Annotated in this window: 47 protein-coding genes, 3 tRNA genes, 1 other RNA gene and 1 pseudogene (2 of these 52 running past the window's edge); 30 read left to right on the top strand and 22 right to left on the bottom strand. The window is 46.9% G+C overall.

Annotated features, from left to right (window positions below; genetic code table 11):
- The 3 genes in view from K0H60_RS13500 to K0H60_RS13490 are tightly spaced (at most 35 nt apart) and all read right to left on the bottom strand, a layout consistent with a single transcriptional unit that may run on beyond the window.
- Nucleotides 1-1,558, bottom strand: partial view of an OmcA/MtrC family decaheme c-type cytochrome gene (locus K0H60_RS13500; protein ID WP_220056041.1) — the 5' portion only. 362 nt of this gene lie to the left of the window's left edge; only the first 1,558 of its 1,920 coding nucleotides appear in the window; it begins with the start codon at nucleotides 1,556-1,558; the stop codon falls past the left edge of the window.
- A gap of 35 nt (nucleotides 1,559-1,593) precedes the next feature.
- Complete coding sequence (locus tag K0H60_RS13495) at nucleotides 1,594-3,732, bottom strand: MtrB/PioB family decaheme-associated outer membrane protein (protein ID WP_220056040.1); 2,139 nt, start codon at nucleotides 3,730-3,732, stop codon at nucleotides 1,594-1,596.
- A 13-nt stretch (nucleotides 3,733-3,745) separates the two neighbouring features.
- Complete coding sequence (locus K0H60_RS13490; protein WP_011717557.1) at nucleotides 3,746-4,711, bottom strand: DmsE family decaheme c-type cytochrome; 966 nt, start codon at nucleotides 4,709-4,711, stop codon at nucleotides 3,746-3,748.
- A 426-nt stretch (nucleotides 4,712-5,137) separates the two neighbouring features.
- Between K0H60_RS13490 and K0H60_RS13485 the strand changes: the two genes are divergently transcribed.
- The 3 genes from K0H60_RS13485 (at nucleotide 5,138) to glnS (ending at nucleotide 9,518) form a co-directional block, all read left to right on the top strand.
- Entirely contained in the window at nucleotides 5,138-5,377 is a 240-nt protein-coding gene (locus tag K0H60_RS13485) for a FeoA family protein (protein WP_011623257.1), read from the top strand.
- Entirely contained in the window at nucleotides 5,370-7,664 is a 2,295-nt protein-coding gene (gene feoB / locus K0H60_RS13480; RefSeq protein WP_220056039.1) for a Fe(2+) transporter permease subunit FeoB, read from the top strand. The genes K0H60_RS13485 and feoB overlap by 8 nt, the downstream gene beginning before the upstream one ends.
- A 183-nt stretch (nucleotides 7,665-7,847) precedes the next feature.
- On the top strand, nucleotides 7,848-9,518 hold the full coding sequence (gene glnS / locus K0H60_RS13475; protein WP_220056038.1) for a glutamine--tRNA ligase: 1,671 nt from the start codon (nucleotides 7,848-7,850) through the stop codon (nucleotides 9,516-9,518).
- A 207-nt stretch (nucleotides 9,519-9,725) separates the two neighbouring features.
- On the opposite strand, the gene K0H60_RS13470 is transcribed toward glnS, so the two are convergent.
- Nucleotides 9,726-10,322, bottom strand: coding sequence for a Yip1 family protein (locus K0H60_RS13470; protein ID WP_220056037.1), 597 nt, complete (start codon nucleotides 10,320-10,322; stop codon nucleotides 9,726-9,728).
- 279 nt (nucleotides 10,323-10,601) lie between these two features.
- On the opposite strand from K0H60_RS13470, the gene miaE reads away from it, so the two are divergent.
- Nucleotides 10,602-11,411, top strand: coding sequence for a tRNA isopentenyl-2-thiomethyl-A-37 hydroxylase MiaE (gene miaE, locus K0H60_RS13465; RefSeq protein ID WP_220056036.1), 810 nt, complete (start codon nucleotides 10,602-10,604; stop codon nucleotides 11,409-11,411).
- 45 nt (nucleotides 11,412-11,456) lie between these two features.
- Here the strand turns inward: miaE and K0H60_RS13460 are convergent, their stop codons facing one another.
- Together K0H60_RS13460 and K0H60_RS13455 are read right to left on the bottom strand one after the other, a co-directional pair.
- Complete coding sequence (locus tag K0H60_RS13460; RefSeq protein ID WP_220056035.1) at nucleotides 11,457-12,176, bottom strand: UDP-2,3-diacylglucosamine diphosphatase; 720 nt, start codon at nucleotides 12,174-12,176, stop codon at nucleotides 11,457-11,459.
- Between the two features lie 9 nt (nucleotides 12,177-12,185).
- Nucleotides 12,186-12,677: a peptidylprolyl isomerase gene (locus K0H60_RS13455; protein ID WP_220056034.1), complete on the bottom strand. Its 492-nt coding sequence runs from the start codon at nucleotides 12,675-12,677 to the stop codon at nucleotides 12,186-12,188.
- Between the two features lie 140 nt (nucleotides 12,678-12,817).
- Between K0H60_RS13455 and cysS the strand changes: the two genes are divergently transcribed.
- Nucleotides 12,818-14,197: a cysteine--tRNA ligase gene (gene cysS / locus K0H60_RS13450; protein WP_041412675.1), complete on the top strand. Its 1,380-nt coding sequence runs from the start codon at nucleotides 12,818-12,820 to the stop codon at nucleotides 14,195-14,197.
- Between the two features lie 222 nt (nucleotides 14,198-14,419).
- On the opposite strand, the gene folD is transcribed toward cysS, so the two are convergent.
- Nucleotides 14,420-15,274, bottom strand: coding sequence for a bifunctional methylenetetrahydrofolate dehydrogenase/methenyltetrahydrofolate cyclohydrolase FolD (gene folD / locus K0H60_RS13445; protein ID WP_220056033.1), 855 nt, complete (start codon nucleotides 15,272-15,274; stop codon nucleotides 14,420-14,422).
- Nucleotides 15,275-15,627: 353 nt separating this feature from the next.
- Here folD and K0H60_RS13440 point away from each other — a divergent pair.
- The 9 genes from K0H60_RS13440 to ppiD all read left to right on the top strand — a co-directional run bounded on the left by K0H60_RS13440 (nucleotide 15,628) and on the right by ppiD (nucleotide 24,734).
- Nucleotides 15,628-15,704 (top strand) — tRNA-Pro (locus tag K0H60_RS13440).
- Between the two features lie 109 nt (nucleotides 15,705-15,813).
- Nucleotides 15,814-15,890, top strand: a tRNA-Arg gene (locus K0H60_RS13435).
- Nucleotides 15,891-15,899: 9 nt separating this feature from the next.
- Nucleotides 15,900-15,975, top strand: a tRNA-His gene (locus K0H60_RS13430).
- Nucleotides 15,976-16,237: 262 nt separating this feature from the next.
- Nucleotides 16,238-17,542, top strand: coding sequence for a trigger factor (gene tig, locus K0H60_RS13425; protein WP_086902561.1), 1,305 nt, complete (start codon nucleotides 16,238-16,240; stop codon nucleotides 17,540-17,542).
- A gap of 89 nt (nucleotides 17,543-17,631) precedes the next feature.
- Nucleotides 17,632-18,240, top strand: coding sequence for an ATP-dependent Clp endopeptidase proteolytic subunit ClpP (gene clpP / locus K0H60_RS13420; RefSeq protein WP_011717550.1), 609 nt, complete (start codon nucleotides 17,632-17,634; stop codon nucleotides 18,238-18,240).
- Between the two features lie 99 nt (nucleotides 18,241-18,339).
- Nucleotides 18,340-19,620: an ATP-dependent protease ATP-binding subunit ClpX gene (clpX, locus tag K0H60_RS13415; protein ID WP_220056032.1), complete on the top strand. Its 1,281-nt coding sequence runs from the start codon at nucleotides 18,340-18,342 to the stop codon at nucleotides 19,618-19,620.
- Nucleotides 19,621-19,752: 132 nt separating this feature from the next.
- Nucleotides 19,753-22,110: an endopeptidase La gene (gene lon / locus K0H60_RS13410; RefSeq protein ID WP_086902562.1), complete on the top strand. Its 2,358-nt coding sequence runs from the start codon at nucleotides 19,753-19,755 to the stop codon at nucleotides 22,108-22,110.
- Between the two features lie 244 nt (nucleotides 22,111-22,354).
- Complete coding sequence (gene hupB / locus K0H60_RS13405) at nucleotides 22,355-22,642, top strand: nucleoid-associated protein HU-beta (protein ID WP_254915710.1); 288 nt, start codon at nucleotides 22,355-22,357, stop codon at nucleotides 22,640-22,642.
- Between the two features lie 226 nt (nucleotides 22,643-22,868).
- Nucleotides 22,869-24,734 carry a peptidylprolyl isomerase gene (ppiD, locus tag K0H60_RS13400; RefSeq protein ID WP_220056031.1) on the top strand — a complete coding sequence of 622 codons (1,866 nt, stop codon included), beginning with the start codon at nucleotides 22,869-22,871 and terminating at the stop codon, nucleotides 24,732-24,734.
- A gap of 146 nt (nucleotides 24,735-24,880) precedes the next feature.
- On the opposite strand, the gene K0H60_RS13395 is transcribed toward ppiD, so the two are convergent.
- The 8 genes from K0H60_RS13395 to pspF all read right to left on the bottom strand — a co-directional run bounded on the left by K0H60_RS13395 (nucleotide 24,881) and on the right by pspF (nucleotide 32,988).
- On the bottom strand, nucleotides 24,881-25,093 hold the full coding sequence (locus K0H60_RS13395) for a TOBE domain-containing protein (RefSeq protein WP_011717545.1): 213 nt from the start codon (nucleotides 25,091-25,093) through the stop codon (nucleotides 24,881-24,883).
- Between the two features lie 118 nt (nucleotides 25,094-25,211).
- The gene (fabV, locus tag K0H60_RS13390) at nucleotides 25,212-26,414 is read right to left on the bottom strand and encodes an enoyl-ACP reductase FabV (RefSeq protein ID WP_220056030.1); all 1,203 of its coding nucleotides are present in this window, start codon (nucleotides 26,412-26,414) and stop codon (nucleotides 25,212-25,214) included.
- A 105-nt stretch (nucleotides 26,415-26,519) separates the two neighbouring features.
- Nucleotides 26,520-27,305, bottom strand: a complete 786-nt coding sequence (locus tag K0H60_RS13385; RefSeq protein WP_011717543.1) for a peptide ABC transporter ATP-binding protein — start codon at nucleotides 27,303-27,305, stop codon at nucleotides 26,520-26,522.
- Nucleotides 27,286-28,293: a peptide ABC transporter ATP-binding protein gene (locus tag K0H60_RS13380; protein WP_023267527.1), complete on the bottom strand. Its 1,008-nt coding sequence runs from the start codon at nucleotides 28,291-28,293 to the stop codon at nucleotides 27,286-27,288. The genes K0H60_RS13385 and K0H60_RS13380 overlap by 20 nt, the downstream gene beginning before the upstream one ends.
- 3 nt (nucleotides 28,294-28,296) lie before the next feature.
- Nucleotides 28,297-29,187, bottom strand: coding sequence for an ABC transporter permease subunit (locus K0H60_RS13375; protein ID WP_011623240.1), 891 nt, complete (start codon nucleotides 29,185-29,187; stop codon nucleotides 28,297-28,299).
- Nucleotides 29,174-30,205 (bottom strand): ABC transporter permease, encoded by a 1,032-nt coding sequence (locus K0H60_RS13370; RefSeq protein WP_011623239.1) that lies wholly within the window; start codon nucleotides 30,203-30,205, stop codon nucleotides 29,174-29,176. Before K0H60_RS13370 ends, K0H60_RS13375 begins: the two co-directional genes overlap by 14 nt.
- Complete coding sequence (sapA, locus tag K0H60_RS13365; protein ID WP_220056029.1) at nucleotides 30,205-31,830, bottom strand: ABC transporter substrate-binding protein SapA; 1,626 nt, start codon at nucleotides 31,828-31,830, stop codon at nucleotides 30,205-30,207. Before sapA ends, K0H60_RS13370 begins: the two co-directional genes overlap by 1 nt.
- Before the next feature lie 69 nt (nucleotides 31,831-31,899).
- Nucleotides 31,900-32,988, bottom strand: coding sequence for a phage shock protein operon transcriptional activator (gene pspF / locus K0H60_RS13360; protein ID WP_220056028.1), 1,089 nt, complete (start codon nucleotides 32,986-32,988; stop codon nucleotides 31,900-31,902).
- A gap of 177 nt (nucleotides 32,989-33,165) precedes the next feature.
- On the opposite strand from pspF, the gene pspA reads away from it, so the two are divergent.
- From pspA to ffs, 8 genes are all read left to right on the top strand, one after another.
- Nucleotides 33,166-33,849: a phage shock protein PspA gene (gene pspA, locus K0H60_RS13355; protein WP_011717539.1), complete on the top strand. Its 684-nt coding sequence runs from the start codon at nucleotides 33,166-33,168 to the stop codon at nucleotides 33,847-33,849.
- A 17-nt stretch (nucleotides 33,850-33,866) separates the two neighbouring features.
- On the top strand, nucleotides 33,867-34,106 hold the full coding sequence (gene pspB, locus K0H60_RS13350; RefSeq protein WP_011071929.1) for an envelope stress response membrane protein PspB: 240 nt from the start codon (nucleotides 33,867-33,869) through the stop codon (nucleotides 34,104-34,106).
- Entirely contained in the window at nucleotides 34,093-34,479 is a 387-nt protein-coding gene (gene pspC / locus K0H60_RS13345) for an envelope stress response membrane protein PspC (RefSeq protein ID WP_011717538.1), read from the top strand. The genes pspB and pspC overlap by 14 nt, the downstream gene beginning before the upstream one ends.
- A 94-nt stretch (nucleotides 34,480-34,573) precedes the next feature.
- Nucleotides 34,574-36,034: a YcjX family GTP-binding protein gene (locus K0H60_RS13340; RefSeq protein ID WP_220056027.1), complete on the top strand. Its 1,461-nt coding sequence runs from the start codon at nucleotides 34,574-34,576 to the stop codon at nucleotides 36,032-36,034.
- Complete coding sequence (locus K0H60_RS13335) at nucleotides 36,031-37,233, top strand: TIGR01620 family protein (RefSeq protein WP_220056026.1); 1,203 nt, start codon at nucleotides 36,031-36,033, stop codon at nucleotides 37,231-37,233. Before K0H60_RS13340 ends, K0H60_RS13335 begins: the two co-directional genes overlap by 4 nt.
- A 318-nt stretch (nucleotides 37,234-37,551) precedes the next feature.
- Nucleotides 37,552-38,745: a methionine gamma-lyase gene (gene megL, locus K0H60_RS13330; protein WP_220056025.1), complete on the top strand. Its 1,194-nt coding sequence runs from the start codon at nucleotides 37,552-37,554 to the stop codon at nucleotides 38,743-38,745.
- 205 nt (nucleotides 38,746-38,950) lie between these two features.
- Nucleotides 38,951-39,316 carry a ComEA family DNA-binding protein gene (locus K0H60_RS13325; protein ID WP_088210749.1) on the top strand — a complete coding sequence of 122 codons (366 nt, stop codon included), beginning with the start codon at nucleotides 38,951-38,953 and terminating at the stop codon, nucleotides 39,314-39,316.
- Between the two features lie 225 nt (nucleotides 39,317-39,541).
- Nucleotides 39,542-39,639: signal recognition particle sRNA small type (ffs, locus tag K0H60_RS13320), an RNA gene on the top strand.
- 149 nt (nucleotides 39,640-39,788) lie between these two features.
- Here ffs and K0H60_RS13315 read toward each other — a convergent pair.
- From K0H60_RS13315 to dinG, 6 genes are read right to left on the bottom strand one after another with little or no spacing between them, the layout of a single operon-like run.
- Entirely contained in the window at nucleotides 39,789-40,076 is a 288-nt protein-coding gene (locus K0H60_RS13315; protein ID WP_011717528.1) for a late competence development ComFB family protein, read from the bottom strand.
- Between the two features lie 33 nt (nucleotides 40,077-40,109).
- Nucleotides 40,110-41,012, bottom strand: coding sequence for a histone deacetylase family protein (locus K0H60_RS13310; RefSeq protein ID WP_220056024.1), 903 nt, complete (start codon nucleotides 41,010-41,012; stop codon nucleotides 40,110-40,112).
- Nucleotides 41,013-41,017: 5 nt separating this feature from the next.
- The gene (locus tag K0H60_RS13305; protein ID WP_220056023.1) at nucleotides 41,018-41,710 is read right to left on the bottom strand and encodes a DUF2057 domain-containing protein; all 693 of its coding nucleotides are present in this window, start codon (nucleotides 41,708-41,710) and stop codon (nucleotides 41,018-41,020) included.
- A gap of 9 nt (nucleotides 41,711-41,719) precedes the next feature.
- Complete coding sequence (locus K0H60_RS13300) at nucleotides 41,720-42,388, bottom strand: primosomal replication protein (protein ID WP_220056022.1); 669 nt, start codon at nucleotides 42,386-42,388, stop codon at nucleotides 41,720-41,722.
- On the bottom strand, nucleotides 42,379-43,152 hold the full coding sequence (locus tag K0H60_RS13295; protein WP_220056021.1) for a sulfite exporter TauE/SafE family protein: 774 nt from the start codon (nucleotides 43,150-43,152) through the stop codon (nucleotides 42,379-42,381). Before K0H60_RS13295 ends, K0H60_RS13300 begins: the two co-directional genes overlap by 10 nt.
- 9 nt (nucleotides 43,153-43,161) lie before the next feature.
- The gene (dinG, locus tag K0H60_RS13290) at nucleotides 43,162-45,234 is read right to left on the bottom strand and encodes an ATP-dependent DNA helicase DinG (RefSeq protein ID WP_220056020.1); all 2,073 of its coding nucleotides are present in this window, start codon (nucleotides 45,232-45,234) and stop codon (nucleotides 43,162-43,164) included.
- Between the two features lie 140 nt (nucleotides 45,235-45,374).
- Between dinG and K0H60_RS13285 the strand changes: the two genes are divergently transcribed.
- From K0H60_RS13285 to K0H60_RS13275, 3 genes are all read left to right on the top strand, one after another.
- Nucleotides 45,375-47,807: a DNA polymerase II gene (locus K0H60_RS13285; RefSeq protein WP_220058170.1), complete on the top strand. Its 2,433-nt coding sequence runs from the start codon at nucleotides 45,375-45,377 to the stop codon at nucleotides 47,805-47,807.
- Between the two features lie 220 nt (nucleotides 47,808-48,027).
- The gene (locus tag K0H60_RS13280) at nucleotides 48,028-49,236 is read left to right on the top strand and encodes a porin (RefSeq protein WP_220056019.1); all 1,209 of its coding nucleotides are present in this window, start codon (nucleotides 48,028-48,030) and stop codon (nucleotides 49,234-49,236) included.
- A gap of 279 nt (nucleotides 49,237-49,515) precedes the next feature.
- On the top strand, nucleotides 49,516-52,239 hold the full coding sequence (locus tag K0H60_RS13275) for a TonB-dependent receptor plug domain-containing protein (protein WP_220056018.1): 2,724 nt from the start codon (nucleotides 49,516-49,518) through the stop codon (nucleotides 52,237-52,239).
- Between the two features lie 194 nt (nucleotides 52,240-52,433).
- Here K0H60_RS13275 and K0H60_RS13270 read toward each other — a convergent pair.
- A pseudogene (locus K0H60_RS13270) lies at nucleotides 52,434-53,562 on the bottom strand (IS3 family transposase); the annotation flags it as partial.
- Between the two features lie 532 nt (nucleotides 53,563-54,094).
- Between K0H60_RS13270 and K0H60_RS13265 the strand changes: the two are divergent.
- The 5 genes in view from K0H60_RS13265 to K0H60_RS13245 are tightly spaced (at most 13 nt apart) and all read left to right on the top strand, a layout consistent with a single transcriptional unit that may run on beyond the window.
- A complete protein-coding gene (locus tag K0H60_RS13265) occupies nucleotides 54,095-54,877 on the top strand; it encodes a DUF3450 domain-containing protein (protein ID WP_011717519.1) in 783 nt (260 codons plus the stop codon).
- Nucleotides 54,877-56,232: a MotA/TolQ/ExbB proton channel family protein gene (locus K0H60_RS13260; protein WP_011717518.1), complete on the top strand. Its 1,356-nt coding sequence runs from the start codon at nucleotides 54,877-54,879 to the stop codon at nucleotides 56,230-56,232. Before K0H60_RS13265 ends, K0H60_RS13260 begins: the two co-directional genes overlap by 1 nt.
- A complete protein-coding gene (locus tag K0H60_RS13255) occupies nucleotides 56,232-56,759 on the top strand; it encodes a MotA/TolQ/ExbB proton channel family protein (protein ID WP_011626575.1) in 528 nt (175 codons plus the stop codon). Before K0H60_RS13260 ends, K0H60_RS13255 begins: the two co-directional genes overlap by 1 nt.
- A 13-nt stretch (nucleotides 56,760-56,772) precedes the next feature.
- On the top strand, nucleotides 56,773-57,177 hold the full coding sequence (locus K0H60_RS13250) for an ExbD/TolR family protein (protein WP_011623215.1): 405 nt from the start codon (nucleotides 56,773-56,775) through the stop codon (nucleotides 57,175-57,177).
- Between the two features lies 1 nt (nucleotide 57,178).
- Nucleotides 57,179-57,671, top strand: partial view of an energy transducer TonB gene (locus K0H60_RS13245; protein ID WP_011717517.1) — the 5' portion only. It continues 131 nt past the right edge of the window; only the first 493 of its 624 coding nucleotides appear in the window; it begins with the start codon at nucleotides 57,179-57,181; its stop codon lies off the right edge, out of view.

Below are 57,671 nucleotides of genomic sequence, written 5' to 3'. Positions count from 1 at the left end.
TAAAGTCAAAGGAGGTAATGGAGGGATTTGCCGCCGTGGCGTCGGCCTGCATATTCGGGTTGTGGCAAAGTTGGCATTGGCCCGCTAAATCGTTACGTGCGCCATGAATATTCAGTTGTTGATCGCCGTGGCAGCTAGCACAGTTGGCATTGCTAATGACCTCGCGTTCGCCAGTGGCACTTAAGGCTGACATATCAAAGTAACTGTGGCTTGCCTTGATAACCAGAACTTCGGCAAGTTCAGTGCTGCAATCCACTAATACTTTGTCTTTGGCGCAAACTCGACCTTGAATTGCTAAGCCGCCGTGGTCCGCCTCAGTTCCGGCCGGAACCGTGAGACCCGAAATGGTATAAGTGTAAGTGCCGTTGCTGCCAGAGACTGGCGTGGACTCAGGCAAACGAATTGAACGCGCAGAGCGGGTACTGTAATCGAAACTGGTTCCCCAGTTAGCATAGACCCTTAGGTCACTGATAAATTTGAGCTTATCTGCACTATCACTGTATACAGTGCCAGTGGATGGATTACTTAGCGTCACGGCAACGGTCACTGTGCCATTGGCATCCATGCTTGCGCTGCTGATGCTAGGACTAAACTGGGCTAACGCGGCTGTTTGATCTTCATTACCGTGTACGCTGGCGGTCCAATCGGCATTATGGCAGGCAACGCAATTACTATTATCTGCTTGCGCAGGATGGCCTTGGCCCGCAGGGAAGTTAATTTGGGTATGGCAGGCACCACAGGCTTCCATAGTGGGTACTCTATGCCAGTTTTGACGTTCGGCTAAATCAGGGTTATCTATGTGGCAAGTCTGGCAATTACTGATGGATTGAGGGAATCCCGTTAAATGTTTGCTGTGGATCATTTGCGGGAAAATATCCGCAGGATTGCTGACTTTTTTACTGTTATGGCAAGTTACGCAGGTTTCAACTTGATTGTAGCGTCCACCATGGAACGCCAAATTACTGTGGCAACTATTACAGGTTTCAATGGTGACTAAGTTACGGGTGTAAGCTAGGGTATTACCCGAGGTTTGCCAATCGTAGTGTTGATTGGTCATGGGGAGCGCCGTGCCATCGGCTAATGCATCGCCGCCAAGTTTGATGACGACTCGCTGGGTCGCATCGTTAAGGAATGTCACACCATTCATGCCGTTAAATGTGGCGCTAAAACGATAACTGTAATGGCCGTTTTTATGGTCGACAAATGTGCCAGGGCAAGAAGCGGCGCACGTTTCAGAGGTAAAATGTTGCCACTCACTGCTATTGCCTGCACCTGTCGCGCCCTGAGGCAGTAATTGCGCCGCAATAAAGGTGGCCGAGGGAATACCGACTACGGCTTCATCGTCTTGGTTGCTCACCTGATAATCGACTTGGGCGATGCCGTCGGTCACGGCGACTTTATCGACCATGATGTTCAGGCTAGTGATCGTCATCGCGGGTGGTTTACCTGGCTCACCGGGTGAGCCATCGTTACCGTCACTGCCACCACATGCGGTAAGCAGGGTGGTTAAGGCCAGTAACAGACTGAATTGTGTGCTAAATCTTGCAAACTTGTTCATATTTCTATCCTTGGAATACGCTGTCAGTGCCTAAGTTACATTTGGTAGCTTAAGGTCAAACCTAAGTAATGAGCATTGTAGTCGTGGCTGATGTCGCCAAAACTGAGCACATTGGGGACTGTGTCCCAAGTGGTGTTCTGGTTTTGCCAGTTTGCATCTTGATATTTCTCGAACAACCAATCGAAGCGTAACGACATACTGTCGGCCAGCTTATATTTGGCATAGGCATTAATATTGTGCTTGCGGCTGTAATAGTCACCGTAGGGACTGTTGATACCGTAGGTGACTTCGGTGTCGCTTTGGCCGTCGGAGTAGCTGTAGTCCAAGCCCAGATCTAAACGATTATCCAACAGGTTTTGATAGGCGATACCCGCTCCAATCAGGGTCGATTTCTCTTCAGATGTGCTGTACCAATCTGGGGTTGAGAAACGATTGCTTCCAGCCTGATCGGAATCGCGCCAGTCTTGGTTGAGATATGCGTTGACACTTAAATTATCGCTAATCAAATACTGTGCTGAAACGTCATAGCCAAGGTAAGAGACTTGGGTGAGTCCGACTAATGTGTGGTCATAGTCATCGTCGATGCTGTGTAAACTCGCTCCCACAGATAAGCCGATATCACTTTGATAATCTGTGTGTAGGGTGATTTTTTGACGTTTCCTGTCCGCGAGGTAGGATTTGCGCAACCAAGGGTTGCTCGGACTTTGGGTGCTGGTCACTGGATCGTATTCACTGCCATTGCGGTCTAATGCTTCTCCCTTTAACCAAGCAGACCAAGCAGGTGAATAACGGTAGCTAAGTTTGGCAAACAGCCCCGATTCGTCAACGGATTGCCTGTCTAGTTCAGAATAGATAACTTCATCACGGCTATATCCCGCTTCAGCATAGACTGACGGGGTTAAGCGGTATTTGCCTTTAAGGTCGAATTGTTTGCTGCGTTTATCGTAGAGGCGGTTTTGTTCTGCACCTTGATGAAAACTGTCGGTCGCGACCTGTGGGAAATCCAGTTGAGCCGTCTTGTTTTCCCTGTCTTGATAGTTATAACTGGCTTGAACACTCAAATCCTGTGTGATGCGGCCTGAATACTTAAGCACCATATCTAGGATGTCCACTTGGGCATCCAGATTATCGGTTGGCAGTACAGGGGAGGGGCCATTAATGGTAGCAGGAAGAAAAGCTTCATCCTGCGACATTTTGCTGATACCCGCGTGCATTAGGATGTTATGGCCATTTTGGCCACCACTGGCCTCGGCGGCGATCCGATAGGCCTTGTTATCTGGGTCAACAGCATTTTGCCCAAAGTAGGCTGCACCAAAGGTGGGCGTATAGGCCGATTGCCATAGCAGCGCCTGATGGTCATTCTTGTATTGGCTTATCTGGCTGTTTATGCCCGCTTGCCAGCCTGCGCCGCCAAAATAGACTCTGGCATCGATTTCATCTGTGCTGTCATCGATTGGCTGCGCCAACATCACACTGTTAGTGAGAATATTTGCGCTGGTCTTTTTCGCGCCGCTGCGGTTTTCATGCTGGTAGTTTACCGAGGCTTTGTAGCGACTGCTCGATGAGATATGGCCAGCATAATAACCGCCGAGGTTGAATCTATCCCGCGTAATGCTTAAGTCCTGCTCGATTAAACTCGATTGCAGTAACGGCATGGATTGGGTCGTTGCTCCCTCTACCCAATTTTCAGGCAAGAGCATTTTATCGTTATCGGTGAGATAAGGGCTTTTTAGCTGATTGTATTGGTAATTTGCGAGCCCTTTATAACCCAATTGGATTTGATAGTGCCCGGGTTGACCTGTGGTGAGCTGGGCAGAACCCGTGTCAAATCCCAGTTTATCGGCCTCAAGCCTAGTTTGGTAACCACTCTCAGCTTGGTATTGCATATCGGCGCCCACGGCACCGACCAAGCCATCCTTATCCGTGCCAGTTCGATTACCAAAACGGCTGTCTTCGCCGTCATTGTAGGCGAGCGTGGCGCTGACGTTGCCTTGGCGCCCCGTCTTGGTCTGGCATTGCTTACAGCTCCAAGCCTCACTTTTTATGCCACTACGATTCGCTTTTTGGATTTCATATCCTTCAGCATGGGCCGTGTTGAGGACGCCACTAATAGCCCAAGCCAGTAATGTGAGTGAGAAACAAGCTTTAGGAGTCGATATGTTCATTATTTGCATGATCATTCCCTTGTTATCTCTGGAGTAACTTGCCGGATGGATGGTTTGAACCATGCACTTGTCCATGGCAATTCATACAGGAATTACCCGAGGTGAAGGCGTTGGTTTGATTACCAAAGTAAGCATTACTGCTGTGGCCATCGGAGGCGTGGCACTGTTGGCATAACTGTGGCGGTTTGCTAATGAGCATGGATTCGTTGACGCTGCCGTGGGGGTTATGGCAGTTCGCGCAATTATCGGTGACTGGCGCATGTTCCCACAATTTAGGACCGCGTTTTTCTGCGTGGCAGCTGTAACAGTTTTCGTTGACGCTCATTTGTTTGAGACTGGCATCATTTAAACTGCCATGGGGATTGTGGCAATCGCTACAGACCATTTGTTGCCATTGCAGTGGATGGGATGAACGTTTGTGCATATCCGCTTTTTGCTGGGTATGGCATTGAGTACAAATCGCCACTTCGTTGGCTTTGTCGCTGATAGGGTCTTTTGCTACGTGTACTTGGTGGCAACTACTGCAGGGGATATCGGCATTATCATGGTGATTGCCTTTCCACGCGATGCGTTGATCGTCGTTATGGCAACTCATGCAGACACTGTTTTGTTTTTGCGCGGGAACGGGGGAATTCTGGCCGAAGGTGATCATCGGCTCTTTGCCGCCCTTATTATGATTACCGAGCGGGCCGTGGCAAGCCTCACACTGTAAGTCGGCCATGGGGGAATCTTTGATATTGGGATTACCATGTACGCCATCAAAAATAGCCATTACAGTGGCACTTTTCTTATGGCACATCAGGCAAGTGTCAGCCCCTTTAGCCGAGTACTTACCTTCGGCAAATTTTTTGTCCAAAGTCGCGACGACCTCCTCAGGGGGCTTGTCATCCCAAGGTGTCGCTAACGTTGAAAGGCTGAGTATCGATAACATCACAGCAAGCATAACCTGAGTTATGCTTTTGAACTTTAACCCAATATCCATGTTCATCTATTCCCGAGTGCGTTTTATTTGTTATTTTTCAAGCTTTCGACATCGCTAATTTAGCTGATTAATACTAGAACAAATTTGCGACAATCGCGTAACATTTTTGTGGGCATTGACAGTAAAGAAGGATGATTTTGCTCGTGATAAATAACGAAGTGTGATCTTGTTCTCACTTTGGTTTGTGGGGCACTCGTTTACAGCTCGTTGACTTTTACTCTAACTTGCACAGCGTGATGTACCTTTATGGGGATTTTTATTTTTGGTCAGGCGTTTATTCATTGAGATTTTTGTCACATAATACTCAACACAATTGAAAACTATTATCGTTACCAGTCATAAAGCTTGATCTAGGTAAAGTTATTAGAGCCATCGCTCAGATACAATGGGCGCAGTTTTTCAAGCTGAAGCTGTTACAAGGTGAAATAGGTAATGAAGTTAAGCGAACTCAGTCCCGGTGACCGTGGCATTATTTCTGAAATCGGGCGATTAGATCTGCCGCAGACAGTGAAGCGTAAATTATTATCCATGGGTATCACCCCAAATACACGATTTTCGTTGATCCGCAGAGCGCCAATGGGCTCTGGTTTAGAGTTGGATATTCGTGGCAGTAAGCTTTGTATGCGCAGAGATCTGGCAGACATCATAGAGGTGGAAAAGGCGAATGACTAAGCAGTTTCATTGCGTCACTGTTGGTAACCCAAACGCGGGAAAATCAACACTCTTTAACGCGCTAACGGGCGCGAATCAACAAGTAGGCAACTGGTCCGGTGTGACCGTCGAGAAAAAAACCGGTCATTTTACCCTTAATGGCGCCGATGTTTACTTAACCGACTTACCCGGCATTTACGATTTACTCCCTGCGGGTAACAGTTGTGATTGTTCCCTCGATGAGCAGATTGCTCAGCAGTACCTCGCCGAACAACGTGTCGATGGCATCATCAACTTAGTCGATGCGACCAATATCGAGCGTCACCTCTATTTGACGGCACAGCTTCGCGAGCTGTCTATTCCTATGGTGGTGGTATTGAATAAAATCGATGCTGCCATCAAGCGTGGGATCCGTGTTGATTTAAAGAAAATGAGCCAAGAGTTAGGTTGCCCTGTGATTGGCGTGTGTTCTCGCGACCCTGCCGATGTGGCCAAAGTGCAAGCGCAGGTATTGGACTTACTCCAAGGCCGCGTATCAGAAGCACCTTTAATACTCGATTACGACGAACAAATTGAAGCGGGCGTGCAACTCCTTTGCAGTAAAGATCCCAACTTAAGCCGTGGTCGCGCCTTGGCGATGTTAGGTAATGGTTCTGGTTGTGGCAGTTGTAAAAATGCTGAACTGCAGGATGAAGTGAATACTTGCACCCAGCAAATTGCGCAGCAAGGGCATGATATCGAAGTACTGGTCGCAACGACACGTTTTAACTTTGTCGAGCGTGTATTCCAAGGTTCAGTGAAAGCAGATGGCTTCCTAACACTGAGCGATAAACTTGATAAATTAGTCTTACATCCCGTACTTGGCATTCCGGTGTTCTTATTTGTCATGTATCTGATGTTTATGTTCAGCATCAACATTGGCAGTGCATTTATCGATTTCTTCGATGTGTTTGTCGGTGCTTTACTGGTCGATCATTTTGGCGCATTGCTTGGTAATATCGGCGCACCGGCATGGCTTGTGACGATTCTCGCGGGTGGTGTCGGTCAAGGTATTCAAACCGTATCAACCTTTATTCCGGTTATCGCAGCGCTATTCCTCGGTTTATCCATTCTTGAAAGCTCAGGCTATATGGCCCGCGCCGCCTTCGTGGTGGATGGCTTAATGCGCCGTATTGGCTTGCCGGGCAAAGCCTTCGTGCCCATGATTGTGGGCTTTGGGTGTTCGGTGCCAGCCATTATGGCGACTCGTACCTTAGGCAGTGAGCGTGAGCGTATCGTGACAGGTATGATGGCTCCCTTTATGTCCTGCGGTGCGCGTCTACCTGTGTATGCGCTATTTGCGGCGGCCTTCTTCCCTGATTCTGGTCAAAACCTAGTGTTTTTACTGTATGTGATTGGGATTTTTGCGGCGATTGGTACTGGATTATTACTGCGCAGCACCTTATTACCCGGTACCAGCAGTGCGGTGGTGATGGAGCTGCCAAGCTATGAACTGCCTAAATTTAAAGCCGTGATGGTGCGAACTGGTAAGCGGACTAAGAGCTTTATCTTAGGTGCGGGTAAAACTATCGTACTTGTAGTGACACTGCTGAACTTTATCAATGCGATTGGGGTTGATGGCACTTTTGGCCATGAAGATAGCCAAGCGTCACTCTTAAGTGTGGCGAGCCAAAAAGTCACCCCTATCTTTGCCCCTATGGGGATTGAGCAAGATAACTGGCCTGCGACTGTGGGTATTATCACGGGGATTTTCGCTAAAGAAGCGGTAGTCGGCACACTCAACAGCTTGTATACCAATGCAGCCCATGACGATGGCGAATTAACACCATTGGCTGATAGTTTCAGCGAAGCATTGGCGACGATTCCTGCTAACTTATTCGGTTTGGATTTAGAAGATCCGCTTAAGTTATCTGTGGGTGATGTCTCGAGTACCGATGTTGCCGCAGAGGCGCAAGGTGTCGCAACATCAACCTTTAGTGCCTTGCAGTCAGGCTTTACCACTAAGGTCGCGGCGTTTGCTTATCTGCTGTTTATCTTACTCTATACACCCTGTGTCGCCGCGATGGGCGCCTTAGTGAATGAGTTTGGTACTCGCTGGGCAACCTTTGCTGCCACTTGGACATTCTCACTGGCCTACGGCAGTGCAACCATTGCTTACCAAGCGGCGACCTTTAGTGTGCATCCACTGCAATCGAGTCTGTGGATTGGTTTCTTCCTCGTGGCGCTCGTGGTGTTCTACCTGTGGCTCAAACGTAAGGGCCGTAGAACCCAACAGATCATTCCAGGCGTTAGGATCATTACCGAGTAACCGCTGAGTAATAAATGTCAGCTTAGTAATGACAAAGATAAAAGCAGCTTTCATGGCTGCTTTTATTGTTTTACTATCCATGCCATAAACCATAGTTTTTTATACTGGGCATTGTAACTGGCCGAGATCTGTAGGATCATGCGGGTTTTGTTAAAATTGCCATTGTTCGCAAAGAGGAATTCCATGAGTCATGTGGACACTGAAGTACGTCCGAGTAACTTTATCCGTAATATCATTGATGAGGATCTGAAAAGCGGTAAGCACACCAGTGTGCAGACGCGTTTTCCTCCCGAGCCAAATGGTTATCTGCATATTGGTCATGCTAAGTCTATCTGTTTGAACTTCGGCATTGCGCGCGATTACCAGGGCCTTTGTAATTTACGTTTTGATGATACCAATCCTGAAAAAGAAGACATTGATTATGTTAATTCTATTCAGGCGGATGTGCGTTGGTTGGGATTCCAGTGGGATGGTGAAGTCCGTTATTCCTCTAACTATTTCGACCAATTACACCAATACGCGGTTGAGTTGATCAACAAGGGCTTAGCTTATGTGTGTTTCCTCAATGCCGATGAAACCCGCGAATACCGTGGTACCTTAAAAGAGCCGGGTAAAAACAGCCCGTACCGTGACACTTCCGTTGAAGAAAACCTGCAATTATTTGAAAAAATGCGTAAGGGTGAATTCAAAGAAGGTGAGTGTGCATTGCGTGCCAAAATCGACATGGCATCGCCTTTCATGTGTATGCGCGATCCGGTGATTTACCGTATTCGTTTTGCTCACCATCATCAAACAGGTGACAAGTGGTGCATTTATCCAATGTACGACTTCACTCACTGTATTTCCGATGCGCTGGAGCACATTACTCACTCGTTATGTACGCTTGAGTTCCAAGACAACCGTCGTCTTTACGATTGGGTTCTCGACAATTTAGATGATTTCCAAGCGCCCAACCGTACTCGTCAGTACGAGTTTTCTCGCTTAAATCTTGAATATACGCTGATGTCTAAGCGTAAATTAAATGACTTAGTGACGCGTAAGTTAGTCTCTGGATGGGATGACCCACGTATGCCAACAATTGCTGGCCTGCGTCGTCGTGGTTATACCCCAGCGTCTATCCGCGAGTTTTGCCAACGTATTGGTATCACTAAGCAAGAAAACATGATTGAAGCGGCAATGCTCGATGCCTGCATCCGTGAAGAGCTTAACGAGCATGCGCCACGTGCGATGGCCGTACTGCGTCCATTAAAAGTCGTGATTGAGAACTACCCAGAAGGTCAAATCGAGACGATTCAAGCTGCTTCTCACCCAAGCGATGAAAGCATGGGTACACGCGAACTTGCCTTTGGCCGCGAACTGTATATCGATGTGGCGGATTTCAGAGAAGAAGCCAATAAGCAGTACAAGCGTCTAGTGATGGGCAAAGAAGTGCGCCTACGTAATGCTTATGTGATTAAGGCTGAGCGTTGTGACAAAGACAGCGAAGGCAATATCACCACGGTTTACTGCAGCTACGATGCGGATACCTTGGGTAAAAACCCTGCCGATGGTCGCAAGATAAAAGGCGTAATCCATTGGGTTGAAGCCACTACGGCCAAACCAGCTGAATTCCGTTTATACCAACGCTTGTTCACGGATCCAAATCCTGCAGCAGCAGAGACAGTGGATGAAGTGCTTAACCCTAATTCACTTGAAGTGGTTAATGGTTTAGTTGAAGCAAGCCTTGCTAATGCGCCAGTGGAAAAAGCATACCAGTTTGAGCGTGAAGGTTATTTCTGTGCTGACAATAAAGACTCGTCAGCTGAGCATTTAGTCTTTAACCTAACAGTTGCACTGCGTGACTCGTTTGAATAGCAAGTTGTTGGCCGCGATAATCGCTGCCGCACTATGATGCATTGCTGTTGCTAGTTACAAACTGCATTAACAAATAAAACGGCCCTTAGTGATATAAAACCTAAGGGCCTTTGCTTTTTTACATCTTTTAGATTTAACAATTTTTATCAGCTGTTATCGCTACTTTTCAGCCACCTGTTGCTTGTTGATTAAACGTCTACTGATACCTTATTGGTACATAGGACCAAAGCCAATGCTCCAGAGGATAACGCTGGTGGCCATTAAACCGACCAAGAGCACTAAACCGGCGGTGACCATAGAGCTGGCGTAAATAAAGCCTTTCTCTTCAGGGATATTCATAATGATGGGCACACCTGCGTACAGCAGATAAACCGAGTAGGCTAAGCCAACCAACCCAACAATCATAATAAACCAGAGTACCGGGTAGAGGGCTGCCAGACCGACCATAAACAGCGGTGTTGCAGTGTAGGATGCAAGTTCTAATGCTTGGGTGAAAGTTGGCTGGGCATCGAAGGTTTTTGCCATCCAGTAGGCTAAATAGGCGAGGGCAAAGACGCCCACAATCAGACCAAAGTACATTCCCACAGACATAAACATGGCGCTTTGTGGTGTGAGATAAATCGGATCACCCGAACCCGGATTCCAACCAATATATGCGGTGGCGATAAAGCTACAGACAGCCGGAATGAGTGCGATGAGAATAACGTGACTTAAACTACTTTTGAGTGCCTCGTGATTCTTCTCAATCGCGTGCCACTCTTGTTTTGGATGAGTGTATAACCCCATTAAGTGATTCAGTATCATTATAATTATCCTTGTTCAGCATTGATGATGGCTCGCCAAACGTCAGACGAGCTGACAACAGCTCTACAATCAGGGTTAAACGCTCTCCTATCCCTCAACGCCCGACTGTGTACACTCCGAATTGAGACGCTATGTGATCAGGATCTCAGTTCTTAAGGTGTAGATTATTTATTGAACAAAAAGTTCATCTCGTCAAGTTTACTGCGGTGTAAAGCTATAGCTTGTCGATAATTACGCGTAAAATATGACGATATTTTTTTAATGATTTTGAGTGATCCCATGCAGCAATTACTGGCACCTGTTCATGCGTTTCTTCGTTGTGAAACGCCGCAAACTTGGATTGATATGGCAAGAGCCTCTCCCTCGTTAGATGAACTCTTAATCGACCATTGTAATTGTGAGCTAAAAGCGGCGCAGACTGCGATGTTCTTGTTGAGGCGATACGCCTTGGATAAAGACAGCGGGCAATCGCTATTGGCGTGGGCAAAACCCTATGAGGAATTTGTTTATCACAAGGATCGCGATATCGAGCAGTTTTTGGCTCGCGATGTCAAAAAGAACGAGCTGGTTGCCAATCTACAGCCGAATCAACATTTTGCCTTTGCTCAGGATCTTATCCCGCCACTGATCCGGTTGATAAAAGAAGAATTCCATCATTTTGAGCAAGTGCTGGAGCTGATGCACGCACGGCATATTCCGTATCGCAATATTCGTGCGGGACGTTACGCAAAGGGCATGATGAGCCATGTGACCACCCATGAGAAGGATATTCTGCGAGATAAGTTGATTGTGGGTGCGTATATTGAGGCGCGCTCTTGTGAGCGCTTTGCCAAATTAGCGCCTTACTTGGATGCGGAGTTAAGTAAGTTTTATGTGTCCTTACTGCGCTCTGAGGCGCGTCATTTTGAGGATTATCTTAAGCTGGCGCAGCTGGTTTCAACGGAAGATATTACCGAGCGGGTCGCTTATTTTGGCGAGAGGGAAGCCGAATTGATTATGGCGCCCGATGACGAGTTTCATTTCCACAGTGGTCAACCCTTAGTGCCTAGTGGAAATATAAATAGTGGCCTCAACCATATTCAGGTATGAGGCCTAAGCGCTTCGATGCGCTAATGGTGCAGACGCTAAAGTTTCTTAGCTGGCGTCGAAGGGCAGGCTTTTTAACTCCACGCCGTCGGCGCTGACCACCAACACACTGCCTTGCTCGTACCAATCACCGACCACAATACGTTTACAGCCATGAGTTAAGTTGTGGATGGCGGGTCTGTGGGTATGACCGTGGATCATCTGTTTGCAGTGGCTCTGGGCAAATAACGCATCCACCGCACTCGGTTCCACATCCATGATGACATAGCTTTTTTGTTGATTGCTGCTCTGACTATTGCTACGGATCTTATTGGCAATCGCTTGACGTTTTTTCTTCGGCAAACAGCTATAAAGCCAACGGGCGAAGGCAAAATTGCGTAATTTGCGAAAGCGTTGATAGGCTTTATCTAAGGTGCACAAGCTATCGCCATGTAAGATAACCGTATTCACACCATAGAGATCTAAACAAGTGACTTCGGGCAACATTTGCATGCCCGCAGCATCGGCAAATTGTTTGCCTAACATAAAGTCACGATTACCGTGAATAAAGTAGATGGGCAATCTTTGGGAAACTTGCTTGAGCTTGCGCGCTAATTCGAGAGCAAAAGGCGCGGCTAAATCGTCGCCGACCCATACCTCAAATAAATCCCCCAGAATATAGAGGGCATCGGCATCATCAAGTTCTGTATCGAGGAAACGATTAAAGGCTTGGGTGATATCGAGGCGATCGGCACTTAAGTGCAGATCGCCAATAAATAAGGTCCGCATCCTAGGGAATTAGGCCGCACTGACTTTTTCAATCACAACCGCTTCTAATGGCACATCTTGGTGCATGCCACGGTTACCAGTGCTGACAGCTTTGATTTTTTCAACGATGTCCATGCCTTCAACAACTTCACCAAATACGCAGTAACCCCAGCCTTGCATGCTTTCAGATTTGAAATCGAGGAAGGTGTTATCGTTGACGTTGATGAAGAATTGAGCCGTCGCTGAGTGTGGATCAGAAGTACGCGCCATCGCGATAGTACCAGTACGGTTTGATAAACCGTTGTTGGCTTCGTTTTTCACTGGCTCATGGCAACGTTTTTGGCTCATTTCAGCGCTAAAGCCACCACCTTGGATCATAAAGCCGTCAATTACACGGTGGAAAATGGTGCCGTCGAAGAAACCTTCGTCAACATATTTCATAAAGTTTGCCACGGTCAGCGGTGCTTTTTCGGCGTTCAGTTGCAGTTTAATGTCGCCAAAATTAGTGTGTAATGTGATCATGTTTTCATACTCTCAGTAAATAGTGGCGCGATTCTAACTTATCTCGGATTGCACGCAAAGTGCAGTATTCAAAACCCTCGCCAGCGTGGTAGACTGACCCCTTGATTTTATACTCGAATCTATCATTGAAGAGAATGCCGATGTTGAAGATTTACAACAGTATTACCCGCCAAAAACAGGAATTTAAGCCAATTACTCCCGGAAAAGTTGGGATGTATGTATGCGGAGTGACCGTATACGATCTGTGTCATATTGGCCATGGGCGTACTTTTGTTTCCTTCGATATGATCGTTCGCTACCTGCGTTACGCGGGTTATGAAGTGAATTTTCAACGTAACATTACCGATATTGATGACAAAATCATCAAACGCGCCAACGAAAATCAAGAAGATTGCAATACATTAACCGATCGCTTGATTGGTGAAATGCACAAGGATTTCGATGCGCTGAATATGATCCGTCCCGATTTCGAGCCACGTGCCACTCTGCACATTGCCGAAATCATCGATATGGTTGAGCGTTTACTGGCCCGTGGTCATGCCTATGTGGCTGCCGATGGCGATGTGCTGTTCAGTGTGGCCTCTTTCCCTGAGTACGGTCGTCTATCAGGTCAGAACCTGGAGCAATTACAGGCGGGTGCACGGGTTGAGGTTGACGATAACAAGCAAAATCCAATGGATTTCGTGCTGTGGAAAATGTCTAAACCGGGCGAGCCAACATGGGAATCGCCATGGGGACCGGGTCGTCCAGGCTGGCATATCGAATGTTCGGCGATGAATAGCAAGCATTTAGGTCTGCATTTCGATATTCACGGTGGCGGTTCAGATTTACAATTCCCGCACCATGAGAACGAAATTGCTCAGTCTTGCTGCGCCCATGATACGCCGTATGTGAATTACTGGATGCACACTGGCATGGTGATGGTTGACCGCGAGAAGATGTCAAAGTCTTTAGGTAATTTCTTCACCATTCGTGATGTATTAGGCCATTACGACGCTGAAACCGTGCGTTACTTCCTGCTATCGGGTCATTATCGTAGCCAAATCAACTACTCAGAAGAAAACCTCAAGCAGGCGCGTGCCGCCCTAGAGCGTTTATACACTGCGATTAAAGATGTTGACCTGACTGTTACAGCTGCACCTGCCGAAGAGTTTGTCGCTAAATTTAAAGCGGCCATGGACGATGACTTTAATACGCCAGAAGCCTACTCAGTGCTGTTTGATATGGTACGTGAGATCAACCGTTTGAAAACCACCGATATGGCGCAGGCGTCAGCTATGGCAGTTGCCATGAAGCAACTGGCCGATGTATTGGGCTTATTGCACCAAGCGCCCGATGCCTTCTTTAAAGGTGAAGGTAGTGACGATGAAGTGGCAGAGATTGAAGCGCTTATCGTTGAGCGTAATCGTGCCCGCGCCGAGAAAGATTGGCCAGCGGCTGATGTTGCGCGCAATCGGTTAAATGAGCTTGGTGTAGTCTTAGAAGATGGTCCAAGCGGTACCACTTGGCGTAAGAAATAGGTTGGCGTAAGAAATAACCTCATCGCCTAAGTGAGATTTGCATCGATAATAAAAAACCTGCCAATGGCAGGTTTTTTATTGGTTTCACGCGTTTGATTAAGTTTACGTTATTCGTTACAGGCTACTGGAGCTTAGATGGCTAAATAGCAGGTTTAAATGCTGCGATTTACGCCATAACTTACGCCATCATTTAAGCCATTATCTACGCGATGGCGAAGCTGATTAGTCGTGATATTGCTCTGCAGCATACAGGGTATTTTCAAGTAAGCTGGCAATCGTCATAGGACCGACACCACCGGGTACTGGGGTGATAAAGCTGGCGTTTTGGGCAGCAACATCGTATTGCACATCGCCCACTAAGGTGCCGTTTTCTAAGCGGTTAATACCCACATCGATAACAATCGCGCCAGGCTTAATCCATTCACCTGGGATAAAGCCCGGTTTACCCACGGCTACCACGACTAAATCTGCCTGACGGATTTTTTGTTCGAGATTTTTTGTAAAACGATGGCATGTGGTTGTGGTGCAGCCCGCAAGCAATAGCTCCAGTGTCATTGGTCGACCGACAATGTTTGATGCGCCTACTACAACGGCATCTAATCCGTAGGTATCGACACCCGTTGATTTGATTAAGGTCATGATCCCCATTGGGGTGCATGAACGTAATACGGGAATGCGCTGGGCTAAACGGCCAACGTTATAGGGGTGAAAACCGTCGACATCTTTATCGGGGCGAATGCGCTCGATCACTTTAGAGTCTTCAATATGCGCAGGCAGAGGAAGCTGTACTAAGATACCGTCGATCGTCGGATCATCATTGAGTTCGTCGATAAGGGCTAATAAGGCTTCTTCGGTATAACTGGTATCGAGATCGTAAGAGCGTGAAATAAATCCCACTTCTTCACAGGCTTTACGTTTACTACCAACATAAACCTGAGAAGCGGGGTCGGCTCCCACGAGAATGACGGCTAAACCTGGTACGCGTTGTCCTGCCTCTTTGCGGGCGGTTACTTTATCGCGAAGTTGTGTGCGGATGGATTGAGCAATCGCCTTGCCGTCGATTATTTGGGCTGTCATGGGTGTAGGATATCCTTTATATGGGCGATGGTGAAAACTGTCGTTAACACAGAGAGTGGCAATCGTGGCTATTTTAACAGGGCGTTGCGGGTGTGTCATGGTGAAAGCCGCGGCGAAATGGATAAAAACAGGCGTATTCGCCTGATAATTCAGCATCTAGTTTGAATGCTTAAAAAAATCGTTGACGGGTGCAGAGTGAGGGGCTAAGATGCGCTCCGTTCTCAAGCAGATGTGCTCATTTGCTATGAAAACAAAGATTATTGGTAATTAATGTAGTCCAATAGCGCATCCTGATTTGGATGGGAGTGGACCAGAGGGAACCTCTGAATGAATACCAGAATATGTAAGACCTTCGGTGATTAGCGCAGTCCGGTAGCGCATCTGGTTTGGGACCAGAGGGTCAGAGGTTCGAATCCTCTATCACCGACCACTTTAATATTATTGGCTCATGATTATTCAGTTAATTTGAGCGGGTAATAGCGGATAACCTAAATTATTTATCCCACGTAGGTTAGGATACAGCAGAGTCTGTAAACCATGCGCCCGTAGCTCAGTTGGATAGAGCATCCGCCTTCTAAGCGGATGGTCGCAGGTTCGAATCCTGCCGGGCGTGCCAGTTTCAGTGGTGATTGTAGCTCAGTTGGTAGAGTCCCGGATTGTGATTCCGGTTGTCGTGGGTTCGAGCCCCATCAGTCACCCCATTTTTAAGTACTTTGAGTACAAAATAAAAAAAGCGACCTCTGGTCGCTTTTTTTATACCCTAGATTCGGCCGTAGAGGCTCGACTCTGCACAAAACGGTGGCTATAATGTCGCGTCTTGATAGATATCAACTAACAGCGACCTGTGCCGAAAGCCAATAGTGGTGGGCATTGTAGTCAAATTTAATGATCAAGAAACGAATACCTGAATAGTTGATGACTCGACTATTACAAAGGACGTTAGACAAATTTCGAGGTAAAACAATGCAAGTTTCTGTTGAAGCAACCCAAGGCCTAGAGCGTCGCCTGACCATTTCTGTTCCTGCTGAACAAATTGAAAAACTGGTTAAAGACAGTTTACAACGTGAAGCTAAGCGTGCTCGTATCCCAGGTTTCCGTCCTGGCAAAGTGCCTGTTACTGTAATCAACAAACGTTATGGCGCCGCTATTCGTCAAGACATCACTGGTGAAGTGATGCAACGTAACTTTATCGAAGCGATCATCGCTGAGAAATTAAACCCAGCTGGCGCACCAACTTTCGTACCTGGTGCGACTGACGGTGAAAAATTCGAATTCGTCGCGACTTTCGAAATCTACCCAGAAGTCGAGCTGAAAGGTTTAGATGCAATCGAAGTAGAACAACCAAAAGCGTCTGTAACCGATGCTGACGTAGACAGCATGATCGAAACTTTACGTAAGCAACACGCGACTTTTGCCGCTGTTGAGCGTGAAGCGGCTGACGGCGACAAAGTGAAAATGAACTTTGTTGGTTCAGTTGACGGTGTTGAATTCGAAGGCGGTAAAGCTGATGATTTCGAACTGCAATTAGGCAGCGGCCGTATGATCCCTGGTTTCGAAGCGGGTATCTTAGGTCACAAAGCCGGTGAAGAATTCGTTATCGACGTGACTTTCCCAGAAGAATATCACGCTGAAAACTTAAAAGGTAAAGCGGCTAAGTTTGCTATTACTCTAACTGAAGTGTTAGCGGCTAACTTACCAGAAGTAAACGATGAGTTTGCTGCATTATTCGGTATCAGCGAAGGTGGCTTAGAAGCGCTGAAAACTGAAATCCGTAAGAACATGAACCGTGAACTTGAGCAAGCGTTAAAAGCAAACGTGAAAGAGCAAGTGATCACTGGTTTATTAGCTAACAACGACATCGAACTGCCAAAAGCACTGATCGATGGCGAAGTTAACGTACTGCGTCAACAAGCGATGCAACGTTTCGGCGGTCAAACGGCTAACATGCCAGAACTGCCAGCGGAATTATTCACTGAGCAAGCGGCTCGTCGCGTGAAAATCGGTCTGTTATTAGGCGAAGTTATCAAGACTAACGAGCTGAAAGCGGAAGATGAGCGTGTACAAGCGTTAATCGCTTCTATGGCTTCTGCATACGAAGATCCAAGTGAAGTTGTTGCGTATTACAACAGCAACAAAGAGCTGATGCAAAACATGCGCAACGTTGCGCTTGAAGAGCAAGCTGTTGAAGCACTGCTGAAATCTGCCAAAGTGACCGAAAAAGAAGTCGCTTTTGAAGAATTTATGAACAAGGCTACAGGTCGCGCATAACCTAAGCTTGACTTGATTGGCAGTTCGCCATTTATAATGGCTCGTATGAGGCTCCTCATGCGAGCCATTTTTATTTAGGGAAACGAATAATGCATAATGCGTCAGACATACAAAGTGCTTTAGTGCCTATGGTGATCGAACAGACGGCTAAGGGTGAACGCTCATTCGATATTTATTCTCGTCTGTTAAAAGAGCGGATTATCTTCTTAGTGGGTCAAGTTGAAGAGCATATGGCGAATCTGATTGTAGCGCAGTTGCTATTCCTCGAGTCAGAAAGCCCAGATAAAGATATCTTCCTATATATCAACTCACCCGGTGGCTCGGTCACTGCGGGCATGGCGATTTACGATACCATGCAATTTATTAAGCCGAATGTCAGCACTGTGTGTATCGGTCAAGCGGCCAGCATGGGCGCGTTTTTATTAGCGGGTGGCGAAAAGGGCAAGCGTTTCTGCTTACCTAACTCTCGCGTGATGATCCACCAACCACTGGGTGGATTCCAAGGTCAGGCTTCTGATATTGCGATTCATGCCCAAGAGATCTTAGGCATCAAGCATAAATTGAACCTGATGCTGTCAGAGCATACTGGCCAGCCACTCGAAGTGATTGAACGTGATACCGACCGCGACAACTTCATGAGTGCGACTCAAGCAGTTGAATATGGTTTAGTTGACGCTGTGATGACTAAACGCGGCTGATTTTTACTTTTGACTGGGCTATGCTCTATTAAGCAAAGCCCAGTAAAGGGTTAGCAAGTTTAAGACAAGCAGTAGAGCAGACTGCAAATGAGGTAATTAATGGGCGACAACAAAAATAATGGTGACAGCGGTAAATTGCTGTACTGCTCTTTTTGCGGTAAGAGCCAGCATGAAGTCAGAAAACTGATTGCAGGCCCATCAGTATACGTATGCGACGAATGTGTTGAATTATGCAACGACATCATTCGTGAAGAGATTAAAGAAATCTCCCCTAAGCGTGATAATGATAAATTGCCAACGCCACATGAGTTGCGTGCGCATTTAGACGATTATGTGATTGGTCAGGACAGAGCCAAGAAAGTGCTGTCTGTCGCTGTGTACAATCACTATAAGCGCCTGAGAAATTCTTCTCCTAAAGATGGCGTGGAATTAGGCAAGAGTAACATTCTGCTGATTGGTCCAACGGGCAGTGGTAAGACGCTGCTGGCTGAAACGCTCGCGCGCTCATTGAATGTCCCATTTACTATGGCAGACGCCACCACCTTAACCGAAGCGGGTTATGTGGGTGAAGACGTTGAAAACATCATTCAAAAGCTGCTGCAAAAGTGCGATTACGATGTTGAAAAGGCACAGCGCGGTATCGTCTATATCGACGAAATCGACAAGATCAGCCGTAAATCGGATAACCCATCGATTACCCGTGACGTATCGGGTGAAGGCGTGCAGCAAGCACTGCTGAAACTTATCGAAGGTACCGTTGCCGCGGTTCCGCCTCAAGGTGGTCGCAAGCATCCACAGCAAGAGTTCTTACAGGTAGATACCTCTAAGATCCTGTTTATCTGTGGTGGGGCATTTGCTGGTCTTGAAAAAGTGATTGAACAGCGTGCTCAGGTAGGTTCAGGTATCGGTTTCGGTGCACAGGTCAAGGGCGAGAAAGATAAGGCAACGATTTCGCAAACCTTATCCCAAGTCGAACCCGAAGATTTAGTCAAATATGGCTTGATCCCTGAGTTTATCGGCCGTCTGCCCGTTGTAGCGACGCTGACCGAGCTGGACGAAGAGGCCCTAGTGCAAATTCTGTCTGAGCCTAAAAACGCGCTGACAAAACAATACAACGCGCTGTTTGAGATGGAAGGGGTTGAGCTAGAGTTCCGCGAAGATGCGCTCAAAGCGATTGCACATAAAGCCATGTCCCGTAAAACCGGTGCCCGTGGCCTACGTTCAATCGTTGAAGGTATCTTACTGGATACTATGTACGATATTCCTTCAATTGAGGGCGTAGTAAAGGCCGTTGTCGATGAATCTGTGGTGAATGGTGAGTCTGCACCTATCCTGATTTACGAGCGTAACGAAGCGCAAGCTGCCTCTGGCGAGCAATAATTGTACTGATTGCTAATAATCTGAAAATCAAGGAGTCCATCGGGCTCCTTTTTTTATTTTGCCCATTGAAACCCTGTAAAGCGCCCCAATATACTCCTTAACTAATCCCTTTCATCTAAACGGAATCGAACTATGACCTTAGAGCGTGAAGCGCATATCGAACTCCCCGTGCTACCACTGAGAGATGTGGTGGTCTATCCCCATATGGTAATTCCGTTGTTCGTTGGCCGAGAAAAATCGATTCGTTGTCTCGAAACGGCAATGGCCCAGGATAAGCAAATTATTTTAGTCGCTCAGCGTGACGCTGAGTTAGACGAGCCGACCAAAGACGATATCTTTGAAGTCGGTACAGTGGCATCTATTCTGCAGCTGCTTAAACTGCCTGACGGTACGGTAAAAGTACTGGTCGAAGGTGGTCGCCGCGCCCGTATTACCCGTTATACCCAAGAAGCGGATTTCTTTGTGGCTAAGGCGGAATATCTCGAGTCTGAGCCTTTAGAAGATAAAGAAGAGGAAGTCTTGGTTCGTAGCGCGATTGGCCAATTTGAAGGCTATATCAAGCTCAACAAGAAGATCCCACCTGAAGTCTTGACCTCACTCTCGGGCATCGATGAAGCGGCGCGCCTTGCCGATACCATGGCGGCCCACATGCCACTCAAGCTTGAGGACAAACAGTCCGTGCTGGAGATGACGAACGTCGGTGAGCGTCTGGAATATTTAATGGCGATGATGGAGTCGGAAATTGACCTGCTACAGGTCGAGAAACGTATCCGTACCCGCGTTAAAAAACAGATGGAAAAGAGCCAGCGTGAGTATTATCTGAACGAACAGATGAAAGCCATCCAAAAAGAATTGGGTGACTTAGACGAAGGCCACGATGAGTTTGAAGTCTTAAATCGTAAGATTGAAGAAGCCAACATGCCGAGCGATGCCAAAGAGAAGGCCGTCGCCGAGCTGAATAAATTACGCATGATGTCACCTATGTCTGCCGAAGCGACCGTAGTTCGCAGTTACGTGGATTGGATGACCTCTGTGCCTTGGAGTCAACGCTCTAAAATCAAACGCGATTTAGCCAAAGCTCAAGAAGTGCTGGATACCGACCACTATGGTCTGGAAAAGGTCAAAGACCGTATTCTGGAATACTTGGCAGTGCAGAGCCGTGTGCGTCAACTTAAGGGGCCTATCCTGTGCTTAGTCGGCCCACCAGGGGTAGGTAAAACCTCATTAGGTCAATCGATTGCGAAAGCAACTGGTCGTAAGTATGTGCGTGTTGCCTTAGGCGGCGTGCGTGATGAAGCGGAAATCCGTGGTCATCGCCGTACTTACATTGGCTCAATGCCGGGTAAAGTCATTCAAAAGATGGCGAAAGTGGGCGTGAAAAACCCCTTATTCTTGCTCGATGAAATCGACAAAATGAGCTCGGATATGCGCGGCGACCCAGCGTCAGCACTGTTAGAGGTGCTTGATCCTGAACAAAACGCGACTTTTAACGACCATTACCTCGAAGTCGATTACGACTTATCCGATGTGATGTTCGTGGCGACCTCGAACTCGATGAATATTCCTGGCCCATTGCTGGACCGTATGGAAGTTATTCGTCTGTCGGGTTACACCGAAGATGAGAAGCTCAATATCGCTAAGCAGCATTTACTGACCAAGCAAATCGAGCGTAACGGTCTTAAAGCGAACGAAATTCACATTGAGGACAGTGCGATAGTTGGCATTATCCGCTACTACACCCGTGAAGCCGGTGTGCGTGCATTAGAGCGTGAATTGTCGAAGATTTGCCGCAAGGTCGTGAAAATGATCCTGCTGGATAAGTCTATCAAGTCAGTCACTGTTACTGCGGACAATCTCAAGTCTTTCCTCGGTGTGCAGCGTTTTGACTATGGTAAGGCGGAGTCGAACAACCAAATCGGTCAAGTCACAGGTTTGGCGTGGACCGAAGTGGGTGGCGATCTGCTCACCATTGAAGCGACCTCTGTGCCCGGCAAAGGCAAGTTGACCTACACTGGCTCACTTGGCGATGTGATGCAAGAGTCGATTCAAGCGGCGATGACGGTCGTGCGTGCCCGTGCGGAACAATTAGGTATCAATGGCGACTTTTATGAGAAGCGGGATATCCATGTTCACGTGCCAGAAGGGGCGACGCCAAAAGATGGTCCATCTGCGGGCGCGGCAATGTGTACTGCATTAGTGTCTAGCTTAACGGGTAATCCTGTGCGCGCCGATGTGGCGATGACGGGTGAAATTACCTTACGCGGAGAAGTGTTACCTATTGGCGGTTTAAAAGAAAAACTGCTCGCGGCACACCGTGGTGGCATTAAATTGGTACTTATTCCAAAAGAAAACGAGCGTGATCTGGAAGAAATTCCTGCCAATGTGATTGCCGATCTGGAAATTCGTCCCGTGCGTTGGGTCGACGAAGTGTTAAAACTGGCGCTGGAAAGACCGGTTGAAGGCTTCGAAGTGGTTAAAAACTTGGCATAACGCAAGAAAATGCGCTATCACGCTAAAAAAAATGAAAAAAGGGGCTTAACAAAGCGCAGACCTGTGGTAGCCTAGGTCTGTGGAGAGTCGGTTGCTCCAAGCCCTTGGCGCAACTGGCTTTGAGCTGTATCCAGTTTTATTTCTTTGGTTTTCGAACTCAGCTTGAACTTTGAATTCAAGCTTGTTATAAAAGCCTCCGCAGACCGCTCTAGAGACGGATTTGGTTGCGGCGCAAAAAAATTACATTCAAGGGGATGACATGAACAAATCTGAACTAATCGAGAAAATCGCTTCTGGTGCTGACATTTCTAAAGCCGCTGCTGGCCGTGCACTGGATTCTTTTATCGCTGCTGTGACCGAAGGTCTGAAAGAAGGCGATAAAATTTCTCTTGTTGGTTTTGGTACTTTTGAAGTGCGTGAACGTGCTGAGCGTACTGGTCGCAACCCACAAACGGGTCAAGAAATCAAAATCGCAGCAGCAAAAATTCCAGCATTCAAAGCTGGTAAAGCTCTGAAAGACGCTGTCAATTAATTTTTGATATCGTAGCCTTTGTAAGGCGTTCGTAATGATAAGCACTGTTTAAACAGTGCTTTTTACGAATTGAAAGTAATGGATTTTGAAGCACAATTTCTACCATTACTCGGGGTTTTAGCACTTACCAGTGGTAGCGTCTGAATAATCCCCATAAATTACAGAAAGGCGCATCTCAAGTTGATGCGCCTTTTTATTTTGTTAATCGCAACGAGCGAGAAATCTGATGTTAGAAAAGATCCGCGACGGTTCGCAAGGCGTGATTGCTAAAGGCATTCTCGTACTTGTGATTTTATCTTTTGCATTTGCAGGCGTGAGTAGCTATTTAGGCTCAAAATCGGACGTCCCTGCCGCAGAAGTCAACGGTGACAAAATCACTAAAGCCGAGTTAGAGCAGGCCTATCAGAGCGAACGCGCTCGTATGGAGCAACAACTGGGCGAAATGTTTGCTGCGTTATCTGCCGACGAAAGATACCTAGAAAGCATCAAGCAGAGCGTACTCGAACGTTTAGTGGCCGATAAATTGATTGACCAAGCTGCCGCCGCGATGGGGCTACGTGTGTCTGACGAGCAAATTATCACGGCGATTAAATCAGAACCCGCTTTCCAAACCGATGGCAAATTCGATAACGACCGTTATCAAGCGATTTTGCGTCAGTTAGGCTATCAGCCACAAACTTTCAGAAGCATGATGCGTGTCGATATGACCCGTCGTCAGTTAACTGCGGCGTTAGTGGGCACTGAATTCGTATTACCTGGTGAAGCTAAGCAATTAGCTGAGCTGCAAGGTCAAACTCGCGACATTCGCTACTTAGTCGTCGATTCTGCGCCATTCCTTGCGAATGCCTCTGTGACAGACGAGCAAGTTAAAAACTACTACGACACTAATCAAGGCCAGTTTATGAGCCCTGAGAAGGTGAGCTTAGAGTATGTCGAGTTAAACGCGGCTGATTTTGCTAAAGACAGCAAAGTGACCGATGAAGAAGCTCAGACTTACTACGATGAACATAAGACGCAATATGTGTCTAACGAGAAACGTTTAGCGGCGCACATTCTGATTGGTCCAGGCAGCGATGAAGCGGCGGCGAAAGCCAAGGCTGAAGATTTGGCTAAGCAGTTAGATAACGGTGCTGATTTTGCAGAGTTAGCTAAAGCCAACTCTGAAGATACCTTAAGTGCGGAGCAGGGCGGTAAATTAGACTGGTTTGAACCCGGTGTCATGGACCCAAGCTTTGATACTGCACTGTTTGCACTGCAAAAAGGTCAGCATTCTGGTGTTGTGAAAACGGATTTTGGTTTCCACATCATCAAACTGTTAGACGTTCAACCTGGTACTACCGTGCCATTTGCGGATGTGAAAGCGAAGATTGTGGCTCAGCTGCAAGAGAAAAAAGCGGTCGATCAATTCTATAGCTTACAAAGCAAACTGGCTGATACCAGCTACGAAGTGCCTGATACCTTAGCCGAAACCGCAAAAGTGGTGGGTGTTGAGATTAAGACTACGCCAATGTTCTCACGTGATGATGTGCCAGCGGCATTGAACAAGCCTGACGTAGTTAAAGCGGCGTTCTCTGACACGGTTTTACGCCAAGGTCTAAACAGTGAAGTCATCGAGCTTGAGCCAAACCATGTTGTGGTTATCCGTATGAAGGAACATCACGATGCGGGCACTATGCCATTAGCCGAAGTGAAGGCAGACATCGCTGAGCGTTTGAAGCAAGATCAAGCGAACGAAGCGGCACGAGCTAAGGCACAAGAGCTGATGACCCAAGTTAAAGCGGGCGCGACTGATGTGACTTTAACGGCTAAGACTAAACTGGGCCGTGGCGCACAAGACGTAGATGCAGCCATTGTAGGCAAAGCCTTCCAAATGCCAACGCCGAGTGCTGCACCTGTGGTTGACACTGTTGCTTTAGCCAATGGCTACGCTGTGATTGCTCTGGATAAAGTGAACGCGGCAGAGTCTGTTAGCGATGAGTTAGTCAATGCGCTGAAACAACGCTTAAATGCACAATACAGCGAAGCGGATTACCGTGGTCTGATTGAGTCACTGAAAGCGAATGCGAAAGTTCATTACCCTGTAGAAGGTTAATGATGAGGGATAACTAAGCTTATCCCTTATATTGGCGAAGCAATAAAAGCTTTCGCGAAGCAAATAGAAAAGGCCAAGTGTTTACTTGGCCTTTTTGTTTGTCTTGAAACCGCGTTATCAAATGTTCTGGGCGCTATATTAGCCGCTTAATCATCCACGCCAATCATCACGCTGCTGGCTTTAATGAGTGCGTAAGCCGAATCACCCACCTTCAAGTTTAAACGCTCACAGGAAGCTTTAGTCACGACAGAGGTTAACACTACGCCCGGTGCCAGTTCGATAGTGATTTCGTTGTTTACAGAACCAATTTCAATCGCGGTAATAGTGCCACTCAGGGTATTACGTGCACTGATCTTCATTCTTTGTCCTTAGTTAGTGTTTGAATGGTCATGCTAGTTTAGCCTATTGCCGTGGGTTTGCAGCAAATAAAAACGCCACCCGAGGGTGGCGTTTAAAGGTAAGCTGTCATCGCGACGATTACAGCTCGATCACATCGAACTCAACGTATGGATTAACATCAGCATCGTAGTCGATACCTTCGATGCCAAAGCCGAACAGTTTAATGAACTCGGCTTTATATTCTTGATAATCGGTTAGCTCTGACAGATTTTCAGTGGTCACTTGTGGCCACAGATCACGGCAATGCTGCTGGATATCTTCGCGCAGTTCCCAATCGTCTAAACGCAGACGGTTGTCGCTGTCGGTCTCAGGTTTTGCACCATCGGCACGGAACAGACGCTCGCTGAACATGCGGTAGATTTGTTCCATACAGCCTTCGTGCAGGCCTTCTTGGCGCATCTTCTTAAATACCATCGCAATATACAGTGGCATCACTGGGATGGCAGAGCTGGCTTGGGTGACAACGCTTTTGAGCACGGCAACGTTAGCGCTGCCGCCTTTGGCCACGAGTTTATCATTTAAGGCTTTAGCCGCACGGTCTAAGTCCATCTTGGCTTGACCTAATGCGCCGTGCCAGTAGATTGGCCAGGTTAACTCAGTGCCGATATAGCTGTAGGCTACGGTTTTGCAGTTATCGCTTAATACACCAGCCTCGGCGAGTGCGTTAATCCACAGTTCCCAATCTTGACCACCCATCACAGTGACAGTATCGGCAATTTCTTGCTCAGTCGCAGGCTCAACGGTGGCTTCGATAATGCAGTCTTTGTTGGTATCAACGGCAGTCGCTGTATACACTTCACCGATTGGCTTGAGTGCAGAACGCACTAGCTCGCCTGAGTCAGGCAGTTTGCGCACGGGCGATGCTAATGAATAGACCACCATGTCCACTTGACCTAAATCTTGCTTGATAAGCTCGATAACTTTTTGCTTAGCTTCATGGCTGAAAGCATCGCAGTTGATGCTCTTAGAGTACAAACCTTCAGCTTTGGCAAACTTGTCGAAAGCGGCAGAGTTGTACCAGCCTGCAGTACCAGGTTTCGCTTCAGTACCAGGCTTTTCGAAGAACACACCAATGGTTGCAGCATCGCTGCCGAAGGCGGCGGCAATGCGTGAAGACAGGCCATAGCCACTCGATGAACCAACAACAAGCACTTTCTTTGGGCCGTTGGCGATTTTGCCTTTGGCTTTGGTTAAAGCAATTTGCTCTTGAACGTTAGCTTCACAACCAACGGGATGAGTTGTGGTACAAATGAATCCACGAATTTTGGGTTTGATAATCATGTTTAAGCTTCTTCTATCAAAATGACCAATAGGATAAATACTTCGGCGGCTAAATGGCATCTATTTTTAGCCAATTCGCCTGAATATTTAAGTGGTTGGAGCAGTTTAACGCTTATGAACAAACAGGCTCTGCTCCTGAATCAGCCTTTGGGTATATTCGTGCTGAGGCGAATTAAATATCTGTTCTGTTGGGGCTTTCTCAACCATCACCCCTTTGTGTAACACCATAATTTTATCGCTGACATGGCGAATAATATTGAGGTTATGGGACACGAAGATATAGGACAAGCCTAAGTCCTTCTGCAATTTGAGCAGCAGATTAAGGATCTGTGAGCGTACCGAGAGATCCAAGGCGGTTAAGGCTTCATCGGCGATGATAATCTTCGGATTGAGCATCAGCGCCCGTGCCACCGCAACCCGCTGTTTTTGACCTTCGGAAATCATATGGGGATAAAAATCCGCATGCTCGGGTAATAAACCGACCTTCCTTAAGGTATCGATCACTTGGCCACTACGCTCCTTGGCGGATAACTCAGTGTTAAAGCGCAGCGGTTCATCTAGTAATTGGCCAATGGTGAGCCTTGGGTTGAGTGAGGTATTGGGATCTTGGAAAATCATCCGAATAAGGCGACAGCGCTGCTTAATATTGCGACTATCAAGGGCTTCGCCCTCAAAGTAAATTTCACCGCCGCTGCGGGGCTCTGCGCCCACCAAAATACGCGCTAACGTACTCTTACCTGAACCCGCTTCACCCACAATCGCTAGGGTTTCACCGCGGTTTAATTCAAAGGAAACCGGGGCTAAGGCATCGTTATATTGGCGGGTAAAGCCTTTATAGCCGGTATCGTACCTCTTAAAGAGATCGTTAACTTTAAGCAGTGGGGTCGTCATTTGTCGTTTCACCGTGGTAAGGGAAATGGCAGGCAAAGTAGCGGTCGCGTAAATGACTCAAACTTGGCTGATTAACGCATTTCTTTTGTGCCTCAGGGCATCTTGGCCCTAGGCGACAACCAATGGGCAGATGCTGCAGGGCGGGGGCCGAGCCTGGCAGAGTCGGCATGATGGCCTTGTGCGCCTCTATCCCCGAGTAATCCGGCATATTATCCAAGAGTGCCTTAGTGTAAGGATGATACGGCTGATTGATCAGTTCTTCCGTTGGGCCAGATTCCATCACTTGGCCGCAATAGAGCACGGATAGGTGATCGCACCACTGAGCCAGCGTTTCAAGCTCGTGGCTGATGATTAAAATCGACACGTTTTGCAGTTGGTTAAGCTGTGACAGTAAACGGAAAATCTGCGCCTGAGTGCTCAGCTCCATCGAGTTGGTCGGTTCGTCGGCAATCAATAATCGCGGTTGGTTGGCAATCGCCATGGCGATCATCACTTTTTGGCATTCGCCTTCCGAAAGCTCCCAAGCATAGCTCGACATCACTTTTTGCGGATTTTTAATCCCGACCTTATGCAACCATTTTTGTGCCGTGAGTTTGGCATGTTTGTGTTTTTGCCAAAAATAAGCCTTCGGATTCTTAGGCATGGCCTGCATCAACTGACTGCCCACGGTTTGCGAAGGGTCAAGGCTGCCTGACGGGTCTTGGAAGATCATCGCCATATCCGAGCCCATCAGATTACGGCGCTCCTTCGAGGTCATGGCCATCAGATTATTACCATCCCACATCATGCGGTCGGCGGTAATGGTCCAATTGGGGCCTGGGATCCCAAGAATGGCTCTGGCGAGCAGACTGCGGCCCGAGCCCGATTCACCCACGAGACCGTGGATTTCCCCCGCGTTCAGGGTCAAACTCACTTTCTCAAGGGCGCGAACTCTGCCGTGGGGCGTGTCGAGCTCAATGGTCAGGTTTCTAACGTCGAGTAATGGCATAGGTTAGTTTCTGATGGGCGCAAGCGCCGATCTCAAGCCATCGCCCACCAAGTTAATGGCGAGCACACTAAAAAGAATCGCCAGCCCTGGAATGGTCACAGTCCAAGGTGCGGTCAATAAATTATCCATGCCCTGGGCGACCATTGCACCCCATTCAGGACTGGGAGCTTGGGCGCCAAGGCTTAAAAAGCCAAGGGCGGCAATATCTAAAATCGCGGCAGAAATGGCTAAGGTGGTTTGAATAATCACTACTTCCCACACGTTTGGCATGATCACATACCAAAAAATCTGCAGCGAATTGGCGCCGTCTAAACGGGCGGCAGTCACATATTCTTTTTGTAACTCTTCATGCACCGATTGATGAATTGAGCGCACAAACTGCGGCGTTAAGGCAATACCGACGGCCCAGAAGACGTTTTCAAGCCCTGGCCCCATCACTGCAACCACTAAAATCGCCATTAATAGTGAGGGGATTGACAGCAATGCATCGAGCAAATGCCCCAAGATACTGGACTTTAAGCCGCGCATCATGCCTGAGAGCGAGCCTATGATGAAACCCATAAACAGCGCGGTGCCGACAATCATCAGCGCCATGCCGAAGGTTAAATGCGCGCCATGTAGCAAGCGGCTAAAGATGTCACGGCCCAGATCGTCTGTACCTAAAAAGTGTGCCACTGTGCCCGAAGGGTCCCAAGAGGGCGGTAACAGCAATGCGCGCGGATCCTGCGCCTCGGGTGAGAAGGGGGCTATCATAGGTCCAAACAGGGTGAGCAGCAGCAGAAAAGCAATGGTCCACAAACCCGCCAAGGCAAAGGGGTTTGCCGAAAAATTCTGCCAGACTCGCATCATCGGCGAGGCGATTTGATCTTCCTGATAAATTTTAATTGGAGGCATAAAGATCTTTTCTGCTCAAGGGATTGAAGACGGTATGCAGCACTTCAATCAAAATACTTAAAAAGATGATCAACAAGGCCACGGCTAAAATCCCGCCTTGGATAACCGTATAATCCCGCTGATAAATACCCGACACCAACCAAGAACCTACACCCGGCCAAGAGAAAATCATTTCAACAACAATCGCATAGCTCGCAAATGCTCCGAGCATTAATCCTAAGTGCTTCAATACGGGGATCAGCGCGTTGGGTAAGGCGTGGCGCAAAATAATGGTGTTGGTGTGCATGCCTCTGGCTTCTGCGGCGCGGATAAAGGTTTGGTTCATCACATTCATCATCGCCGAGCGCGTGCTACGCACGACCACGGTAAAAGGCAGCACTGCGAGTGTGGTGGCTGGCAGGACGATATGCAATAAGGCATCTTTAAAGGCCGATATGCGATATTCCGAATCAGACAGCAAAATGTCGACCAACATAAATCCGGTAACAGGTTTTATCTCATATAACAGATTGAGTTGCCCCGAGATTGGCAGCCAGCCTAGGTCGACTCCAAACCAGAGTGACAAATACAAACCTAACCAGAATACAGGAACGGAATAGCCCGTCAGGGTAATCGCCATAATGGTATTTTGGGTAAGTTTATGTTGGCTCTGGGAGGCCAACACGCCAAGCGGCACACCTAAACCAATGGCTATCACGGCCGCCATAACCGCAAGTTCGAAGGAGGCGGGTAGCACAGAGCTTAGTTCTTCGGCCACACTCTGATGCGAAGTGACGGAGACGCCCAAATTGCCGCTCAGCCTCTGCTGTAAATAAGCAATAAACTGCATGGCTTTATTGCTATCTAACTTATAGTCCTGCTCAATTTGCACCAGTTGACTCTCTGATGGTGCATGGATCCCCGTGAGGGCGAAGGTGCGCTCAACAGGAAATAACCCTGTTGCATAAAACAACACACCGACCATCACGAGCGAAGTGGCAAGAAACAGATTGAGGCGCCGTAACAGGTATCTGAACATCAGTGTGTCTCCTGCTCAGCTTGGCTGGTTCGGGCAAATGAGATGCCGCCAAAGGGGGTTAACTGCATATCATGGATATTGCTGCGAGTGAGTGCGACTCGCTTGGAGTGGGCCAGACTCAACATCGGCACTTGCTCGGCTAAGAAAGCTTCGGCCTCTTGGTAAATCTCCTTGCGCTCGGCCTGAGTCGAGACTTCCCTTGCTCTGTCTAGAATGGCATCAAACTCTTTATTGCACCAGCGAGAGCGGTTGTTGTTTGATTGCATCGCCGAGCAACTCAACAAGGGAGTGAAGAAGTTATCGGGGTCACTGTTATCGGCGTTCCAGCCGATAAGGACTGAGTCATATTCATCTCGGCTCAATCTTTGGCTAAAGACGCTCCAATCGTAACTGATAATATTGACCTTAACGCCGATATTGGCCAAGTCAGATTGAATTAACTCGGCGGTTTTTAACGCATTAGGATTATACGCGCGGGCGACGGGCATGGCCCAGATATCGATGCTGAGATTTTTTATTCCCGCTTCTTTTAACAAATCACGCGCTTTTTGCGGATTGTAATCTAACAGTTTTTTATTGCTGTCGTAGGCCCAAGACGCTGGCGGCAGCACTCCAATGGCTTCTATTGCGGTGTTTTGATATACGGCACGTAAGATATTCTGCTTATCCACGGCATAGGCGAGGGCGCGGCGCACGCGTACATCATCTAAAGGAGGTTTTTGTGTGTTAAAGGCCCAAAAGGCGACGTTAAGACCGGGTTGAGACTCAATGCTCAGCTGTTCATGTTGTTTGATAACGGGCAGTTCTCCCGCCTTGGGCAGGGCCGATACGCTGCAGTCGCCGGCGATAAGTTTTGCCAGTCTCACCGTGCTTTTTGGGGTGATATCGTAGACCAGCATATCGACTTTAGCGGGCTCACCCCAAAAGTCGGGATTACGGCGATAGCGAATATATTCGTTTTTAGCGTAATGCACTAAGGTAAAGGGCCCTGTGCCGATGGCGAAATGATCGAGATTTTCAGGGTGCCCCTGTGCCAGTTGCTGATCGGCATATTCGCTCGAGAGGATGACTGCAAAGTCAGTGGCGAGATTCGATAAAAACGACGCATCTTTGCGCGCTAGCCGAAAGATCACCTCGTGATCATTGATTTTTTCGACACTTTTAACTTGTTCTGAAAAGCCAATACTTTGGAAAAAGGGATAACCGGTACGTGATACGCCATGGTAAGGGTGATGTTTGTCGATAATTCGATTGAAGGAAAACAGCACATCGTCGGCATTAAAATCGCGACTCGGGGTAAAACGGGATGAATGTTGAAACTTAACATTTTCCCTGAGAGTGAAACGGTAACTTAAGCCATCGTCGCTCTCGGCCCAACTGGTTGCAAGTGCTGGCACGAGCTGGCCTGAGAGAGCATCATAGTCCACTAAGCGGCTATAAATTTGGTGTGAGGTCGCGTCGATAGTGGTGCCAGAGGTTACCAACTGCGGATTAAAAGACTCGGGATTCCCTTCGGAACAATAGACCAAACCAGAAGGGAGTCGTTGGGGGCCACATGCAACCAACAACCCACTCATGCAGAAAACTGCAGTTGATAGGCACAGGCGTCTTATTAGCACACTCATTTATAAATCATTATTTTATCGACTATGAACGGCTATTTTAGCAGTGCATCTCGCCCGTGGGCAATCTGCTTATGCTTTATCGAGCAAATTGTACTTTTTCAGAATGCCGCGCAGCTGGTGATAGCTTAAACCAAGGATTTCAGCCGTCTTCTTTTGATTGTACTGACTGACCGACAAGGCTTGTTGGATAAGCTCCATCTCATAACGTTCGGTTTGCTCTTTAAAGTCCAAAGGAAAACTAAACGGATTGGTCATGGACTCTGCAATGGCGGCCGTGTCGGTATCGGTTTTGGCCGACGTTACCACGGGCGCGCTCAGCGGCGCTTCAGGCGCCGTGATTTGGCGCTCACGGGTACGCACTCGCGTGGTTGGGCGATAGGGAGAGGCAAAGGGGTCGAGAATAATCTGCTCAATAGGGCGGTTCTCACCACTGTTGCGATACACACTGCGCTCTACGACGTTTTTTAGTTCACGGATATTCCCTGGCCAATCATGGCTCATCAGCTGTTCGACCGCGCTGGCACTGAAGCCACTGAAGAGTTCCAGCTTAAGTTGCCGCGCCATGCCCACGGCAAAGTATTCGGCTAAGGTCATGATATCTTCGGGGCGACAACGCAGTGGCGGCAAGGTGATCACATCGAACGCTAGACGGTCGAGCAAGTCGGCCCTAAATTCGCCGGCGTCGGCGAGAGAAGGTAAATCTTCGTTAGCCGCGCAGATAAGGCGCACATCCGCTTGTATGGTTTTACTGCCGCCGACCCGTTCAAATTCACCGTATTCGATGACCCGCAGCAGTTTTTCTTGGATTAATCCCGAGGTGTTGGCTAACTCATCGAGGAACAGGGTGCCACCGTCGGCGCGCTCAAAACGGCCTTCGTGTTTGCCTTTGGCGCCGGTAAAGGCACCTGACTCATGGCCGAATAATTCACTTTCTAGCAAATTTTCACTCAAAGATGAACAATTTAGCTTAATAAAGCTTTGATCCCAGCGTTTAGACAGATAATGTAAGCGTTCAGCAATCAGCTCCTTACCCGTACCCCGTTCACCAATAATGAGCACAGGTTTAGAGAGCGGCGCTATCTGTGACACATGCTCTAACACTTCGAGTAGGGCGTTCGATTGGCCGATGAGGTTGTCTTGCTGAAATTTATTATCCACGATATTTTTTAGTCTTTCGCGCTAAATTTTGGTGAAAATGATAATAAGTGGCTTGAGCCATAAAATAAAGAAAAAGTTAAAAATATGTTTATCTTTATGAATTTAAACATAAAATAAAAGTTGGCACACTTAGTGTATTACCCTAAGCGAGACCAACATCAATTTGAGGATAGCATTATGGGAATTTTCTCTCGTTTCGCCGATATCATTAACTCCAATATCAGCGCATTACTCGATAAAGCAGAAGACCCTGAAAAAATGGTTCGTCTGATTATCCAAGAGATGGAAGATACACTGGTAGAAGTTCGTTCAACATCAGCAAAAGTGTTAGCTGAAAAGAAAGAATTAATCCGTCGTATCAGCCGTGTTGAAGAACAAGTTCAAGATTGGCAAGACAAAGCGGAGCTGGCACTGTCGAAGGATCGCGAAGATTTAGCCAAAGCAGCTTTAGTTGAAAAACAAAAAGCCGCGGGCTTAGTGGATACCTTAAACCAAGAGTTGGCAGTGATCGACGAGCACATTGTGCGCTTAAAGGATGAAGTCAGCCTGCTGCAAGAAAAGTTACTGGATGCTAAGGCGCGCCAAAAGACCATTATTTTGCGTAAACAAACCGCCTCATCACGTTTAGAAGTGAAGAAGCAGTTAGACTCAAGCAAAATCGACAACGCTATGCTGAAATTTGAGCAATATGAGCGCCGTGTCGAAGGGTTAGAAGCGCAGGTTGAATCCTACGATCTGGGTAATAAAAAGACCTTAGCCGATGAGTTTGCCGCACTGGAAGCTGAAGATTCAGTGAATGCCGAGCTGGAAGCATTAAAGGCCAAAGTAAAAGGCAAAGCTGCGACTAAGTCAAAAGAATAACAATTCAGAGGTGAGTTATGGATATGGACATACTAATGGCACCAATTATCATCTTTATGATAGTGGTGGCGCCCATATGGTTAGTTCTTCATTATCGCAGTAAGCGACAAGTGAGCCAGGGACTCACTGAGGAAGAGTTTTCACAGCTCAATGATTTGATTGCTAAAGCCGATAAGATGGCTGCACGCATCGAAACCTTAGAGGCCATTCTGGATTCAGAATCGCCTGAATGGAGGGGCAAACATGAGAGGAACTAGTGGCCGTACTATGTATCGTATTCCCCAGTCAGGTAAAGTCGCAGGTGTGTGTGCGGGGATAGCCGAATACTTTGCAATTGAAACATGGTTAGTGCGAGTACTTGCGGTTTCTATCTTCCTATTAGGTGGTTCGGGCGTCGTGTTTATCATCTATGTTGCGTTATGGGTGATACTCGACATCAAACCCCAAAATAGTACTGTTAGGGATGACATTGAGGTGAAGAAGAAACCTTGGCAATCGGGAGAGCCTGCTAAACAAGCGCTGAGCGATGTGAGCAGGCAATTTAGAAGCCTAGAGGTGAGACTGCAAAACCTTGAACGCCATGTAACATCTGATAACTTTGATTTAAAAAGACAAATCAATAGCTTGTAATCCCTCTAAAGGGCGGCCATGTCCGCCCTTGTTGCTTAATCTCCCGTCAAATCCAGTGTATAGTTAACCTCATTCAACATTTAGGGACATCCTTATGGGAATGCTTGACGTTTCGCTCCATAAATTAACTCAGAAGAGCCAATCCCTGCTCCATAGAACGGCTGACAGGCATTTACGACTCGCGGTAACAGGGTTATCGGGGGCGGGCAAAACCGCATTTATTACCGGATTAGTCAATCAACTACTCAATAGTGGCGCGGCTTCTCAGGTCTCCCATTCCCGCCATGGGAATGCCTTACCCCTGTGGCAAGTGAGCCGTGAGCAACGTTTGCTCGGGGTGAAGCGGGCGATGCAGCCGGATCTTGAAATTGCCAGCTTCGATTATCAGGGCGCCATGTTAGCGCTTACTTCGACACCTCCGACTTGGCCAGCATCGACCCGCACGATTTCGGAGCTGCGTTTAGCCATCAAATATCAGCCGCAGAAGGGGCTGCTGGCCAAGTTTGCTGATACCGCTACGCTGTATTTAGATATTGTCGATTATCCCGGCGAGTGGCTATTAGATTTACCTATGCTACGCCAAAGCTTTATCGAGTGGTGCAGCGCGCAGCAACAACGTGTCGCTGTGTTAAAAAGCTCGCCTTTATATGCTGAGTTTCAAACTTCGTTAAGTGCGCTCAATTTAACCGAGGCGGCCGATGAACTGCAGCTCAAACGCATTGCCGACGAGTATCAGCAACTATTGCACGATTTAGTGCATGTGCAGGGCTATTATCAGGCGCAACCCGGACGGATGTTATTACCAGGGGAATGGGAAGGCGCGCCGCTGCTGGCATTTTTTCCGCTGTTATCGGTGACTGACAATCAGTGGAGCGAGCTTAAGCAGAGCGATAAACACAGCGCCTTTCATGTCCTAGAAAAACGCTATCAAGAATATGTCGCCAAGGTAGTAAAACCTTTCTATAAACAGCATTTTGCGGGGTTTGATCGCCAGTTAGTACTGGTTGATTGCTTCAGCGCTTTAAACCGTGGCAAAACCCAGTTTGAGGATATGGGCGCGGCGTTAAATGCCATTATGGAAAGCTTCCAATACGGTCAATCCAGTTACTTGCGCCGATTGTTTGCGCCGCGGATAGACAGATTATTATTTGCCGCCAGTAAGGTTGATCATGTGACGCGGGATCAACAAAGTCATGTGTTATCCCTGCTCACCGATATGCTCAAACACAGCCAACACTTTGCCAGTTTCGATGGTTGTAAAGTCGAGACTATGGCTATTAGTGCCATTAAGGCGACGCGTCATGGCATGGTGACCACTCAAGAAGGGGATGTGGAAGTCGTGCAGGGGATTGGATTGAACGGCCAAGCCTTGACGCTTTTTCCCGGCGAAGTGCCCACTCGCTTACCCGAGCCCAACTTTTGGCGCGATCAAGGGTTTCATTTTATGGGATTTGCTCCGCCGAATAACAGCAATGTCGATCCATCTGCGGTGCATTTTGACCATATCCGTCTCGATCACCTTCTGCAGTACCTCGTGGGGGATAAACTGGAATGAGTTTAGATTCGTTATCAGCTTCAAGTGAGTCAGAGACAAACGCGCTCGATAAGCCAATGTCTGAAAATACACTTGAAAGCCAACCGCTCAAAAAACAACAAGTATTTGATTCTGACAAGGTCAAGCTCCAGTCAGCGTCAGATGAGCTTAAGAGTGCCCAAGCCTTTGCACCACAGACACCCTTAAAAGCGGTGGATGAGGTTGTCGATGATGCCTTGGCGGCCCATCCGCAAGCATTGGATGTGTCGTCCATTCGGCCACAATTGCATCAATCTCGCCGTTGGTCTTGGCTGGCGCGCTTTTCCGTCATTGGGTTATTGCTACTGGTTTTAGTGCAAACGGCACTAGGTTTGCGGGATGCTTGGTTAGCAAGCCCTTGGTTATTTAGCTTTTATGGCGCCGTACTCGGTTTAGTCGGCAGCTGGGCTATGGTCGGAGCCTTGGGCGAATACCGTAAATTAAAACGCCTCAAGCAGGTTGCCGATACGCAAGAGTCGGGCGCAAGGCTTGCCCTCAGTATGCAAATGGGGGAGGCCGATGGTTTTATCAATAACATAGTGCGCCATTATCCCGATAGTCAGGGGCTACAGCGGCTACGTCAGTCGCTCAAAGATGAGCACAATGACGCCGAAAAAGTGCTGCTATTTGAGAACTTAGTGCTGACTGAGCGGGATGAACTGGCGAAAAAAATCGTCCGTCGATACGCGGCCGAATCAGCCGTGTTGCTTGCCGCGAGTCCATTGGCGGCATTGGATATGGCCATTATTCTTTGGCGTAACCAACGCATGCTGCGGGATGTCGCCGCCTGTTATGGGATAGAGTTAGGCTATTGGAGCCGGATTAAACTCATTCGCAGCATCATCATCAACATCATCTATGCCGGTACCAGCGAGTTAGTGACCGATTTGGGTACCCAATTGCTGTCGCTTGAGATGACGGGGAAATTATCCGCACGGCTTGCCCAAGGCTTAGGGGGCGGGCTGCTCACGGCGCGCTTAGGGTATCAAGCCATGGCGCTATGTCGACCTATTCAGTTTAGGGAGGAGCAGCGCCCCAAATTGTCCAAAGTTCATCAAGAGTTATTGACCGAGCTTAAACAGTTTGCCGGTAAGTTATTGACTAAAGACGGACGTGATGCGCTTAAGAGCCCATTAGAGGCAGCAGAGCTTAAAACAGGCTCAACACCCAAAGAGAAATAACCTAACCGAATGCACTACACCGCGAGTGCATTTTAGGCTAAATGCTAATGCGCTAATGACTTTGTTATTAGCGCATTTTTTATTGCTGATTGTCTGCCAAAAAACCTTGAATGTAACAACTTAGTTACAGCACCTCTGATGCTATTTTCACCATGGCACTGGTTTCGCCCGCCTAGCGGGGTATGTTAGTGCTTATTCGATAAGGCTAATGTTTCATTAACTTATCAATAGGACTTATCAAGACGCTAAGCATGGCCTCATTAAAACGAACAATGAAACAACAAGCGAATGAGGCACTGCGACAACAAGGAGTGAGCAATGCAAGATGAATCAAGCAAGCCGTGGAAAGCCGCAACCCAAGCCATTCATGCCGGGCATGAGCGAGAAGCCTTTGGTACTTTAGTGACGCCACTTTATCAAACGGCGACCTTTGTCTTTGAGTCGGCGCAGCAAGGCGGCGAGCGATTTGCCGGCAACGAACCCGGTTATATTTATACTCGCCTAGGTAACCCTACAGTTGCCGAGCTGGAACGTAAAATGGCTGTTTTAGAAGGCGCAGAAGCGGCGGCGGCAACGGCCTCTGGCATGGGGGCTGTGTCGGCGGCGCTGCTGGCTAACTTGCAGATGGGCGATCATTTAGTGGCTTCCAATGCGGTTTATGGTTGCACCTTTGCCCTTATGACCAGCCAATTTGCCCGTTTTGGCATCGAAGTCACCTTAGTTGATTTTACCGATTTAGCGGCCATTGAGCGGGCCATCAAACCCAACACTCGAGTGATTTTTTGCGAAACCCCGGTAAATCCTCATCTACAGGTGTTTGATCTCAAAGGTATTGCCGATATTGCGAAACGGCATCAACTTGTCAGCATTGTCGATAATACTTTTATGACACCGTTACTGCAGCAACCCTTAGCATTCGGTATCGATTTAGTGGTACACAGTGCAACTAAGTACTTGAATGGGCACGGCGATGTAATTGCCGGCGTCGTGTGTGGCAGTGAAGAGCAGCTGCACAGAGTGAAATATGAGATCCTAAAGGATATCGGTGCTGTGATGTCTCCCCACGATGCGTGGCTGATTTTGCGAGGGCTAAAAACCTTAGATGTGCGTTTGCAGCGCCATTGTGACAGTGCGCAGCGTGTCGCCGAGTTTTTGGAGCAACATCCCGCAGTGACTCGGGTGTATTATCCCGGGCTTAAATCCCATTCAGGGCATCGATTTATCGGTGGACAGATGGCGAGAGCTGGTGGCGTGATTGCCTTTGAGTTAGCCGCCTCTCTTGAGCAAGCGATGGCTTTTGTGGGTTACCTTAAGCTGTTTTCAATCGCTGTAAGTTTGGGGGATGCGGAATCCCTTATTCAGCACCCAGCTTCCATGACCCACTCACCCTACACGCCAGAGGCGCGCCAGGCAGCGGGAATAAGCGATAATTTACTGCGGCTCTCAATCGGCTTAGAGGATTGCGACGATATCATCGAGGATTTAAACCAAGCCTTGGCGATGCTGGCGTAATGGTTTGTGGTACTTCGCGAAAGGATGCCTTAACGGCGTCCTTTGGCTTTCTAGAAAGGATTAACCCGCAAGGGAACAGGCTATTTTAGTCATAGATAATATTTTATACTTAGCCGTTTGGAAATTCATAAAAGCTTCGTCTATGTTTGATTGAAGGCCACGGAAGTAGGACGAAAGGCCGAATTTCAAGGAAAGAGGAAGCATTATGAAAATAACACATCGTTTACCCGCGATGGTGAGTGCCATTGCATTTTCCACCCTATTCGCTTTACCTGCGATGGCGGCGGATCCCGCAAAAGATGTTAGCAAAGTTCAAGCGCAAGCTCAGACAGAGGTTAAAAAGGCCACTACCGATGCTAAGCAGGCCATGCCTGATTCGGCTCAGGTAAATATCAATACCGCTTCATCGGAACAGTTACAGCTGCTTAAGGGCATTGGAGCGGCCAAGGCGCAGGCCATCATCGACTATCGAACGCAAAATGGTAAATTTAAGGCCATTGATGAGCTAGCCAATGTCTCTGGCATTGGCGCTAAGTTAATTGAGCAAAATCGCCATATGATAAAGCTCTAGGGATAAGGCACCTCCAGACTCTTGGTGCTGGAGCCCTTATAAGAAAAAGCCTGCATTAGCAGGCTTTTATCATTTTCACTTGGCTAGTTTGCCTATAGATTGTCCAATTAAACCGGATATTTGCCAAACGGACGGATTAGCACTTGATCCCATAGGAGCCATGGGGGATAATCCGCGTCGTTCAGTGATCATCCACCAAGTGATACACTCGAAGTTATGGTGACCCTAGGGTCCCCCCGCAATGATAACTTGTGAACTCGGCCAGGCCCGGAAGGGAGCAACCGCAGCAAGCGACTCGTGTGCCGGGGTGTCGGCTCTAGGGGAACCTCCAAATCTCCTCATCATGTTTTAATATTCTTTATCTTCAATCCGAATTCATTATCTCTAACAACGTAAGCTCATTTATTTAGCCAATTCAGCTGAATTACAAGCTTATGGGCTAATCAACTTAGTTATGCCATTACCGCGCGACTTAGCTGTCGGCTTCTTCCTGCTGCATTCTTTTTTGTAGATTCTGTTTAAGAAAGGCACGAGATTTTTCTAATGCGGCTTGGATTTCTCGTTTCATTTCTTGTAACTCGTTGTAATCTTCGAAGAAATAGGTATCTACTAGGTGGCGAATATAGCGTACTGGCAGTTGATTAAGCGTAACACAGCAGAGATCGGCTAAATAATCCTCCGGCAATTCATCCATTAGACCTTCATCGGATAACATTTCCATTAAGAGAACTTCGTAATAGTTACGGATTTCGAGTTGCATCGCTGTGCTCCATGATGATTTTTATTGAGTTTGCTACCACAAATGGTTGGCTGCAATAAAAAGTTGGCTATGTCTTTGGCTTAATTGTAGTTCGTCTCGGCTGTAGCCGCCGCCAATTACCGCCGCAACAGGAATATTTGCCGCTTTTGCCATAGATAACACGGTTAAATCACGTTGATACAAACCCTGCTTGCTGATCATTAGGTGCCCTAAGTCGTCATCTTGGTGGATATCGACGCCAGCGTCATACAGGATGAGATCCGGCTGATGGAGGCGAATCAGCAGTTCGAGAGTCTGCTCGACGGTTTCCTGGTAAGCGCTATCATCCGAACCCTTAGTCAATTCAATATCATAGTGGGATTGCTGTTTGCGACTCGGGAAATTCTCTTTGCAGTGGATGGAGCAACTTATTATACCTTGATGCCTGTGGCTAAGGGTGGCGGTGCCATCGCCTTGGTGCACATCACAGTCAAAAATCAACACTTTATGTAACAGCTGCTCGGCCATCAGTTTGTGAGCGGCAATAATTAAGTCATTGAAAATACAGTAGCCACTGCCAAAGTCATAATGAGCATGGTGATAGCCGCCAGTTAAGTGAAGGGCGATACCCGTTTGCAAGGCTAAACGTGCGGTCAAACTCGTCCCCGATACTGAGTGCAAGGTGCGTTCGACCAAGGCTTCACTCCATGGAAAGCCGATGCGTCTTAAGGCCGCACTAGCTAAGCTGCCTTGGATAAATTGTTCGACATAATCTTGCTGATGCACTTGCATAACATCTTCAGCCGTCATGGGTGAGGGAGTATGAAATTGAGCTGGTACAGCCAGTTGATTATCGAGCAGATATTGGTAAAGACGCGCGTATTTGGTCGTGGGAAAGCGGTGGTGGGAGGGTAACGCCAGCTTGGAGTAGCTGGCGTGATAAACCAATGGGATCATCTTGTTTAGAGTTGTGAAATCGCCCAGCTCATAAACTCTTTACGTGTTTTCTCATCGGCCTGTAACCACCAGTATTGCAACATTTGCTGTGGATTCGCACCAGCTGCTTTAGATGTATCAACTGGAGCGGTTAATGAGGTGGCGTTAACGGCTGCCTGCGCCGAAGTGGGTGCTGGCGCGGCAACAACCGCCGCTGTGCCTGCTGCGCCCGTTGCTGCGGCGGCAGTACCTGACACATCTACCGCTTGATTACCGCTAAAGAGACGGGAGACAAAGCTCTCTTCTTCAATATCGGTGTTTGTCACTTGGTAATTCACCTGACCTTTATCAGCACGGGTTAACACCACTTTTGGGTTTTGAGCGAAGGTTTTAGGCTTTTTAACGACCTTGCCCTCTGCGGCTTGCAAATAATATTGATGATCGCCGTCCACTTCTAAGGTCACGATAAAAGGCGATGACTTAACGAAGGTTTGGCTGTCACTGAAATCGTCTTCAACCATCTCATGGTAACGGATCGCGATTTTGTGAGTGCCGGGCGCCAACTCTAAGCTGCTTTTGTGGTTGAATACGCTGGACTCGACTTTTTTGCCATCGAGGGCAAGGTATTCGAAGGACATAGGGATATTCAGATCTGCGGCAAAGGCTGAGGCAGAGCCGAGTAACACTAGCAGGCTGCTGATTGGCAAAAGTGATTTCATTGTTGCTCCTTAACGATTATGGCTCTGATGCGGACGTTCGAATGCTTGAATGCGATCTTCAATATAACTGATGGCTTGCCTGCATTTACCCAAACGACGATGCATCAAAAGGATGTCATTTTGCAAACGGATTTTGTCAGCACTATGACAGTTTTCAAGTTTTGACTCCATTTCTGCAATTTTTTGTTCAAATTTCTTCGCCCAATTCAGATGCTTGTTTAATTCGGCATAGATTTCGTGGCTATTTTGTAACACATTGCTGGCAATCCAAGCAAACCCGCTGGCTTGGTGCGACTGTGCCTGTTGCTGGGCAAAACGCGCGCGCTTACTGGCATGTTGTTGATTTTTAGACTTTATATCGATTGAGGTCGTCAGTAGCGCCCGTTTAACCGCGGTAAAACGGTCTTGAATACGTTCACAGCTTAAGGCGATGGTTTGCGGCGTCAATTTCAGGGCGATCTGTTTCTCTAACTGGCCGATACTATTACGTATTTGTTCGATGCAGGGCATCAGCTGAGCGCCATTTTGAATAAACAGCGACTGATTAAAGCGCTCAATATCCTGCAGGAGTTTGCGCTGACTCGGCGCAAGGTGACTGTCGTGTTGCAGCACTTCTTGCTCAAGGGTTGTGAGCTGATTTTTCAACGTGCTGATTAGCTGCGAAGTGTTCAAAACCATGCGCTCCACGCCAGATTAGCGGCAATTGACAGGACAATTAATATAAACAAAGGCCGAATAAAAGGCATTCCAAATTTTATCGCACAGCGGGCGCCGATAAAGGAGCCGAGCATCATACATAACCCCATCCACAGGCCGATTTGCCAATGGACTTGCCCAAGAAAGCCAAAGATCGCCAGCGCCGTCAAGTTACTGGTAAAGGTCATGGCTCTGGCAAGCGCGCAGCTATGCAACAGCGGTAATTTGTATAAAGCGCCTGAACTCACAGTCCAAAAGGCGCCAATACCTGGGCCCGCAAAACCATCATAAGCACCCAGCAAGAGCCCTTGTAGACTTTGTTTGAGTTTAGATTGAGCTTTTGTTGGTGCCTGGCAATCGGTATCCGAGATGGCATTTGGGCTCAGCAAGCTGTATATCGCGATGCCAATAATGAGCAGTGGTAAAGCTTTTTCAAGCCACTGGGCATTTAACAAGTACACCAACACACTGCCAAGTACCGCACCAATAAAGGTGGCGATAAACGCCATATACCAAAAACTGGGTTTGAGCAGATGCTGGCGATAATAGGTCCAAGCTGCCATGGATGAGCCAAAACTGGCGGCAAATTTATTGGTACCTAAGGCGGTGTGGGGCGGGATCCCGAGGGTGAGCAGGGCAGGAATGGAGAGCAGACCTCCACCACCGACCACGGCATCGATAAAACCTGCAATTAAGCCAATGACAGCCAACAGGGCCCAATTACTGGGCTCGAGTAACAACTCCAAATCTTAATCCTACTCAATGACTCGTCTAAAGGGGGGCAGAGCGTCTAGCAAGGATTTGCCGTAACGTTTGGTCACTAATCGTCTATCTAGGATAGTGACTCGGCCGTAATCCTGCTCTTTACGCAGTAATCTACCACAACTTTGGATTAGCTTTCGCGATGCATCTGGAATGGTGAGTTGCAGAAACGGATTTCCACCCTTTATTTTCACATACTCGGCATGGGCTTGCTCGACGGGTGAGGTTGGCACGGCAAAGGGCAGTTTAGTGACGATGAGATTGGTGAGGTAATCTCCGGGTAAGTCTAAGCCTTCAGAAAAACTGCCGGTGCCGAACAAGATACTCGGTTCACCTTTGTCACATTTGGCTTTGTGGTTTTCAAGTAATTGCTGACGCGGAGCATTACCTTGAATAAGAATTTCCTGCGTGAGTTTGCCCTCGAGCAATTCGGCGACTTTCTCCATTTGCCAGTAAGATGCAAACAACACTAAGGTGGCCATTTCGCCTTCAATCAGCTCTAGAATCTGTTCGGCAAGCTCAGCTGTATAGGCATCATCCGTCGGCTCGGTTTTCATCTTAGGTAAGTAGAGCGTGGCATTATTCGGATAATCGAAGGGGGATTGCAGGGCGAGATAACGACTGCCGTCCTTTACCGATAATCCCACTTGATGGGCGAAATGGTCGAAGTTATTCAGCGCCCGAAGCGTTGCACTACATAGCACGACGCCAGCCGCCTTTTGCCACAGCATAGACTCGAGCATAAACCCGACTTCAATCGGTGAGGCGCTAAACAGATAATCGACCTGTTTGCCTGTGAGCAATTCAATCCAGCGGGCGAGGGGCGCGCCTTTCGTGGAATCTTCCTTTGCCATCATTTTCCAGAGCTTTTGTAGATTTTCGAGTCGCTGCAGCATAAAACCCATTTCGGCCTGTAACGCTTCCGCTTGATGCTTAGGAATATCGCCATCTTTTATCGCCTCGGCCAGCAATAATTGCATCTTGTTAAATTGCTTAAGGGCAAGATTAGAGGTGGCCGCGAGATTCTCGGCGGGAATTTTTAGTGCATCGGGCAATTTACCGTGTTCGAACCGATAGCGGCTCTCGGGATTGGCAAACTGTTTGGTTTGAGTGTCACAAAAGTGGGCGACTTGATTGAGCTGAGCGATTAAGTCACCGATATGATCCTGCATCGCCTGCGCAGGGGCGATAATATTGTTGCTCTTTATCTGATTTTGTAATTTTGCGCTGGTCTTCCCGACTTTTTCGAGCCAGTCGGCGGCTCCCCTAAGCGTTGCCTGTGCGCTAGAAAAGTCCCGCGCGACGATAGGTAAGTGGTGGGCTTCGTCAATGACGTAAAATACGTCTTCGGGATCGGGTAAAATGACCCCGCCACCGAGCTCTAAGTCGGCGAACAGCAAACTGTGGTTGGCGATCAGTACATCCCAGGTATCCACATCCTCGCGGGCCTTGTGAAACGGGCAATTACGATGACTGGCGAGTTGCCGATGACAACTGTGTTTATCGCAGGCGATTTGCTGCCAGAGATGGTCCGGTATCGGTGTCGATAGCGTATCGATTTCACCATTCCAGCGGCCTTCATTATAGTCGCTGAGTAGCTCCTGCAGCATAGCAATTTGGCTGTTATCCGGCTTTGTTTGCCACATGGCCATTTGGGTACTGTTATCATCGCCGATCAGCATGGCAAGTTTAGATAAACAGACATAACGCTGGCGCCCTTTGACCAGACCGAAGCGAAAGTTTAGCCCTGATTGTTCGAGAAAAAACGGTAAGTCTTTGTGCAGTAACTGCTCTTGCAGCGCAACGGTTGCCGTAGCGATACAGACCTTTTTCTTACTCGCGAGCGCAAGCGGGATCGTGCCCAAGATATAAGACAATGATTTACCAATCCCCGTACCCGCTTCGACCACTATGATGCGTCTATCTTTGTCATAGTCGCCAGCCAGGGTCTTAGAGATTTCTGCCACCATAAAATTCTGCTCGCGGCGTGGCCTAAAATTAGGCAAAGCGGCGGCAATATCTTTATAGATAGCGCGGATCTGGTTTTTTACGTTGTCAGGTAACATGCGGCACTACTTTATCGAATTAATGCTGTACATAATAACAGTGATTGCATAGCCTAAGAAACTTTTCTGCCATTTTATGGCAATTTTATTCTGTGTCCCGAGAATCAATAAACAGCGAGAGCCTTAGAGTGAAACCGCAGTTGAATCCCCCCGAGTGTCTAACGCCTGACACGGCTGCGCCTGTGAGTGTACAGGGACGCGTCCTCACGCGCCATGCTATTACGCGCGGTGCAACGCTTGTGTTGCAGTATTATCTCGCCACCGTTTCAGGCCCTGTGCTGGTGGAGTTACCTGACTCTGAGTACATTTGTTTTTGTCATCAAAGCGATATGGCTGCATTGCAGTTACAGACGCCGGGGCTGGCGCTGCGCTTTGTACCGATTACGCTTAAAAGCTTTAAAAGACAATCCGTGGCGGCAATTTATGCTCCATCGAGTAGTGTGTTTCGTCACTTGCAGCGGATAGCGACGGATGCGGGGATCCCCTTATTTGAGGCGGATATCCGTCCCGAGCAGCGTTTTTTAATCGAGCGTTTTGTGGCGCTCGATGTGGCATTTTTAGGGCATTTTGTCGGCAAAGTAGGCATAGATGGACAGTTGCCTGTTTTTAGGGCCATACGCGCCAAAGCGGTTGCGCCGCAGTCAGCAATTAAACTGCGCTCTATCTCCCTCGATTTTGAATGCAGTTTTGACGGTTTACTCTATTCCGTGGCCCTTTATGGACGCGATGCACAATCTCAGCCCTATGAAAAAGTCATTATGGTGGGCGAGGCGCAGCCAGATGCTGCAATCTATATCGAATGGGTGAACGATGAGGCAGCGCTTATCCATCGTCTCATCGCCTGGTTTACGGAGTTTGATCCCGATGTGATTATTGGTTGGTCGGTGGTGACCTTTGACTTAGCCCTGCTATATCGGCGTGCGTTACTGCACCGGATCCCGCTGCGTATTGGTCGAGGTGGCGCGCTCCTTGAGTGGAAGGTTGAGAATAAATTTCGGCCAGAAACCTTAAGTTTGCCAGGGCGAGTGGTGCTCGATGGTATCGATTGGTTAAAGGCGGCCTTTTATCAATTTGAGCGTTTCTCCTTGGAGTTTGTCGCCCAAGCGTTACTGGGTGAAGGTAAAGCGATTCATGATGTGGAAAATCGAGCTCAAGAGATTGATGTGCTATTTGCCGAAAACAAACAAGGGCTTGCCCACTATAATCTGACCGATAGTCGCTTAGTGTGGGATATCTTTGAACATACGCAATTGTGGGATTTTGCCCTCGCTCGCGCCGAGTTAACGGGGTTAGAACTGGGGCGCGTAGGCGCCTCGGTCGCCGCATTTAACCACTTGTATCTACCGCATTTACATAGGGCAGGTTTCGTCGCGCCCGCTGAGCCTGCCAGTCAAGGGATTGAAAGCCCTGGCGGTTATGTTATGGATTCTGTCCCTGGTTTTTATCAGCATATTTTAGTGTTTGACTTTAAAAGCCTTTATCCATCGATTATCCGAACTTTTTTGATTGATCCTAAGGGGTTGATTGAAGGTTTAGATAATGAGGACGGATCTGCATTAGATGAGCCTGAAACTGTTCCGGGTTTTTTGGGCGCGCGTTTTAATCGGCATCAACCTATTCTGCCCAAACTCATCCAAAATCTCTCAGAGCAACGTGAGAAAGCTAAGCGGGAGGCGAATGCGCCTTTATCGCAAGCGATTAAAATCATTATGAATTCGCTCTATGGGGTTTTAGGCTCCCAAGGCTGTGTGTTCCACGATGCGAAACTGGCAAGCTCCATCACCATGCGCGGTCATCAAATTATGAAACAAACCCGCGTGTGGATTGAGGAGATGGGCTACCAAGTCATTTATGGGGATACCGACTCCACCTTCGTCTATTTAGGCCCAGAACCCGATCTCAGTGATATTAATGCCTTAGGTAAGCAGATTGCCGCGCGAATGAATCAGCAATGGCAAAGTAAAATTGCGCAGGAGTTTCAGCTAGAAAGTTTTCTCGAGCTGCAATTTGAGCGCCACTACGAACAGTTTTTTATGCCGACCCTGCGGGGCTCGGAGGAGGGGAGTAAAAAGCGCTATGTTGGAGCTTGGCGTAACCATAGCGGAGCGTTAGAAATCACTTTTAAGGGAATGGAGCAGGTTCGTAGCGATTGGAGCCCCTTAGCCCGCAAGGTGCAGGCTGAACTCTATGAGCGCATGTTTAACCAACGGGATATTAGTGGTTATTTGGCTGATGTTATCGGCGAACTTCAAGCGGGCAAGCGCGATGATGAGTTAGTGTTTAGTAAACGTATGCGCCGAAATTTAGACGAATACACGGCTAAGTCTTCTCCCCATGTGAAAGTCGCGCGCCAGCTTTGTGAGTTAACAGGAAAGGCATCCTTTGGCAAGCGAGGGGCACAGATTGATTATGTAATTACTGTAAACGGTCCTGAACCCGTTTCGCATAGATCGTCTACAATTGATTATCAGTACTACATTGATAAGCAAATTGGCCCTATTGCAGAGCCTGTTTTTTCAATAATGAAACTAAATTACACCAGCATTACGTCGAATCAGTTGTTGTTAATTTAGTGTTTCCATTGTGTGTTTTGTGTTTTGTTTGCTGGTCTTTGTAGTGTTTTAACCTGTTTTATAGAGGTTAAACACGCTGTTTTTGTGATGTTTCTCTACATAATCTTTAGGTTTCGCTTGGAGAGTGTAATGAAAATTTGCTACTCTCACCGGGAAATTGTAAGGAAATATAACAACGGAATGACGTTGATAAAACATAAACGAAAAGGTTAAGCACCAAATGAACAAAACGTTAGTAGCAACTGCGCTAGCAGCACTCTTTCTCGCCCCAACAGTATCTGCAATCGAAATCTACAAAGATGATAAAAATGCGGTAGAAATCGGTGGCTTTATCGATGCGCGTGTAATCAACACTCAAGGTGAAACTGAGGTTGTTAATGGTGCTTCACGAATTAATTTTGGTTTCAGCCGTGAGTTAACCCACGGTTGGAACGCCTTTGCTAAATTGGAATGGGGTGTGAACCCTGTTGGCAGCAGCGATATTGTCTATAACAACCGCTTCGAATCTGTACAAGATGAGTTTTTCTACAACCGCTTAGGTTATGCGGGCATTAGCCACGATGAGTACGGCACTATCACTATTGGCAAGCAATGGGGTGCTTGGTATGACGTGGTTTACAACACCAACTACGGTTTTGTATGGGATGGTAACGCGGCAGGTGTTTACACTTTTAACAAAGACGACGGTGCGGTAAACGGCGTCGGTCGTGGTGACAAAGTTGTTCAATACCGTAACAGCATTGGTGACGTGAGTTTTGCGGTTCAGGCGCAATTGAAAAACAGCAGCTTCTATACCTGTGATATCGAAAACATCACAGAAGAAGCCTGTGAAGTGGAATGGAACGCTGGTAAGAAAGAAGCGCAACAAGTCACCTATGATTACACCTATGGCGGCTCTGTAACTTATAAAGCGACAGATAAGCTTAGCTTGATGGCGGGTATTAACCGCGGTGAATTTGATATTGCTTATGGCAATGGCGATCAAAAAACCGCTGTTGATCTGATCTACGGCGTGGGCGCAACTTGGGGCGACTTCGATAAAGATGGCTTATATGTAGCTGCCAACGTTCACAAAGAAGAAAACCATGATACCGATAACATTGGCCGCTTGATCAAAGATGCCTATGGTGTTGAAACTTTAGTTTCTTACAAGTTTGATAACGGTTTACGTCCATTTGTGTCTTACAACATTCTGGATGCTGGTAAAGATTATGTTATTCAACCCAACTTTAACGCCGATCCTAATGATGTGTTCAAACGTCAGTTTGTAGTTGTAGGTTTACACTTTGTTTGGGATCCAAACACGGTTCTGTATGTTGAAGCACGTAAAGACTACAGCGACTTTACCAGCTCAGATCAAGCGCAAGAAGCCAGAATGTCATTGTCAGAAGACGACGGCATCGCCATTGGTATCCGCTATACGCTTTAAGCCTCAGTTGTTTATCTAGAAACTAGATAACTAAAAGTTAACAAAAAACGCCAGTCAGCAATGACTGGCGTTTTTGTTTTTACCGACGCTTCCTCAGTTCTCTTATGATTACCTTGTCTTCATTTTGTTTTATTTGTTTGCTTTATGTTGATTAAAGGTTTCATATGTGATTTTATTGTTTCGCTGAGTGCTCCGTATTTTTCGTGGTACTCCTGTTTGAAACTGCTTATTAAATAAGCGGATTATAATAAAGACATAATATGTCCAGGGAGATAGACAATGCATAAGAATAACTTTTTAGCCAAGTCTGTGCGTTTCGCATTGATTGGTGGTGTAACTGCGACAACATTGACTGTACCAACAGTGTTTGCAGCAGACGAAGATGGTGCGAAGGTTGAGCGAATCGAAGTAACTGGGTCACGTATTAAACGTACAGATTTAGAAACAGCTAGCCCTATTTCAGTGTTTTCTTCAGAGGATATTGCAGCTTCTGGTGCTGTTACTTTAGAAGATTTTGTGCAAAATATCCCTGCAATTAACGGTGGTGCTGAAGGTTCTTCCGTTAACAACGGTAGCCGTGGTTATGCTACTGCATCACTGCGTGGATTGGGTTCGGGTCGTACCTTAGTTTTAATTAACGGCCGTCGATTCGCATCTGGCGATTTAAACTCTATTCCAACTGCATATGTTGAACGCATTGAAGTTTTACGTGATGGTGCTTCAACTGTGTACGGTTCTGATGCCATTGCTGGTGTTATTAACTTTATAACCAAGAAGAATTTTGAAGGTGCAGAATTCAACGTTCAGTATGATATTACTGGTGAGGGCGATGGCGATAAAACGTTATTCTCTCTAACAACCGGAACATCATCCGAACGTGGTAACGTAGTTTTATCACTTCAATATACGGACCGTAAGGCTATTGGGCAAGGAGACCGTGATTTTTCTTCATGTCCAATCTCTGAGAATGCTAACGGTAAATATTGTAGTGGTTCAGGTACAATCCCACAGGGACAATTTTTTTACGCGGATGGAACACCATCTTCAGATGGTTATGTAAAAGATAAAACTACTGGACAAGTTCGTCTATTTGATCCAACAAAAGATGCATACAACTTCGCGCCAGCTAGTTACATGGTTACTCCACAAGAAGTATTTAGTATTAATGGTGCGGGAAGATACGAAATCACTGATACACTATCTACTTTTATTGAAGGTGGCTTTACTAACCGTCAATCAGATCAGTTAATGGCACCTGAAGGAACTTTCTGGGGTCCGTTAATGCCTGCATCTAACCCATATAACGTTACAGGTGAAGACATTTACGTTGTTCGTCGCTTATCTGAAACTGGTGGCCGTGGATTTTCTCAAGACTTTTCAGATTATAGAATGGTGTTTGGATTTGAGGGGTCACTTGGTAATTATGACTGGGACTTAGCATATAACTTTGCTCGTTATGTCGATACACGCTTGGATACAGGTCGAGTTAACCCTACTCGTGTTGATACCATGCTAGATCCTGACCTATGTGCTGCTGATTCTGATTGCCCTGGTGTGTGGAATATATTAGAAGAGAACACACTGACAGATGCGATGTTAGCTTACATGTTGGTACCAAACTCGCCAGTTGTGCGTGGTGAAACACGTCAATTGCAAGGTAATATCTCAGGTGGAGTTGGGATTGAATTACCAGGTGGTGAAATTATGTTTGCCGCAGGTTTTGAAAAACGTTGGGAAGAGTACTCAAATACACCAGACGGTGCGGCGTCAATTGGCCAGATATATTCAGTAGCAGGTGAACCTACATCAGGAGAATATTCGGTAAATGAGCTTTATACTGAATTAGATCTTCCTATTTTAGAAGGGGTTGCATTTGCCGAGTCTCTTCGTGCAACAGCTGCTGTTCGTTATTCTGATTTTGACTTCTTGGACGATAGTACAACTAATACCAAATTTGGATTGGAGTGGGTTCCAGTTGATGGTCTAATGCTGCGTACAACAATAGCATCTGGTTTCCGAGCTCCTGGTATTGGTGAATTATTCTCACCTCAAAGTGAAACAAACTTAGCTTACACGGAACCTTGTAAACAGTACGCTACAGGCGCTCAATCAGCGACCGTTAAGGCAAACTGTGCTGCTGAAGGTTTACCAGGTAACTTCACGCTTTCATCAAACCAGTCGAGTACCGTAGTTGGTGGTAATCCGGAGCTAAAACCGGAAGAGTCTGATAGTTTTACTGCTGGCTTTGTATATAGTCATGATATTGGCATAACGATGAGTGTTGATTATTTCAATATTGAAATTACAAACGGGATTGGAACTGCTGGTACTGATAACGTAATCAATGGTTGCTGGAGCTCTGAAAACTTTTCCAGCCCATTGTGTCAATTTGTCAAGGGGCCAAGTTTAACTGGTGATGCGCCACACGCAACTTCACCATACCGCTCTGCACTTGGCACTGTTGCTGGGATATTGTTAACAAATGCTAACTTATCCACATTTGAAACTGCTGGCTATGATTTCGATTTTACTTATAAAACCGATTTAATGAGTGGCAGTTTCTCTGCAACCTTAAATGGAACATATCTTGAAAAGTATGATTACACTCCATTTGATGGTGCTGATAAAGTAGAAGCGGCAGGTAAAGTTGCTGCGGATCAATGGGAAACGACACTTGCTGTCTTCTCTAAATTACGCACAAACTTAAACTTGACATACACAATGGATAATTGGTCTGTAGGTTGGCAAACTCGCTATCAATCAGAAGGTGAAGATTTATACGCAAGTGCTAGTAACTTAGATAATATTGCAGATGCAGTATGGTATCATGACGTTCAAGGTACTTACTTTGTATTTGAAAATACTGCACTGACTGTGGGGGTTCGTAATTTATTTGACCAAGAGGCTCCATATATTACTAACAACCAAGATATGAACACTATTCCGGTTTCTTATGATACGGCTGGCCAATACTGGTATGCTAAAGTGAATGTGAAGTTCTAAGTTAGGTTCTTAATAATAAATGCCAGCTCTTGTTGTAGCTGGCATTTTTATATGTAGATGATATTATATAATCTAAGAAAACAACTTATTTATTAATGTTGAGTGGGTAAAAACAATATGTACGATAAGTTGAAATGATCAATGTTGATTAATAAATGATTTAAAGGCGTGAGTCGCCAGTATTTCACGAGACAACTTTTAGACTCATTAAAATACTGACGTTCATACTCTAACGGTGATAAGCCTTCATTGCAACTATGCTGCCATTTAGGGTTTTAAAACATCTAAATATAATTAAAAATATCACTTTTAACCGATTCTCTTGTCGAATAAATCTTCCGTTTTTTCCGCTAACGCTTTAACAGCTGAAAGAAGCTCTCTGCCACTGCATTATCATGGCAATTACCACGTCGACTCATGCTGCCTTCCAATCCGTATGCAGTAAGAAATTCACTCCATTCATGGCTAGTATATTGGCTTCCCTGATAAGAATGGACTAACCTTTACCTGTCGGCTTACTGCGCCATGCGGCCATTAAAAGCCCGTATAATACCAGTTCTTTGGTTATTCTGCTGCCCATCGACCAACCAATAATACAACGAGAAAATAAGCCCATCATTGCACCAAGATATAACCAACCTTCATGTGTTTTGATGAAGGTAATATCGGTTACCCAAGCCATATTGGAGGTCGATGGATTAAATTGTCGCTCTAAACGATTTGGCGTCACTACATGCTGTTCACCGCTACGAGCACGAGGTTTCCGATATCCAATTTGCACTAGAAGTCCTGCTCACTGCATGAGCCGATGTACTCGATTAATCCAGCATTGCTCGCCAATATCCCGCATATCACGGTGGACTTGACGATATCCATAAACTCCACCAGATTCGAGCCAACTCTGCTAAACTGCCCAGTAAGCAGTTCATTATGCTTTGATTTAGGGCTGAGTCTTCATGCGTAATACCAGCTATGATGAACATCAAACAGCTGACAAAATTGCCGTCCTGAATGGCTGTGGCGATGCTCTTGAATAAACACTTATCTTACTCGGGGTGGCTTGCGATGTACGCCGCGGCTTTATTACAAGTCACGTTCTTCAGTGACACGCTTGAGCTCTTTCTGTAGCGTAGAATCTCGGCGGACTCTTCAAACTTTTGCAAATGTCCTGTTGAATTGGGGCCGTAGCGTTTAATCCAGGCATTAAAGACTGTGGGTGGTTGTTCCTAAACGCTGAGTGACATCAGCAAAAGAATGACCTGTAACTGTAAGTTGCTTAACAGCTTCGATTTTAAATTCTTCGGGATAACGTTTATGGTTCATAGATACCTCCTTTGGGTTAGTTTATCTAACTAAAAGGCGTCTAGGAAACCGGTGGCGATTCAATCAGATATAAATGGCAGTTAAAAATGGGAAGACATAGAGCTTGCACTCCATAAATGAATACTGGCGGTGGGATTAAGTTGTACATTGTGGCTTTACGGAACCAGTTGACATTCTTCTGAGTTAATTCGTTTCCGTATCAGACTGTTTTTATATGATTTATCTGCATTTTACGCGTTTAAATCATAGTTGATTTTACATTTTTAGCTCAAAAAAACACCTTTCGTAAAAAAATTCATAACTAAGACTTCTTTACACTAGTTTTTACGTGTCCCGAATGTTGACACAGGTCAACATTTTGTGAAATGATGCCAGCGGGTCTATGCCTGTAAAGGCATAGGAAAGGGAAGAAAAAACTAAGAATCACAAGAGAAAGATGGACTTACAGTAAGCATTTACTAAAGTAAGTCTTACTTAAAGTGATGTTGCTGTTAAGTTAACTTTTTTATTCACTTCAAATTGGTTGGGAACTATGTCCAAGGTAAGCAATAGAACAAAAATCGCTACTGCACTTGTTGGCGTGCTGGCATTAGCGAGCAGCAACTTAGTAGTTGCAGATCCTCTTACCGACGTGCAAAAAGCGGATAGTATGATCCATGCTGATGCTGCTGCGTCGCAAAAGAATGTTGATAAGTATTTCGATCAAGCACAAGACATGCTTTTTGAGTATGGTTCTGTTGCTGATGAGCGTGAATCACTGAAGTCCTATAACGATTACGTTGCCAGCTTAGTCGCTGACCAACAAAAAACGATGGACGCGATTCAAACTGACATTAACGGCGTAGATAAACTGCGTCAGGGCGTTGTGCCTTTAATGTTTAAAATGGTTGAGTCTTTAGAACAGTTCGTTCAATTAGATCTGCCATTTAACTCTGAAGTTCGTGCTAACCGCGTTAAAGAGTTAAAAACACTGTTAAACACTGCTGAAGTAACTTTAGCTGAAAAATACCGTTTGATTCTGGATGCGTACAGCATCGAGCGTGAATACGGTAGTGCTGTTGCAGTTAACCAAGGTAAATTGACCTTAGATGGTAAAGAAGTATTAGTAGACTTCTTTAACTTAGGTCGCGTAGCTCTTTATGCTCAGAGCTTAGATCAAAAGACTGGCTGGATGTACAACCCAGAATCTAAGGGTTGGGATAAGTTAGATGACAGCTATTTGCGTGAACTGACAAAAGGTATCCGCATTGCCCGTAAACAAGGCGCTCTAGATCTATTCGCGTTACCAATTCCTGCTGCGGAGACTGCACAATAATGAAGAAGTTAATTACTACAGCTGTATTAGCTGCAAGTTTTTCTTTAACTGCTGGTATGGCTAGCGCTGCTGATGCGCCTAAGACCATCGATCAATTATTGCAGCAAGTTAAAGTTGATCGCGCTGCTGAAGGCAAAGTTAACAGCAAACGTGAACAAGAGTTCCAAGCTGAGCGTGGCGATAAAGCGGCTCTGTTAAAGCGTGAAAAAGATGCTTTAGCGGCTGAGAAGCAACGCGGTAAAGACCTAAACCAAGCTTTCTTAGACAACGAGCGTAAAATTGCTCAGTTAGAAGAAGACCTGAAAACTGCTCAAGGTGACTTGGGTGAGATGTTCGGTGTGGTTAAAGGTGAAGCGGGCGATTTCGCTGGTAAATTAGCTAGCTCAAACGTCAGTGCTCAATACCCAAATCGCGATAAGTTCATCGCTGATTTAGGTGCGCGTAAGCAATTACCAAAAATCGAAGAGTTAGAGCAATTCTGGCAAGAACAATTATTCGAAATGGCACAATCTGGTAAGGTTGTTAAATTCGAAGGTTCTGTAACCGGTATCGACGGTAGCGTTAAAAACACCACGATTCACCGCATTGGTACTTACAACTTAACTGCTGATGGCAAGTATGTTGTTTACAACCCTGAATTAGGTTTAATTCAAGAGTTATCACAACAACCAGAAGGCTACCAAGTTAGTGCAGTAGGTAAGTGGGAACAAACTACTTCTGGTACTGCGCCATTCTACATCGACCCAGCTCGTGGCGTTCTGTTAAACATCTTCACTAACAAAGCTAGCTTTGAAGATCGTTTAGAAGCGGGTGGTACAATCGGTTACATCATTATCGCACTGTTAGCATTAGGTCTGTTGATCTCTATCGAACGTTTAGTGACTATGACTATCATCGGCGCTCGTGTGAACAGCCAACGTAAGAACATTGATAAGCCAGGTAACAACGCCTTAGGTCGTATCCTGAAAGTGTATCAAGAGAACAAAGACGTTGACGTTGAAACATTAGAGCTGAAACTTGACGAAGCGATTCTGAAAGAAACGCCAGCGTTAGAGTCTCGCATTTCAATCATCAAAGTTCTGGCCGCTATCGCACCTATGATGGGTCTGTTAGGTACAGTAACCGGTATGATTGCAACCTTCCAAAGTATCCAATTGTTCGGTACTGGCGATCCAAAACTGATGGCTGGCGGTATTTCTATGGCGCTGATCACTACAGTTCAAGGTCTGGTTGCGGCTCTGCCTCTGATGTTAATGCACGCAGTGGTTGTTGCTCGTAGCAAGTCAATCGTGCAAGTTCTGGAAGAGCAAAGTGCTGGTATCATCGCAGCGCACGCTGAGAAGAGGGCTGACTAATGATGATTCACCTGATGGACATATGGGATTCCGTCAGGGGCTTCATGGCCTCCGGAGGCGACGTCCTCTGGTTAGTAGCGTTTGTGCTGTTCTTAATGTGGGTATTGATGCTTGAGCGTTACTGGTATCTTAATTGGATATCACCAAAGCAACATAAAGCAATCATAGCTGCATGGGATGCTAGAGAGGAAACCACCTCTTGGTATGCACACCGTATCCGTGAAGCTTGGCTGTCCCAAGCGAAGCAAGATTTGAATGCACGTATGCTGGTCATTAAAACCTTAGTAGCGATTTGTCCTATGATAGGTTTATTAGGTACTGTTACCGGTATGATTTCAGTGTTCGATGTGATGGCAGTTCAGGGGACGAGTAATGCTCGTTTAATGGCGGCTGGTATTTCAATGGCAACAATGCCCACTATGGCGGGGATGGTTGCAGCATTATCGGGAGTATTCTTCAGTACTCGCCTTGATGCCAAAATGAAAATCAGCTTAGAAAAGCTAAAAGACAGCATGCCGCACCACTAGAGAGAGATTGAACATGGCACGTAAAAAGCATTCCAGTGTAGACGAGGAAGCGCAAATTGATATGACACCGATGCTCGACATCGTGTTCATCATGCTGATCTTCTTCATTGTAACAACGTCATTCGTGAAACCATCTGGTTTGGACTATAACAAACCAAAAGCTTCACAAGCGACTTCTAAGCCTTCGGCTAACATCTTTATCGGCGTCAGCAAAACTGGCGTGATCATGATGGAAAACCGTCAGGTTGATATCGAGCGTGTAACTGCAAACGTTGAGCGTATGCTAGCTGAAGCGCCTGAAGCAGCTGTGCTGATCCAGGCCGACAAAGATACGCAACACGGCTTAGTTGTTAAAGTTCTAGACCAAGTCAAAGCGGCTGGTATAGATAAGATTTCGGTATCTGCGGGGAACGATTAATATGCTAAGAGCACTAGTATCAATCATTATTGGTGCTGCTGTGACTTTTGGTCTGTTCGCTTTTATGGCGTTCTTGGTCGGTGGTGGGGCGCAACGCGCTGAAACATCGGCCGAGACCCCTGTAATTGAAATCACCATGGATAGACAGGATGCAAAAGCACAGAATAAGCCAAGGGTAGTGCCTAAGCCGCCACCACCACCAGAGCAACCACAGAAGCCTGATACTACGCCACCAGACACTTCATCAAATATTGATACGTCTATGTCGTTCAATATGGGTGGGGTTGAAGCAGGTGGTCACAGTGCCGGTGGTTTCAAATTGGGTAATATGATGACGCGTGACGGTGATGCAACACCTATCGTCCGTATCGAACCACAATATCCAATTGCTGCGGCGCGTGACGGTAAAGAAGGTTGGGTACAATTACGCTTTACGATTAACGAATTAGGTGGTGTAGATGATGTTGAAGTTATCCAAGCTGAACCTAAACGTT

The sequence above is a fragment of the Shewanella mangrovisoli genome, assembly GCF_019457635.1.
Classification (GTDB): Bacteria; Pseudomonadota; Gammaproteobacteria; order Enterobacterales; family Shewanellaceae; genus Shewanella; species Shewanella mangrovisoli.
The sequence above is the reverse complement of the archived record's forward strand: the minus strand, read 5'-3'. Positions and strand labels throughout refer to the sequence as shown.

Excerpts from the sequence above, each read along its gene's own strand:
- K0H60_RS13325 (WP_088210749.1), top strand. The coding sequence starts at position 38,951 with ATGAAAATAACACATCGTTTACCCGCGATGGTGAGTGCCATTGCATTT.
- miaE (WP_220056036.1), top strand. The coding sequence starts at position 10,602 with ATGCAGCAATTACTGGCACCTGTTCATGCGTTTCTTCGTTGTGAAACG.
- pspB (WP_011071929.1), top strand. The coding sequence starts at position 33,867 with ATGGATATGGACATACTAATGGCACCAATTATCATCTTTATGATAGTG.
- clpX (WP_220056032.1), top strand. The coding sequence starts at position 18,340 with ATGGGCGACAACAAAAATAATGGTGACAGCGGTAAATTGCTGTACTGC.
- K0H60_RS13310 (WP_220056024.1), bottom strand. The coding sequence starts at position 41,012 with ATGATCCCATTGGTTTATCACGCCAGCTACTCCAAGCTGGCGTTACCC.
- K0H60_RS13275 (WP_220056018.1), top strand. The coding sequence starts at position 49,516 with ATGCATAAGAATAACTTTTTAGCCAAGTCTGTGCGTTTCGCATTGATT.
- K0H60_RS13255 (WP_011626575.1), top strand. The coding sequence starts at position 56,232 with ATGATGATTCACCTGATGGACATATGGGATTCCGTCAGGGGCTTCATG.
- K0H60_RS13485 (WP_011623257.1), top strand. The coding sequence starts at position 5,138 with ATGAAGTTAAGCGAACTCAGTCCCGGTGACCGTGGCATTATTTCTGAA.
- glnS (WP_220056038.1), top strand. The coding sequence starts at position 7,848 with ATGAGTCATGTGGACACTGAAGTACGTCCGAGTAACTTTATCCGTAAT.
- K0H60_RS13395 (WP_011717545.1), bottom strand. The coding sequence starts at position 25,093 with ATGAAGATCAGTGCACGTAATACCCTGAGTGGCACTATTACCGCGATT.
- K0H60_RS13260 (WP_011717518.1), top strand. The coding sequence starts at position 54,877 with ATGAAGAAGTTAATTACTACAGCTGTATTAGCTGCAAGTTTTTCTTTA.
- fabV (WP_220056030.1), bottom strand. The coding sequence starts at position 26,414 with ATGATTATCAAACCCAAAATTCGTGGATTCATTTGTACCACAACTCAT.
- pspA (WP_011717539.1), top strand. The coding sequence starts at position 33,166 with ATGGGAATTTTCTCTCGTTTCGCCGATATCATTAACTCCAATATCAGC.
- dinG (WP_220056020.1), bottom strand. The coding sequence starts at position 45,234 with ATGTTACCTGACAACGTAAAAAACCAGATCCGCGCTATCTATAAAGAT.
- K0H60_RS13340 (WP_220056027.1), top strand. The coding sequence starts at position 34,574 with ATGGGAATGCTTGACGTTTCGCTCCATAAATTAACTCAGAAGAGCCAA.
- K0H60_RS13455 (WP_220056034.1), bottom strand. The coding sequence starts at position 12,677 with ATGATCACATTACACACTAATTTTGGCGACATTAAACTGCAACTGAAC.
- K0H60_RS13490 (WP_011717557.1), bottom strand. The coding sequence starts at position 4,711 with ATGAACATGGATATTGGGTTAAAGTTCAAAAGCATAACTCAGGTTATG.
- K0H60_RS13385 (WP_011717543.1), bottom strand. The coding sequence starts at position 27,305 with ATGACGACCCCACTGCTTAAAGTTAACGATCTCTTTAAGAGGTACGAT.
- K0H60_RS13250 (WP_011623215.1), top strand. The coding sequence starts at position 56,773 with ATGGCACGTAAAAAGCATTCCAGTGTAGACGAGGAAGCGCAAATTGAT.
- K0H60_RS13335 (WP_220056026.1), top strand. The coding sequence starts at position 36,031 with ATGAGTTTAGATTCGTTATCAGCTTCAAGTGAGTCAGAGACAAACGCG.
- K0H60_RS13370 (WP_011623239.1), bottom strand. The coding sequence starts at position 30,205 with ATGTTCAGATACCTGTTACGGCGCCTCAATCTGTTTCTTGCCACTTCG.
- feoB (WP_220056039.1), top strand. The coding sequence starts at position 5,370 with ATGACTAAGCAGTTTCATTGCGTCACTGTTGGTAACCCAAACGCGGGA.
- K0H60_RS13380 (WP_023267527.1), bottom strand. The coding sequence starts at position 28,293 with ATGCCATTACTCGACGTTAGAAACCTGACCATTGAGCTCGACACGCCC.
- ppiD (WP_220056031.1), top strand. The coding sequence starts at position 22,869 with ATGTTAGAAAAGATCCGCGACGGTTCGCAAGGCGTGATTGCTAAAGGC.
- K0H60_RS13265 (WP_011717519.1), top strand. The coding sequence starts at position 54,095 with ATGTCCAAGGTAAGCAATAGAACAAAAATCGCTACTGCACTTGTTGGC.
- K0H60_RS13280 (WP_220056019.1), top strand. The coding sequence starts at position 48,028 with ATGAACAAAACGTTAGTAGCAACTGCGCTAGCAGCACTCTTTCTCGCC.
- K0H60_RS13315 (WP_011717528.1), bottom strand. The coding sequence starts at position 40,076 with ATGCAACTCGAAATCCGTAACTATTACGAAGTTCTCTTAATGGAAATG.
- K0H60_RS13460 (WP_220056035.1), bottom strand. The coding sequence starts at position 12,176 with ATGCGGACCTTATTTATTGGCGATCTGCACTTAAGTGCCGATCGCCTC.
- K0H60_RS13470 (WP_220056037.1), bottom strand. The coding sequence starts at position 10,322 with ATGATACTGAATCACTTAATGGGGTTATACACTCATCCAAAACAAGAG.
- K0H60_RS13375 (WP_011623240.1), bottom strand. The coding sequence starts at position 29,187 with ATGCCTCCAATTAAAATTTATCAGGAAGATCAAATCGCCTCGCCGATG.
- folD (WP_220056033.1), bottom strand. The coding sequence starts at position 15,274 with ATGACAGCCCAAATAATCGACGGCAAGGCGATTGCTCAATCCATCCGC.
- clpP (WP_011717550.1), top strand. The coding sequence starts at position 17,632 with ATGCATAATGCGTCAGACATACAAAGTGCTTTAGTGCCTATGGTGATC.
- K0H60_RS13300 (WP_220056022.1), bottom strand. The coding sequence starts at position 42,388 with ATGGTTTTGAACACTTCGCAGCTAATCAGCACGTTGAAAAATCAGCTC.
- pspC (WP_011717538.1), top strand. The coding sequence starts at position 34,093 with ATGAGAGGAACTAGTGGCCGTACTATGTATCGTATTCCCCAGTCAGGT.
- megL (WP_220056025.1), top strand. The coding sequence starts at position 37,552 with ATGCAAGATGAATCAAGCAAGCCGTGGAAAGCCGCAACCCAAGCCATT.
- K0H60_RS13495 (WP_220056040.1), bottom strand. The coding sequence starts at position 3,732 with ATGCAAATAATGAACATATCGACTCCTAAAGCTTGTTTCTCACTCACA.
- sapA (WP_220056029.1), bottom strand. The coding sequence starts at position 31,830 with ATGAGTGTGCTAATAAGACGCCTGTGCCTATCAACTGCAGTTTTCTGC.
- cysS (WP_041412675.1), top strand. The coding sequence starts at position 12,818 with ATGTTGAAGATTTACAACAGTATTACCCGCCAAAAACAGGAATTTAAG.
- K0H60_RS13305 (WP_220056023.1), bottom strand. The coding sequence starts at position 41,710 with ATGAAATCACTTTTGCCAATCAGCAGCCTGCTAGTGTTACTCGGCTCT.
- tig (WP_086902561.1), top strand. The coding sequence starts at position 16,238 with ATGCAAGTTTCTGTTGAAGCAACCCAAGGCCTAGAGCGTCGCCTGACC.
- lon (WP_086902562.1), top strand. The coding sequence starts at position 19,753 with ATGACCTTAGAGCGTGAAGCGCATATCGAACTCCCCGTGCTACCACTG.